Genomic DNA, 57,671 nt, shown 5'->3' with positions numbered 1-57,671 from the left:
CTGCCTCGGCAATCTTCTTGCCACCATCGTACAGGGTGATGGTCTGATTCGGCTCACCGTTGCCTGAGAAGGTGGGCCGAGTGTCGTTGGTGCTGTCGCCGCTATTGAGCGGGCCAACCTTGGGCTCGACGTTGTCGTAAACCATGTCGAGTGTGCCGTCCGGACCGATCACCGGCTTGGGCGGAGTGGTCGTGTCAATGCCGACCACGATCACAGTCGGCTGACTGGCGTTTCCTGCAGCATCCGTCGCGGTGACGCTGATGCTGTTGTCACCCTCCGTAAGAGGCTTGGTCGGAGTCACTGACCAGTTACCGTCGCCGTCTGCCTTGACGTTGATCACCTCGCCGGTTGGCAGCGTCACCTTGACGTCCGCGTTCGGCTCGGTCTTGCCGTCAATGGTCGGCATGGTGTCGCTGGTGATATTGTCACCTTTGATACCGGTGTCGGATGACGGATCCAGCCAGACCTTGGGCGCATCAGGGGCTGTGGTGTCGATATCCAGAGAAATGACTGTGGGTTGGCTAAGGTTGCCAGCGGGGTCGGTGGCAACAACAGTGATGTCGCCGGCCCCGTCCGCCAATGGCTTCGTCGGGGTGACAGACCAATCACCATTCGCGTCTGCGGTGACAACGATGGTTTCACCGGTAGGGAATTTCACCGTAACGTCTGCGCCCGGCTCGGTGTGGCCATCGATGGTCGGCCTGGTGTCATTGGTGATGTTGTCACCCTTGACGCCAGTGTCCGAGTCAGGATCCAGCCAGACTTTCGGTGATTCCGGAGCGATGGTGTCGATAATGACCGGAATGACGATTTCGGTCTGGTTGCCCGCTGGGTCCTGCGCGATAACCTTGATGTCGTTATCGCCTTCGGGGAGCGACTGAGTGGGCGGCGGAGCAACCCAGGTGCCGTCGTCCTTGACGTCGACCGTAACGGTTTCACCTGTCGGATAAACGACGATGATGGTGTCGCCGGGCTCACCGGTACCATGAATGGAAGGTTCATTGCTGGGCGAGTACGTCTGACCATCGTGATCGACAGCACCGCTTATCTCGGCGGTCGGGGCAGACGGCGGAATCGTGTCGACGGCGAAGTCGATGACATGTACCGGAGCGCTGGGCTTTTCCCCCTTGGCTTCCTGGACGACATCGATGCTGTGGTTACCATCGTTGAGGTCAACAGTGGGGGTGTATGTCCAGGTTCCGTCCGCGCCGACCGACGTGCTGCCGATTTCCTGGTCATTGTCATAGATGTGGATGATCGCGCCCGCCTCACCCTTGCCGGAAATGACCGGTCGCGGATCGTCGGTGGCGTCGCCGTTGACGATCACACCCTGTTTCGGGCCTACGTGATCAGTGATCTGGGTATCAGTGACGGAGGGGCTGGTCTTGGTGTGAGGCTTGTCATCATTCCTGGTTACTGCAGCCACACCACCCACCAATCCGGCGCCAGCCAGAAGCGGCCACAGCAGGAAACCGACAGATTCGTCGATTTCGCCGTTGACCACCGGCGCAGCACCCAGCGGGCTGCCGCCCAGAGCGATGGGAGCCATCTCGCCATCGGACAGCAACAGCTGGCTGTAGAAGCCTTCACCATCGGTACGCACATACGCGTACATCTGGCCGTCTTCTGATACACCATAGAGCTGGCTATCCATGCCGTCGGCGTAGAAGTCCTGGATGACCAGATCAGGTTTGTCGCTGCCCTGGAAGAACACCAGCAGATCCTTGCCGTCCCGCTTGACCGTGACGTTCTCCGGAGCCACTTCGCTGTTATCGAGCTTGAGGAGGTACTTCGTACCGACCTTTGCCTTGACCTTGCCACCGTCCTTGAACGTAACCCGCTGGGCTGCATTTTCGGACACTTCTACCAATTGGACTTTTTCAGCGGACATCTGCGTTTTCCTTATCCAGCCACAGAAAAAAACTGCGGTGACCAGCTTAAGGCGGGAGTCCTTGAGCCATTCGTAGGACATTTCGGCAGATCAATGCGGATTCGCCGCAACTGCGATCGCAGAGGACTACAGACCAAACGGACGCCTTGTGGCTGGCTAGTGCTGGTGCTGTAGGAACAGAAGAAAAGCCGCGAGACAACAGGCTGGACAGTGCACCGTTCCGCATGGCCCAGCCGATGCTCAGCTCAATCTCGAACACCGGACCCTGGGGCTGGAAATCGGATGAACCGCTGGCGAGGCCGACAGCACGATGGTGATAGACTATGCAGCCATTTTCCGGCCGACCCGCTCTCGGGCCGGCAATCGTCACAGAGTGCACCACGTGGAATTGTTCAAAGAGTTCACCTTCGAGTCTGCCCACCGCCTGCCCCACGTTCCCGCCGGGCATCAGTGCGGCCGCCTGCATGGCCACTCCTTCCGAGCCGCCATCTACATCGAGGGCGAGGTCGATCCGCATACCGGCTGGATTCGCGATTTCGCCGAGATCAAGCAGATCTTCAAGCCGATCTACGATCAGCTCGACCACAACTACCTGAACGACATCCCCGGCCTGGAAAACCCCACCAGCGAGAACCTCTGCCGCTGGATCTGGCAACAGCTCAAGCCGTTGCTGCCGGAGCTGTCCAAGGTGCGCGTACACGAGACCTGCACCAGCGGTTGCGAATACCGCGGCGACTGATCCATCAGACGTAATGAACAAGGCCGGCATTCGCCGGCCTTGTTCGTTTTAACCCGAATTCAGAACAGGCCCATCTGCTTGTCGATCAGCCCGCCGAAGTCGTCGTCCACGAACGGCAGGATGGCGTCGGCGATCGGCTGCAGCTGGCGGCTGACGTAGTGGTCGTAGTCGATGGGCGAGCTGAGCGTTTCCAGCGGCTCCGGGCCGTTGACGGTGATGACGTAGCTGATCCAGCCACCGCGCTGGTACTGCCGCGGGCGACCCTGGCGCTCGTTGTAGTCGTCGGCAATGCGCGCCGCGCGCACGTGAGGCGGCACGTTACGTTCGTAGTCACCGAGCTGGCGGCGCAGGCGCTTGCGGAAAATCAGCAGCCCGTCGTGCTCGCCGGCGAGGGTGCGGTTCACATAGTCGCGCACGTAATCGCGATACGGCTGACGCTGGAAGATGCGCAGGTAGAGCTCCTGCTGGAACTGCTGGGCCAGCGGCGACCAGTCGGTGCGCACGGTTTCCAGGCCCTTGAAGACCATCTCGTCGCTGCCGTCCTCACGCCGAACCAGGCCGGCATAGCGCTTCTTGCTGCCCTCTTCCGCGCCACGGATGGTTGGCATCAGGAAGCGCCGGAAGTGCCGCTCGAACTGGATCTCCAGCGCGCACTCCAGGCCGTACTCCTCGCGCAGGTGCTGCGCCCACCACTGGTTGACGTGGTGCACCAGCTCGCGCCCGATCTGTGCTGCCTCTTCTTCGCCATGGGCACGGCCAAGCCAGACGAACGTGGAGTCTGTGTCGCCATAGATCACCCGATGCCCCTGCCCTTCGATCAGCTCGCGGGTGCGACGCATGATTTCGTGGCCGCGCATGGTGATCGATGATGCCAGGCGCGGGTCGAAGAAGCGGCAGCCGCTGGAGCCGAGCACACCGTAGAAGGCGTTCATGATGATCTTCAATGCCTGGGACAGCGGCGCGTTACCGTCGCGCTTGGCGGCGTCGCGGCCCTGCCAGACGCGCTCGACGATGGCCGGCAGGCAATGCTGCGTGCGCGAAAAGCGTCCGCCGCGGAAGCCGGGGATCGAGGCCTCGTCGGACGGGTCGCTCAGCCCTTCGACCAACCCGACGGGATCAATCAGGAAGGTGCGGATTATCGACGGATACAGGCTCTTGTAATCCAGCACCAGCACCGATTCGTAGAGCCCCGGCCGCGAATCCATGACGAAGCCGCCGGGGCTCGCTTCCGGCGCCTTGCCACCGAGGTTCGGCGCGACGTAGCCCAGCCGGTGCATTGGCGGCAGGTACAGGTGGGTGAAAGCTGCCACCGAGCCGCCACTGCGGTCAGCCGGCAGCCCGGTGACACTGGCGCGTTCCAGCAGGAAGTCGAGGATGCGGGTCTTCTCGAAGATGCGCGTGACCAGCTCGCAGTCCTTGAGGTTGTATTTCGCCAGCGCCGGCTTGTCTTCGGCGAAACGGCGATCGATCTCGGCCATGCGGTCGTAGGGGTTGTCGATGGACTTACCCTCGCCCAGCAGAGTCTGCGAGACGCTTTCCAGGCTGAACGAGGGGAAACTCCAGAACGCCGAGCGCAACGCTTCGATGCCGTCGATGATCAGCCGCCCGGCCGCCGCGGCAAAGAAGTGATTGGACGAGGCATGCTGCCGCCAGCCCATCTCGTCGCCGCCACGCCCCAGGCGCAGCGGGACCTCCAGGCGTTTGGAGTGTTCCTGCAGGACGCGCAGGTCGAACTGCACCAGGTTCCAGCCGATGATCGCGTCGGGATCGTGCTCGGCCAGCCACTGGTTCAGACGCTCCAGCAATTGCGCCCGGCTCTCGCAGTATTCCAGTTCGAAATCGCGTTCGCCGTCGATGCCATTGGCGGGGCCGAGCATGTACACCTGGCGCTGGCCGCAGCCCTCCAGGGCAATGGAATAGAGGTCGCCACGGATGTTGGTCTCGATGTCCAGCGAGGCCAGCTTCAGCCTTGGCCGATAATCCGGCGCGGGCCGCAGTTGCGCCGTGAGGATACTGCCGCCCTCGCCAGGCTCGCCCTGGAAGGTCACCGGAGCGGTGATGAAGCGTTCCATGAGGTAGCGCTCGGGCGGGCGAATGTCTGCCTCGAATACTTCGACGCCCGCTTCGCGCAGCTTTTTCTCTAGGTTCATCAACTGGCGGTGCTGCTGGCAGTACAAGCCCAGCACCGGACGCTGCTGGAAGTCGCGCAGGCCCAGCGGGCGCAGTTCGGCCCCGCGCTCGCCGGCCAGCAGTTTCTCGGCGCGGGCGCGCTGCTCGACCGGCACGAAGGCCACCGAGGTCTGCGGCGGCAGCAGCACATGCCGGGGCCCTTCATCGGTGGCCAGCCAGAAGCCCACCTCGGTGCCTTCGGGCGTATCCCGCCAATGTCGAGTCAGGACGAAACCCTGCCTTGCCTCCACGCTCTAACCACCCGTCTGTCGAATCAGAACGCCATTCTACCGGTCCGCCCGCGGATTCGTTGCAAGGCGTGTAAATCCGACCGATGCGTTTGACGCACGCCCCGCGTCTGCCCAAGCTAGCGGGCTTTCGTTTGCCTGCCAGGACTCGCCCGTGACCGATTCGTCCCGCCACTGGACCCGCCCTCTCCTCGCCACCCTGTGTTTCGCCACCCTGCTTTCAGGCTGCGGCCTGTTCGGCAAAAAGCCCGAAGAAGCCCAGGCGCCCACCTATTCCAAGGTCGCCTGGTCGGACCTGCCCCAGACCGCCGACAGCGACGTACTGCAAGGCTTCAGTGCCTGGCGCTCGGCCTGCGCGGTACGCCTGAAGAAAGATGACATCTGGGCCGCGACCTGCGCCGAAGCGGCGAACGTGCCGGCTTCCGCCCCGGCGATCCGCCAGTTCATGCAGGCCCAGTTGCAGCCCTACCAGCTGCGTTCCGGCGAAGGCAGCAGGAACGGCCTGATTACCGGCTACTACGAGCCCGTCTACCGTGGCAGCCAGCAGCGCGACGCCACGCACACCGTACCGGTCTATGGCGTGCCGAAAGACCTGATCACCGTCGCGCTGGACAGCGTCTACCCGGAGCTGAAGGGCAAGCGCCTGCGCGGCAAGCTCGAAGGCAACACCCTGGTACCCTACGCTGACGCCGCCGGCATCCGCCGCGACGGGGTCAATGCGCCCGTACTGGCCTGGCTACCCGACCCGATGGACCTGCAGTTCCTGCAGATCCAGGGCTCCGGCCGTGTGCAGCTGGCCTCCGGTCGCCAACTGCGCCTGGGCTACGCCGAGCAGAATGGCCGCCCGTACAAGCCGGTCGGCCGCTGGCTGGTGGAACAGGGCGAGCTGAGCAAGGAAGAAGTCAGCATGGCGCGCATCCGCGACTGGGCCCGCGCCCACCCGCAGCGCGTCGACGAACTGCTGGCGAGCAACCCCAGCTACGTGTTCTTCAGCCAGCGCCCGGACAGCAACGAAGGCCCGCGCGGCTCGCTGAACGTGCCGCTGACGCCCGGCTACAGCGTGGCCATCGACCGCAAGGTGATCCCGCTGGGCAGCCTGATGTGGCTTTCCACCACCCGCCCGGACGGCGCACCGGTGGTTCGCCCGGTGGCTGCCCAGGACACCGGAGGCGCCATCGTCGGCGAGGTGCGCGCAGACCTGTTCTGGGGAACCGGCGACGCCGCCGGCGAGCTGGCCGGGCACATGAAGCAGGATGGCCAGCTGTGGCTGCTCTGGCCGAAGGACAAGTCACTGCCGGGCGCCTGAGCGAAAGGGCGTATAACGTCGAACCCTATACGCCCTACGAGCCTGGAACTTTCAGACAAAGGAAATTCCTACTCGTCCTACAGAGCTCCCTGAGTCCCCGACATCACCGCCAACCGGACAATGGTCGGCGAACCCAGGCAGTCCCCTGGCTTCGCCGTCCCTCAACCCGAACGCGGTGATCGCCATGAAGAAGAAGCAGAACTCCCTTCGCTTGCCACGCCAGCACCATGCTTGGCCGCTGGACTACGACGTACTCTGCTGGATTGGCGCTATCGCCCTGATCCTGCTGTTCTTCGGCGTCGACCAGTTCTTCGTGTCGAAGCTGCCCGGCACCGGTGCTATCGAACACCCGCACAGCATTCCCCAACGCATCGACCTGCCCGCCGCCCATGCGCTGGCGTTGCTGGACCGCGACCGCCAGTAGGCGGCTCAGTTGCCTTGGCGGAATTGCCCCGGCGTCATCCCGCTCCAGCGGCGGAAGGCCTTGGCGAAAGCGCTCTCGTCGGAGAACCCCAGGCGCTCAGCCACCTCGCCCAGTCGCGAGGACTCGCGCAGCAGTTGTTCGGCCATGCCATGTAACACCTGCTCGCGCAGCAGCTTGAAGCTGGTGCCTTCGTCCGCCAGTTTGCGGTTGAGGTGACGTCCGCTGAGCTCCAGTTGCTCGGCGACCTTCTCCTTGCCCCAGCGCGGGTTCTGCCGCAGCAGCTGCTGCACGCGGGCGGCCAGGCTCTGCGATCCCAGACGTTCGAGCTGGGCGTCGGCCAACGCACGCAGGTGCTCGCGCATCAGGGCGTTGGCCTGGATCAGCGGCACGTCGAGATCGGCCACGGCAAAGCTCAGGGCATTTTTGGCACCCTCGAAGGTAACCGGGCATCCCAGCACCTCGACATACCGCACCGGCTCGCCCCGTGCGGCATGGCTGAGGGTCAGTCGCTTCGGCTTGACGCGATCGCCGGTGATCCAGCGAGTCAGGTGCACCAGGCTGGCCAGCGCGGCCTCCACTCGCTCCTCGCGGCGCACGGCGTAGCTCGGCCGATAGACCAGGCGTACCTGCGTCGCATCCTGCTCGCGCTGGAACTCGCTGCCCTCGGCGATGATCGGGTAATACTCCAGCAAGGCGTCCAGCGCCTCGCCATAGTGGTCACAGCTCATCAGCAGCGCGCCAACCATGTCCAGGTGCCCGACTTGCAGCGCACTGCCCAGGCGCAGGCCCAGCAACGGATCGCCCGAAGCGGCACAAATGGCTTCCCAGAAAACGTCCTGGCGCTGCAACGGAATGCGCGGCTCCAGGCTGGCCGCCTGCAGATCGGCAGGCACCGGCAGCCCCAGGCGCTCGGCGGCCTGCAGGATGCCCTGGGCGTAATGGACAGTAATGGTGTGCGGCATGGTCTCGAATTAACCGGTAAAGGTCCCGATTGAGCCGTTACCGGGCGGTAACGCTGCCCTATGCTTGCCAATTACAACGATAAATACAAACAAGAGTCGCCTTGCATGCCCAATCCCACCGGAGCCACGCCCGTGCCGCCGGCTGCAGCCCGTTCGCCATTCCCCACTGTCCAGTCGCGGGAGAGCGGCGATGCCTGAAGTCCATCTCGAGTTCTCCGGCAGTTCGATGATCGCGCTGAATGCCATCATCGCCCTGATGATGTTCGGCGTCTCACTGGAACTGCGCCGCGATGATTTCGCCCGCATCCTGCGCCAGCCCAAGGCGCCGGTGATCGGCATGCTGGTGCAGTTCCTGCTGCTGCCGGCCGCCACCTGCCTGCTGACCATCGCCCTGCCCATCGACCCGGAACTGGCGCTGGGGATGATCCTGGTCGCCACCTGCCCCAGTGGCACCTTCTCCAACATCATGACCTGGATGGCCAGGGGCAACGTCGCCGTGTCGGCCAGCGTCACCGCCGTGTCGGGGTTGAGCGCGGGTATCTTCACACCGCTGAACTTCGCCCTGTACGCCGGCATCAACCCGGCGACCCGCGACCGCCTCACGCAGATCCACATCGACCCGCTGGAACTGGTCGGAGTGGTGCTACTGGTGCTGATCCTGCCGATGCTGCTGGGCATGGCCCTGGGCAAGCACAAGCCACAGCTCGCGCGGCGCCTGGAGAAGCCCATGCGACAGTTGTCGCTGCTGGTGATGCTCGGCTTCGTCGGCATGGCCTTCGCCAAGAACTTCCAGCAGTTCATGGCCTACTTCCACCTGTTCTTCTGGCTGGTGCTGCTGCTCAATGGCACAGCGCTGCTGCTGGGCTACACCTGCGCGCGGCTATGGAAACTGCCGGACGCCGACGTGCGCGCCGTCACCCTGGAAAGCGGCATCCACAATTCGGCGCTGGGCATGGCGCTGATCCTCACCTTCTTCCCGCAGGCCGGCGGCATGCTGCTGATCGCCGCGTTCTGGGGCTGCTGGCAGTTGTTCTCCGGGTTGCTCCTGGCGCAATGGTGGGCGCGCCGTGAACCACGGGGCACCGCGGTGAGCGCGTCATGAACGCTCCGGCCATCGCGCTTGGCGGTTTCATCCTGCTGGCCTACACGCTGGAAGCCATCACCGGCTTCGGCAGTGTGGTGATCGCCCTGTCCCTCGGTGCGCTGCTGATGCCCATCGAGACGCTGCTGCCGATCCTGGTGCCGCTGAACATCGGCATGACCGGCTACCTGTGCTGGCGGCACCGGCGTCTGATCGATACCCGCCTGCTACTGCGTACCGTATTGCCGGGCATGCTGGTGGGCATGGTGATCGGCTACCTGTTGCTGCCGCACCTGGACCCGCAACCGCTCAAGCGCGGCCTGGGCGTGCTGATTCTGTGGTTCGCCGGCCGCGAACTGTGGCGCCTGCGCGCCAGCGCGCCGGCACGCGGCCACACACCGAGCTGGGTGGTACGCCTGGCGACCGGGGCCGCCGGTGTCTGCCACGGCCTGTTCGCATCAGGTGGGCCCTTGCTGGTCTACGCACTGGCCACCCGGCCGCTGGATAAAACTCGTCTGCGCGCCACCCTGGTCTGCGTCTGGTTCACCCTCAACGGCCTGCTGACCCTGGCCTTCCTCCTCGATGGCCGCCTGCGCCCGGCGCTGCCGCAGGTGTTCGCCTACGCACCCTTGCTGCTGCTCGGCGTGTGGCTCGGTGAGCGCCTGCACCACCGCTTCGAGGAACACCATTTCCGCCTTGCCATCCACTGCCTGCTGCTGGTCAGCGGCGTCCTGCTGCTGTCGCCCTGGAGTCTCCTGTGAGCTACGACATCATCATCAAGAACGGCCTCTACTTCGACGGCAGCGACGCCCCCGGCAGCCTGCGCCACGTCGGCATCAAGGATGGGCGCATCGACACCCTGAGCGTCAGCCCGCTGGACGAAAATGGCTGCGCGGAAGTCATCGACGCCAGCGGCCGCTGGGTCACCCCGGGCTTCCTGGAAATCCACTCGCACTACGACGCCGAGGCCATCGCCGCCCCGGCGCTGAAGGAATCGGTGCGCCACGGCGTGACCACCGTCTCCGTGGGTTCCTGCTCCATCAGCATGGTGCTGGGCGAGGCCGAGGACTGTTCCGACCTGTTCACCCGTGTCGAAGCCGTGCCGCGCGAGCAGGTGCTGCCGATCCTGCGCGACAAGCGCACCTGGAAGGACGCCAAGGGCTATCGCGCCTTCTACGACCAGCAACCGCTGGGACCGAACCTTTGCTCCTTCCTCGGCCACTCCGAGCTGCGCGTGACAGTCATGGGGCTTGAGCGCGCCATCAGCGGCGCCAAGCCCACCGAAGCCGAACTGCAACGCATGGAAGAGCTGCTGGAGCAGGCGCTGGATGCCGGCTGTTTCGGCCTGTCGGTGATGACCACGCGCCTGGACAAGATGGACGGCGACCGCGCCTGGTCCAGCCCGCTGCCCTCCACCTTCGCCAGCTGGAAGGAATTCTCCCGCCTGTTCGCCGTGCTGCGCCGGCGCAACGCGCTGATGCAGGGCGCGCCCAACGCGGTCACCAAAATCAACGTATTCGCCTTCCTTTACCAAGCCCACGGCTGGTTCCGCCGGCCGCTGAAGTGCTCGATGCTCACCGCGCTGGACCTCAAGTCCCAGCCCTTCATGCATCGCATCACCCGTGCCTCCGGCTGGGTCGCCAACCGCCTGCTGCGCGGCCGCTACCGCTGGCAGACCCTGCCGGCGCCCTTCGTGGTGCGCATCGAGGGGCTGAACATGAACGGCTTCGAGGAGTTTGGCGCCGGCGAAGTGCTGCGCGACATCAAGGACCCGGAAGAGCTCTACACGCGTATCCAGGACCCGGCCTTCCGTGAACGCTTCAAGAAGGACATCAAGGCCACCCTCAGCCTCGGCCTGTGGCACCGCAACCTGTCCGACTGCTGGGTGCGCGAGTGCCCGGACGCATCGATGGTCGGGCGCAACTTCGAGGACATCGGCCGCGAGCGCGGTCTGGACCCGGTGGACGCCTTCTTCGAGCTGGCCGGCCAATACCGCAACGAACTCAAATGGACCACCTGCTACGGCAACCACCGCCCCGAGATCATTGGCAAGCTGCTGTCCAGCCCCTGGACCCAGCCAGGCTTCGCCGACTCCGGTGCGCACCTGGCCTCCCATGCGCAGTACAACTTCCCGCTGCGCATGCTCAAGTACGTGCGCGACGCCGAACTGGCCGGGCAGAGCTTCATGGATACCGGCCGCGCGGTGCATCGCCTGACTGGCGAGCTGGCGGACTTCGCCGGGATCGACGCCGGCTATATCCGCGTTGGCGACCGTGCCGACCTGGTGGTGGTCAACCCGGCCGGGCTGACCGACGAGCTGGATGACGTCTGCGAGGCACCGATGGAAGTCATCGGGCTGACGCGGCTGGTGAAGCGCAACGACGATGCGGTGGACGCCACCCTGATCAATGGCCGCGTGGCGTATCGGCGTGAAAGCGGCTTCCCCGAAGCGTTGGGCAAGGAGCGCGTGTTCGGCACCTTCCTGCCGGGGCGCGATGTGCTGAGCCGGCCGCAGGAGGCGTCGGCAGGCAGCCCGGTTTACGGCCGCTGATCACGGCTGCACCCTTGCAGGATGGGTGCAGCGCAGCGATACCCATGTTGCCGGCACACGGCCTTGATGGGTATCGCTGCGCTCCACACCATCCTACGCAAAGGTTCCCTGGTGACGATGCGCATGTTGCGCCGACCGCGCGGCGGGCCGAGATTGACGCTCTGACCCGCACGCTCTAGAGTGCGCGCTTTCCTACATCCTACGCTGCACCCGCATCATGACCCCGTTCTGCCGCTTCGCCGATTCGTCGCTCGCCCTCCTGCGGGAGCCTCCGCGCGTGCGCAAGGTCGATGCCGTGCTTAACCTTCGTCGCAGCGTCCTCTTCGCCTTCACCTTCTCCCCGCCTACCGGCCACTGAGCCGGATTCCGCGCGCCCTCGCGCCGGTCATTCCGCCTTTTGACTCCGCCCACCGGTGAATCCCGGCGGGCTCGTTTGCATTGGCACGCCCGTCGCTTGAGCGCCCGGGCAAGAGAAGGTTTCCATGAATACCCCGACTACCCTCAACAAGCCCCTGCTGGCGGTGCTTCTGTTCGCCGTTTCCATCGTCGGCCTGAGCCTGGGTGCCACCCTGCCGCTGGTGGCGCTGCGTCTGCTGGATAACGGTGCCAGCGCCCTGCAGATCGGCATTCTCTCCGCCGTACCCGCCGCCGGCATGATCCTCGCCGCCACCCTGGTCGACCGCGCCTGCCAGCTGATGAGCCGGCGCCGTCTTTATCTGCTGTGCTTCGTGCTGTGCACCGCCAGCACCGTCGCCATCGAATTCAGCAGCCATTCCCTGTGGCTGCTGGCCGCCGCGCGCCTGGCGCTGGGGGTCGGCATGGGCATCGCGATCATCCTCGGCGAGGCCTGGGTCAACGAACTGTGCGGCGAGCACAACCGCGGCACCATCGTGGCGCTGTACGCCACCAGCTTCACCGCCTTCCAGCTGCTCGGCCCGACCCTGGTGGCGCTGCTCGGCGCGCAGACGCCCTGGGTCGTGCTGCTGGTCAGCGCCGGGCACCTGATTGCATTGGCAACCGTGGCGCTCGCCATGCCCGAGGACGGTATCCACGAGCACGTCGAGGAGCCGCGCAGTTTCTCCCTCGCCGGCTTCCTGCGGGTGGCGCCGGCGCTGTGCATGGGCGTGCTGTTCTTCTCCTTCTTCGACAGCGTGGTGCTGTCGCTCTTCCCGGTGTATGCCTCCAGCCACGGCTACGCGGTGGGCATTGCCGCCTTCATGGCGACGGTGATCCTGCTGGGCGACATGCTCTTCCAGATGCCGCTGGGCTGGCTCTCCGACCGCCTCGATCGCTCAAGCCTGCACCTGCTGTGCGGCGTGGCGGCCATGCTGATCGGCCTCGCCCTGCCTTGGCTGATCGGCCAGCCGTCGCTGCTATGGCCGGCGCTGATGGTGCTCGGCGCGGTAGCCGGTGGCGTCTACACCTTGGCACTGGTGCTAATTGGCCAGCGCTTCCGAGGCCGCGACCTGGTTACCGCCAACGCCGCCGCCGGCATGCTCTGGGGCGTCGGCAGCCTGCTTGGTCCCCTGCTCAGCGGCAGCCTGATGGACCTCGGCCCACAAGGCGTGCCAGTGGCACTGGCGCTGGCCGCCGGCCTGTTCGTCGCCACCGCGGCCGCCTCGCTGCGCCGCGCCACCATGCGCACCGCCTGATGCCTCAATAGAAGGCAAGGCGCATCGACTTGGTGCCAGCGCGATCAGGGCTGGCACCTGCCTGCCACTGGGGATTTCAGCTAAGCAATTGAAATCCCCAGTGGTTTTTCCGCTTCACGAAAACTGGCATTTCAATTGCTCTGTCCCCTGCAACGGGATGCATCGCCCACGGCAAGGTAGCCACCGGGTGAGCGAACGCAGCAAGGCACACACTGGAGTTGCACCACAGGCGAACTAGGGTTCCGGTCTCCGTGAGGGGATGTCTGGTCCGAGAGTTTTCCGGCCCTAGGGACAGGGCTACACGGCGGGAGAAAAGCCCGGGAGACGTGATGTCATCCCGTGCCGATTTCCAACCGTTAGGAGCAATGCCATGACCATGCCGCTTTCCCTGCGTTCCCTGCGCAAGACCCTGCTCGGTGCCTGTCTGGTTGCTGCCGCCGGGGTCGTGCCGCTGACTCTGCAAGCCGCCGAGAAGCTCAAGATCGGCACCGTCGTCTGGGCCGGTTACGCGCCCTTCTACGTCGCCGACAAGCTCGACCTCTACAAACCCCACGGCCTCAAGGTGGAGCTGCAGTTCTTCAACGATCCCGCCCTGATCCCCACCGCCATGACCGGCGGCGCACTGGATGGCGGCATGCTCACCTACGACCAGGTGGTCGGCGGCGTCGCCAAGGGCCAGCCGTATCGCGTGGTGATGCCCATCGACTTCTCCAACGGCGGCGACGCCATCGTCGCGGACAAGTCGATCAAATCGGTCGCCGACTTCAAGGGCAAGAAGATCGGCTTCAACCCGCTGTCGCCATCCGACTTCCTGCTCGCCTACGCGCTCAAGAGCCACGGCCTGAGCGACAAGGACGTCAGCCCGGTGAACATGACGCCTGAAGGCATCCCCGGCGCCATGGCCTCGGGCAGCCTGCCGGTGGGCGTGACCTACGAACCCAATGTCTCGCAGATCCTCGGCATGCCCGGCGACAAGTTCCACGTCGTCTATTCGTCCAAGGACGCACCGGGCCTGATCACCGACGTGCTGGTGTTCAACCAGGCGGTGATCGGCAAACGCCAGAAAGCGATCAGCGCGATGATCCAGGGCTACGCCGACGGCCTCGCCTACATGAAGGCGCACCCGGACGAATCCGCCGAAATCATCGGCAAGGTGCTGGGCGTCAGCGCCGCCGAGGCCAAGGAGCAGATGGCCGGGGTCTACAACATCCCGCTGGCGGAGATGGGCAAGAACTTCGAGAAGTCCGACGCCACCAGCTCCTTCTTCGGCAGTGGCGCGGTGATCGCCCAACTGCTCAAGGACAACAGCCAGATCCCGGCGATCCCCGACCTCGCCCAGACCTTCGACGCGCAATTCGTCCAGGCCCTCGCCCAGTAAGGCACCCACCCGACGCTCTCGCCGGGACGGCGGGAGCGCTCACGGAGGTATCCATGTCCGCGTCCCTGTACCGCTACGCCGATGGCCGACTGCCCAACAGCCTGGCACTGGCCTATGCCTTTGGCGGCTATGCCGCCGGCTTCGCCCTGCTGTTCGCCGATAGCTGGCTGCTCAACGCCGCCGGCACCCTGTTGCTGGGCCACGCGATGATCGTCGCGGCCTACCTGATCCACGAATTCGCCCACGGCACCATCTTCGCCAAACCGGCGCACAACACCTGGGCCGGCGAGGCCTGCAGCTGGCTCTGTGGCAGTTGCTACGCCGGGTTCCAGGACCTGCGCCGCAAGCACATGCGCCACCACGTCGACCGCGCCGACGTGATCACCTTCGACACCAAGGCCTTCCTCGCCCGCTGCCCGCGCTGGGCGCGCCGCCTGGTACTGGCCGCGGAATGGGCCTACGTGCCGGCGGTGGAGCTGATCATGCATTACTACGTGATCCTGCTGCCCTTCATCACCGACAACCCGCGCCACCGCGCCAACCGCCGTCGTGTGGCGCTGACCCTGCTGGTGCGCGGCGCGCTGTTCGGCCTGGTTGCAGCGGTGTCGTTCAAGGCGCTGGTGCTGTACTTCGTCGCCTGGACGCTGATGATCATCGTGCTGCGCTTCACCGACGCCTACCAGCACACCTACGACGCCTTCGCGGTACTGGAGGACGGCGGCAAGATCCCCGACGACAAGTCCCGCGACCGCACCTACGAGCAGATGAACACCTACTCCAACGTGGTCTCGGTGCGCTGGCCGGTGCTCGACCTGCTGCTGCTCAACTTCGCCTACCACAACGCCCACCACGAGAAGCCCGTGGCGCCCTGGTACCGCCTGCGCAAACTGCACCGCGATCTGTATGGCGACGGCTACGCCCAGGTTCTGCCGATGCACCTGCTGTTCAAGGGCTTCCATCGGCACCGCTTGCGCCGCGTGGTCGACGACCATTACGGCGAGGTGGCGCCCGAAGGCAAGGACCGCGCCGACGGCTTCTACGGCGCCGTGGGCGTCTCCTTCCTGACGGCGGTCTGAGCATGATCGACTACCGGGACAAACGCGTGCTCATCACCGGTGCCGGAAGCGGCATCGGCAAGGGCCTGGCGCGGGCATTTGCCGAACAGGGCGCGACACTGGAACTGCTGGATCGCAACGCCGCAGCCCTGGCGGCAGTTGTCGATGAGCTGGCAGCGCTGAGCGATGTGCGCAGCCACGCCCTGGACCTGGGCAACAGCGCCGCCATCGCCGGATTTGTCGCACTCCGCGAAGGCGCACCGCTGGACGTGTTGATCAACAACGCCGGCGTCGAGTACGCCACGCCGCTGGACGACCCGGATGGCGAAGCGGACAGCCGCTGGCAGGCGCTGCTGGACAACAACGTCGCCTCGATGCTGCGCCTGACCCGCGCCCTGCTACCGAGCCTCAAGGCGGGCAGCAGCGTGATCAACCAGGCCTCGATCTGGGGCCTGAAGGGCGTGCCGGGCTTTTCCGCCTATGTCGCCAGCAAGCACGCGGTGATCGGCCTGACCCGCTCGCTGGCGTGGGAGCTCGGGCCACGGCGTATCCGCGTCAACGCCGTGTGCCCCGGCTGGATCGCCACCGAGGCGGCCATGCGCTCGCTCGCGGTGATGGCTGCCGCCAATGGGCGCAGCGAAACCGAGGAACTGGCGCAGATACTCGCCGCCCAGGCGGTGCCCGAACTGCTGACGCCGGCTGACCTGGCCGGCACCTTCCTGTTCCTCGGCAGCACGCTGGCCACAGCCCTTACCGGTCAGGCGCTGTCGGTCAGCCATGGCGAGGTCATGCACTGATGAAACCGCTCGAAGGACAGACCGCACTGGTCACCGGCGCCACCCAGGGTATCGGCCGCGCCACCGCCCTGGCGCTGGCGGGAGCCGGTGCGACGGTATGGATCAACCACCTCGATCAACCCGAAGCCGCCACCGCGCTGGTGGCACGCATCGCCGCCTCGGGCGGAAGGGCCTACGCGGCTCAGGCAGACGTTTCCGCGCCGCAGCAGGTCGAGGACCTGTTCGCCCGCGTGCTTGCCGAGGGCGACCTGCACATCCTGGTGAACAACGCCGGGATCATCCTGGAAAAACCCTTTCTGGATACCAGCGAGGACGACTGGGCCGCGCTGCTCGGTGTCGACCTCACGGCGGTCTATCGCTGCTGCCGCCACGCCCTGGCGCACATGCAGGCGCGCGGGGATGGCTGTGTGGTCAATATCGCCTCGGAACTTGGCCAGCTCGGCCGCGAGCGTTACGCCGCCTATTGCGCGGCCAAGGCCGGGGTGATCGGCCTGACCAAGGCGCTGGCCCGCGAGTTCGCCCCGCACATCCGCATCAACGGCGTGGCGCCAGGGCCGGTGGACACGCCGATGGTTTCGGTAGAACACATGAGCGAAGCGATGATCGCCCGCGAAACGGCGATTCCCGCCGGGCGCCTGGGCAAGCCCGAGGAAATCGCAGCGGCCGTGCTGTTCCTCGTCTCGCCCGAGGCCAGTTTCTTCCACGGACAGATACTCGGCGCCAATGGCGGCGCCTGGATGGGCGCGTGATGCGCGCGGAAGTCGTCCTGCTGCTCGGCGCCAGCCTCTGGGGCCTGGGCTGGATACCCCTGGCGCACTTCGCCGGCCAGGGCCTGTCCGGCATGCCGGTGGTGCTCTGCACCTACGGGCTGCTCAGCCTCGTCGCCGTTCCGCTGGTACTGCGCCAGCGCCGCCAGTGGTGGCCGCAGCGTGGCGCGCTGCTGGCGATCGGCGTGTTCGGTGGCTGGGCCACCGCCGGGCTGGTAGGCGCGTTGTCCGAGGGCGATGTGGTGCGGGCAATGCTGCTGTTCTACCTGGCGCCGGTGTGGGGCCTGATCGGCGGCCGCGTGCTGTTCGGCGAACGCCTCACCCCGCCACGCCTCGGCGCGCTAATGCTGGCCATGGGCGGCATCGCGCTGACCCTGGGCGTCAGCCGCGAGACCTTCCGCCCGCTGGGCGCCAGCGACTGGCTGGCGCTCTCCGCCGGCTTTGCCTTCGCCCTGAACAACCTCGCCACCCGCGCCGCCGAGCAGGTGCCGCTGACCAGCAAGGCGGTAGTCGGCTTCATCGGCAGCGCCGTGCTGGGCGGCCTGTTCTGCTGGCTGCAGAGCACACCTCTACCGGCCGTCAATGCACACCAGTGGCTGCAACTGGCGGGCTTCGGCCTGTTCTGGCTGGCCGCCATGGGCGCGGCGCAATACGGCTTCAGCCATGTCGAGGCGAGCCGCGCTGCGGTGCTGGTGGTGATCGAACTGCTGGTGGCGGTGCTCACTGCCGCCTGGATCGGCGAGCGCGAGCTGGATCTGCGCGAATGGCTCGGCGGCTCGCTGGTACTGGCCGCGGCACTGATCGCCGCGCGCCCTTCACCCGAACCTTCCCCCACTCTCTGCGAGGCCGAATCATGACTGTCCGGATGGACCAGCTCAGCTGGGTCGAGTACGCGCGCCGGGTGCGCGAGCAATCCCCCGTGGTCTTCCTGCCCTGCGGCGCCACCGAGCAGCACGGCCCGCACCTGCCGCTGGGTACCGACGCGCTGCTGGCCAGCGCGCTGTGCGAGGACGTCGCCCGGCAGGTCGACGGGCTGGTCGCGCCCGCGCTCTCCTATGGCTACAAGTCGCAGCCCAAGTGCGGCGGCGGCCAGCATTTCTGCGGCACCACCAGCCTCGACGGGCAGACGCTGATTGCGCTGGTGCGCGACGCCGTGCGCGAGTTCGCCCGCCACGGCGTGACCCGCCTGGTACTGGTGGACGGCCATTACGAAAACCAGTGGTTCGTCACCGAAGGCATCCAGCTCGCCCTGCGCGAACTGGGCACCAGCAGCCCTCTTGAAGTGATGCGCCTGGAGCATTGGGACTTCTGCAGCGAGTCCACGCTCAGCGAGGTTTTCCCCGACGGCTTCCCCGGCTTCGCCCTGGAGCACGCGGCGGTGATCGAAACCTCGCTGATGCTGCACTACCTGCCCAACCTGGTGCGCCTGGACCTGATCCCTGACGACGGCCCCGCCGACTTCCCGCCCTACGACATGTACCCCAGCCGCACCGAGTGGGTGCCGCCGTCTGGCGTGCTCTCCTCGGCGCGCGGCTCCAGCGCCGACAAGGGCCTGCGCATGGCCCGCGACATCGTCGGCGGCATCGCCCAGGCCGTGCGCAGGGAGTTCCGCCTGTGAGCACTGCGCTGATCGTCATCGACATGCAGCGCGACTTCTGCGCCCCCGGCGGCTACGCCAACCAGGCCGGGCTGGACATCGACCGCCTGCGCGCGCCGATTCCGGCCATCTCCCGGCTGCTGGACAGCGCCCGCAGCCTTGGCCTGCTCGTGGTGCATACCCGCGAAGGCCATCGCGCCGACCTCAGCGACCTGCACGCCAGCAAGCGCCACCGTGCCGAATTCGCCGGTGCGCCGATCGGCCACCAGGGCCCGCTGGGCCGCCTGCTGGTGCGCGGCGAGTACGGCCACGACCTGATCGACGAACTGCGCCCGCTGCCCGGCGAACCGGTGGTGGATAAGCCCGGCTACAGCGCCTTCGCCTACACCGACCTGGACCTGCTGCTGCGCAGCCGCGGCATCAGCCACCTGGTGCTATGCGGGGTGACCACCGAAGTGTGCGTTTCTTCCACCCTGCGCGCGGCGGTGGAACTCGGCTATGCCTGTACTCTGGTGAGCGATGCCTGCGGCTCGCCCAGCGCCGAACTGCATGCCGCCGCCCTGGCGATGGTCGAGGTGGAAGGCGGCCTGTTCGGTCGCGTGCAAGGCAGCCAGGCCGTACTCGCCGAATGGGAGGAATCCGCATGTCCCGCCTGAATAACATTCCCGCTGTGCCACCCGCTTACCTCGGCGTCTGGCAACGCACCCTGCTGACCACCACCGGCGGCACCCACGACACCAGCACCCGCGTCTACTGGCTGCAGACCGGGCGCCTGTTCGCCGACCTGCGCATTCCCCTGCCGGCGCCACAGACTCCCGGCGAACTGGCCGCCCAGGCGGGATTCGCCGGCATCACCGAGATCACCGGCGACATTTGCCAATGGCACCGGGCAATCGACTTCCAGCCGCCCAATGGCGGCGAGGACATCGGCCGCATGCACTTCGTAAACAGCGAGAAAGTGCTGGAAGACGGCCTGGATGGCAGTTACCACGAAGTCTGGGAGCGCTCGCCGGAATCCATCGGGCGCAATCGCGGCGTGTGGTTAAGCGCCGCCGATGGCCGCCAGGGCTGCCTGCTGCTGGCCGGCGACTGTTTCCTGTTCGCCGCCGGGCGTCGCCAGGCATTGCCGATGGCCGACTCACTGGCCGCCCTGCTGGACAGCGACCATCCGGAGTTGCTGGATTTCGAGCTGTCGTTCGGGCGCCACCACGGCGGTGAAACGCCCTGGAAGATCGAGCTGTCCACCCTGCCCGCCCGCATCGGCGCCGACCTGCTGCCCGCCACAGCCGATCCGGACCACCCCGAACTGCTGGGCGATGCCAACTGGCTGAACGGCCTCGGCGCCATGCCACCGGCCGGTGGCTGGCAACCCTGCGAGCTACCCCTGTTCCCCGAGGAGGTGACGCCATGACCGCCCACCAACCCCTGCCGCGACCAGTGGCGCAACCCGCCCGCCAGCGCTGGTGGGTGATTCGCGGCGACCTGCCGCGCGGCGCCTTCTGGGCATTGGCCAGCGCAGGTCTGCTGCTGCCCGTGGTGCTCTGGTGGGCCTGCGGCGCCCTGGGGCTGACCAACCCGATGTTCTTCCCCAGCCCCGACGCCGTGCTCGCACGCCTGGGCCACTGGTGGAGCGACGAAGGCCTGGTCGGCGATATCGCCATCAGCGTCTACCGGGTCATGGGCGGCTTCCTCGCCTCGGCAGTGATCGCGCTTCCCATCGGCCTGTACATCGGCACCTATCGCCCGGTGCAAGCGTTCCTCGAACCGCTGACCGACTTCATCCGCTACATGCCGGCGGTGGCGTTCATCCCGCTGGTGATGCTCTGGGTCGGCATCGACGAAGGCTCCAAGGTGCTGATAATCTTCATCGGCACCTTCTTCCAGATGGTGCTGATGGTCGCCGAGGACGTGCGCCGAGTGCCCATGGCGCAGATCGAGGCGGCACAGACCATGGGCGCCAACCGCGCGGAAATCATCAAGCTGGTGGTACTGCCCTCGGCGCGCCCGGCGCTGCTGGACACCCTGCGCATCACCTGTGGCTGGGCCTGGACCTACCTGGTGGTGGCCGAGCTGGTGGCCGCCAACTCGGGCCTCGGCTACGCCATCCTCAAGGCGCAGCGCTACATGCAGACCGACAAGATCTTCGCCGGCATCCTGCTGATCGGCGTCATCGGCCTGCTCACCGACCAGGCGTTCCGCTGGCTCGGCCGGGCAGCCTTCCCCTGGATGAAAAGGTAAGCCCATGAGCCAGAGCAAGATCGCCATCCGCCACGTCGACAAGGTCTTCAGCAGCCAGGGCCGCCAGGTGCAGGCACTGCAGGACATCAACCTGGATATCCGCGCCAACGAGTTCGTCACCTTCGTCGGCGCCTCGGGCTGCGGCAAGTCCACCCTGCTGCGTAGCATCGGCGGGCTGGAGCGCCACAGCGGCGGGGAAATCCTCGTCGACGGCCGCGCTGTGGACGGCCCCGGCATCGACCGCGCCATGGTCTTCCAGCACTACAGCCTCTACCCCTGGTTGAAGGTGATGGACAACATCAAGTTCTGCCGCCGGCTCAAGGTGGTGTCCGACACCGTGCGCGGCGACGCCGACGTGGAGGTAGCCAGCGGCCGCGCCGATGCGCTGCTCAATCTGATGGGCCTGTCGGCCTTCGCCCAGGCCTATCCCAGCCAGCTTTCCGGCGGCATGCAGCAGCGCGTGGCGATTGCCCGCGCGCTGATGCCCAAGCCGCAGATCCTGCTGATGGACGAGCCCTTCGGCGCGCTGGATGCACAGACCCGCGAGGTCATGCACGACCTGATCCGCCACGTGCACCGGCTGGAGAACAGCACCATCCTGTTCGTCACCCACGACGTCGACGAGGCGATCTACCTCGGCGGCCGCGTGGTGCTGATGGCCCCGCGCCCCGGCCGCATCGACAGCGTCTACGAGGTGCCGCTGCCCGCCGAGCGGAATCAGGACATGAAGATGTCGACTGAATTCATCGCCTTGAAGAAGCAGATCCTCGCGCGCATCCGCGAGACCTCGGGCATGAGTACTGACCTGGAGCTGCTGGAACAGCTGACCCGCACCGCGGCGCCGGTCTGAAGGATCGGAAACAGCGGAGCAGGTAGCTCCGCCAGAAGCTGCTCTCGTGCCTGATGGGCAACCAGCCCTATCCGGCATCAAACTCTTCGCGAGCAAGTTCGCTCCGGCAGGCAGGGGCACGGGGAGTTGAGCACACTCCCCTGAAAGCCATGCAAGTCGCCCGGTTCCGACTTTGAGTCTCACCATTTCCCCTCTGCTCGGTAGCCTTTGCCGCAATGCAGGACTGAACCTTCCCCTACCCCACTCCTGCGCTCCCACGCGAATCCTCCACTGATAGCTTCCAGCCTCCTGGCATGCCCAAAAGGCAGCCACACCGCGTTTCCGGTGGTGGCACGTCCTGCCACGCGCATGTCGCAGACCAAGGTTATGAACCAGCTCGAGGAACACACGATGAGAGCACTTGCCTGTCTGGGCGACCAGACGACCTACGGCAAGATCATTTCCGCCACCAGCACCTGGCTGGAAGGCAACAAGCCCATTGCCCAAAAGGGCGACCTGGCCTGGTGCGGCAAATGCAATGGCCCCTTCCCCATCATCGGCACCGCCGATGACTGGTTTGAAGCCCAGCCCTACGTCGCCACGGGTGATCGGGTGGCCTGCAGTTGCCCGAACCACGTCGTGTACGGCTCCGCCACCCAGTACACCACCACCCAGGCGCAGATCCAGGCGCAGTACGCCGCCGCTCATCAGGCCGCCGACGCCCTCATTGCCGCCAGTGCCGCGGCGCGCCCACAGGGCCCGTACTCCGGACGCTTCCAGCTTATCGACCAGAAAACCGGCAAGCCCATTGCCGGGCGCAAGGTCAAGGTGTGGACCGACGACGGCTGGAGCGCCATCGAAACCACCGACGCGGAGGGCCAGACAGCCTGGGTCGATCGCGACACCCCGCGGCCCTTCTACATCGACCTCGTTTATGGAGATGACGCATGAGCGATCAGCCAAGCCTCGGTCAGGGCGACCTGGAGTCGGGCGGGGTGAAAACTCCCATCCGAACCGGCCAACCCGAGCTCGACTCGCAGGACAAGAAGGTGCTCTGCTCCGCCGTCTGCTATTGCAGCGCCACCCCCAACATCAGCCAGGACGGCAGGAACCTCAAACAGGCCTGCGTGGCCCAGCGCCTAGGGGAGCTGGATGAAGTCCTTCAAAAGCGCAGCCCCTACAAATCCGAAGTCAGCTACGACATGACCAAGAACCCACCCCAGCCCATACTGGACAGTCAGACCGGCAGCAGCCCCCATGGATGGATTCCGGGGTGGATCAGAAAGTATTGGGATGAGGACTCGGAGCATCCGCCATTCGAAGCTAACACTGGCATGATCCGCCGCCCCGATGTGGTCATTGTCAAGGACCCCAGCAAGCCGCCGACACAGGACAATATCAAGCAGGTCGTGGAAATGAAGTTTCCGCCTGACCCAGCAGATAAAGGACAGAAGGATGCTTATGCAGAAATTACTGGGGATGAGCAAAAAGTCGTTGTACTGAAATCCACTGAATGTGATTGCAATCAGCTTGAGCAGGAAACTAGGGTCTCCACCAAGGAACTTGGTTGGGCCGCTGCGGCGGCAGGAGCACTAATGCTCATCATTACCCGTGGCAGAGGCCGCATTCCGCAGATAGCTCCAGCCTACTGAACGCCGAGGAAGACTTCGTGGAACATCCCTTTGATCTAGCTGCAGAGTTAACTAAACAACCTCATCTGGTAGAAATGCCCGGCAACCTGCTGATGAAAGGTGGACGAGAAGACTACGTCGGCGCCGTACTTTGTCTGCGAGGCACCTTTTACTTCAGAAATGCTCATACCCAGCCCGTACGCGAAGCTTTATGTCAATGCTTCGATGAGTTTCGGCGTATTGGAGAGCAACATCTGAATTGGTTGTGGCGTGAGGAAGCACGCCAAGGAAAACCATTGGAGCCTTATCTCCAAACCAGTTCGCTATGCGAAATGATGGCTCTCATGACTGGAAACGATTTATTGAGTTTCGAGTACACCAGTGGAAAGCAGCCCCAAGACGCCGGCGCATGGCTATTCAGCATTTATGGCAAACGTGCGTGGCAAGCTAACATGGGGAACAGCCTTAGTGTATTAGAGTTTTCCGTTCCTCTTTTGTACCAAGAGCAACACCCACTGAGCTTTCTGCAGTTGTTCTTCGAGTTTTCTCGACGGCTAAAGCCAGAACAAGGATATGCCGGCTATGCCTTCAATCTTTCTGTTAACAAACGGGATGATAACGAGCCAACCGAAGCCTTCATGGCTGATCGCATGTTAGGTCTTGATGTAGGCACTGCTGCATTGCTGGCTAATCGACCCCAGTTCAAATTCACCAGAATCAAAACTGTCAGCTGGCTGACCCTGCTCGATCAGGAACGCCTCAATCTGGCTGGCGGCCTGGACGCTCTTCGTAGCCCATTGCCTCCCAGCCACTTCGCCCTCTACGGCTACGGCGGCGGCGTGATCACCCAATCAGGCGCCTATCCCTATCTCGCTGGCGATGCCGAAGACCCCAAGCCCGTACCCTATGTGCTGCTGAACCATCTGCTCAAAGGGATTCGCTACGAGACTGTCGGCTCGCTACATGGCGGTTCCCACGATGGCGAATATCGCCTGGTGGGCTGGTCCGCCGATCAGTGGCTCAAGCGATTGGACGTGGAAGACTTCGAGATTCCGGATTACCAGCACAAACTCCTGGCCAATGAGCCGCCCCTGACAGCGGAAAACTGCCTGATGAAGGAGCAAATCCAGGACGAACACAGGTCGGTGGGGCTTTGAAAATCGGCGGAGCGGGTAGCTCCGCCGTTGTGCCGGGCGTGGTGCCCGAAACGGTTTGCGCCGAAGGCGCGAGGGGAACGGTCTGCCGGGAGCGGATAGCCCCACCCGAAGGCTGGCAGGCCGGATGGCCGCAGGAGCGGCCGAAAGCTTGCCGCAAGCGCCCGGTGAGGCGCTTGCGGCATCGACGTCAGCCGATGGTCATCAGGCTGGCGTTGCCACCGGCGGCAGCGGTGTTGACGCTCAGCGCACGTTCGATCAGCAGGCGTTCCAGCGGGATATCGGTTTCCCCGCGGTTCAGCCCAGTCACGCCGACGATGGCGCCCTTGCGCTGGCTGGCCAGCTCGCAGACTGCGCGCAGCTGATCGGAATCGCCGTGGTGCAGGATGGCGTCGAACACCTTGTCGGTCGTGCTCCAGTCGGCGACCAGCTCGATGCGCTGGGCGACTTCCTTCGGCAGTTCCTTCACCACGGCGGCGTTGGACTCAGCGACCAGCGCACGGCTGCCCACCGCGAGCACGGCGGCCAGCTGCGCGAGCAGGTCGGTGCGGTCTTCCGCCAGGCACAGCACGTGCTCGCGCGGCAGCAGGGTGTAGCTGTTGCGCTCACCGGTCGGGCCGGTCAGCACCTGCTGGGTGAAGCTCTGCGAGAGAGCGACATAGCCGGCCAGTTGCGCCGCCAGGGCGGTGTCCTTCTGCGCCCACTGGGTGAGTGCTTCCACGGCCTTCTCGGCATCCTTCGGACGCGGCAGCGCCTGCGCGCCGTCGCCCTTGAGCTGGTTGGCCACCGCTTCCTGCGGGCGGGTCGAGAGCAGGCGGTACAGGTACAGCGGGCCGCCGGCCTTGGGACCGGTGCCGGACAGGCCTTCGCCACCGAAGGGCTGCACGCCGACCACGGCGCCAACCACGTTGCGGTTGACGTAGAGGTTGCCGACGTGGGCAGTGCCAACCACCTGGGTGATGGTCTCGTCGATGCGGGTGTGCACGCCGAGGGTCAGTCCGTAACCGGATTCGTTGATCTGCGCGAGCAGCTGGTCCAGCTCGGCACGCTCGTAACGCACCACGTGCAGCACCGGGCCGAAGATTTCGCGCTTGAGCTCGCTGAAGCTCTCCAGCTCGATCAGGGTCGGCACGACGAAGGTGCCGCGCTTGATTTCCTCGGCATCCACGCGGGCGCTCTGGAATACCTTGCGGCCTTTGTCGCGCATCACCTGGATGTGCTTGTCGATATTGCCCTTGGCTTCCTCGTCGATTACCGGGCCGATGTCGGTGTGCAGGCGCTCCGGCGCACCGACGCGGTATTCGGCCATGGCGCCCTTGAGCATGGCGATCACGCGGTCGGCGGCGTCTTCCTGCACGCACAGCACGCGCAACGCAGAGCAGCGCTGGCCGGCGCTATCGAAGGCGGAGTTGACCACGTCCACCACCACCTGCTCGGCCAGTGCCGAGGAGTCAACGATCATGGCGTTGAGGCCGCCGGTCTCGGCGATCAGCGGGATGGTACGGCCCTGGGCATCGAGACGGCCGGCGATGTTGCGCTGGAGGATGCCGGCCACTTCGGTGGAACCGGTAAACATCACGCCACGCACACGCTCGTCACCCACCAGACGGGCACCGACGGTTTCGCCACGGCCCGGCAGCAATTGCACGGCACCAGCCGGCACGCCGGCTTCGAGCAGGATGCGCACGGCTTGCGCGGCGATCAGCGGCGTCTGCTCGGCGGGCTTGGCCAGCACGGTGTTGCCGGCGGCGAGGGCGGCGGCCACCTGGCCGCTGAAGATCGCCAGCGGGAAGTTCCACGGGCTGATGCAGACCACCGGTCCCAGCGGACGGTGGCTGTCGTTGGCGAAGTGGGTGCTGGCCTGGGCGCCGTAGTAGCGCAGGAAGTCCACGGCCTCGCGCACTTCGGCGATGGCGTTGGCGAAGGTCTTGCCCGACTCGCGCACCAGCACGCCCATCAGCGACTGGATCTCGGCCTCCATCAGGTCGGCGGCGCGCATCAGGATGGCACCGCGCTCGGACGGCTGGGTCGATTGCCAGATCTGCGCGCTGGACAGCGCGCCGAGGATGGCGTTGTTCACGTCGGCTTCGCTGGCTTCACGCACGTGGCCTACGACGTCGCGCAGGTCGGCCGGGTTGCGCACCGGTTGCGCTTCGCCCGGCGCCGCGTCGGTCAGGCCGAGGATCGGCTCGGCGACGTAGGCGTGGTTGGTGCTCGACAGCAGCGCCGAGGACAGCGAACCCAGGCGGTGTTCGTTGGCCAGGTCGATGCCGGCGGAATTCAGGCGGGAGTCGCCATAGAGGTCACGCGGCAGCGGGATACGCGGGTGCGGCAGGCCCAGGGTGCCTTCCTGCGCAGCCATCTGCTCGACCTGCAGCACCGGGTCCAGCACCAGGTCCTTGAGTGAAATGCTGTGGTCGGCGATGCGGTTGACGAAGGAGGTGTTGGCGCCGTTTTCCAGCAGGCGGCGTACCAGATACGCCAACAGCGTTTCGTGGCTGCCCACCGGTGCGTAGATGCGGCACGGACGGTTGAACTTGCCGTCGGCAATCTTGCCCACGACCTGCTCGTACAGCGGCTCGCCCATGCCGTGCAGGCACTGGAACTCGTACTGGCCCGGGTAGTAGTTCTGCCCGGCGAGCTGGTAGATGGCCGACAGCGAGTGGGCGTTGTGGGTGGCGAACTGCGGGTAGATGGCTTCCGGCACGGCCAGCAGCTTGCGCGCACAGGCCAGGTAGGAAACGTCGGTATACGGCTTGCGGGTGTAGACCGGGTAGCCTTCCAGCCCGTTGACCTGGGCCAGCTTGATCTCGCTGTCCCAGTAGGCGCCCTTCACCAGGCGGATCATCAGGCGGTGGCGGCTGCGCTTGGCCAGGTCGATGACGTAGTCGATCACGTACGGGCAGCGCTTCTGGTAGGCCTGGATGACGAAGCCGATACCGTTCCAGCCGGCCAGCGACGGCTCGAAGCAGAGGCGCTCGAGCAGGTCGAGGGAGATTTCCAGGCGGTCGGCTTCCTCGGCATCGATGTTGATGCCGATGTCGTAGTCGCGGGCCATCTTCACCAGGCCGAGCACGGTCGGGTACAGCTCGTCCATCACGCGGTCGTACTGGGCGCGGCTGTAGCGCGGGTGCAGGGCGGACAGCTTGATCGAGATGCCCGGACCTTCGTAGATGCCGCGGCCATGGGAAGCCTTGCCGATGGCGTGGATGGCCTGCTCGTAGGAGGCCAGGTAACGCTTGGCGTCCTCTTCGGTCAGCGCGGCTTCGCCGAGCATGTCGTAGGAGTAGCGGAAGCCGCGGGACTCCATGTTGGCCGCGTTGGCCAGGGCTTCGGCGATGGTCTCGCCGGTGACGAACTGCTCGCCCATCAGGCGCATGGCCATGTCCACGCCCTTGCGGATCAGCGGCTCGCCGGACTTGCCGATGATGCGGTTGAGCGCCGAGGACATGCCGGTCTCGGTGTGCGTCGAAACCAGCTTGCCGGTGATCAGCAGGCCCCAGGAAGCGGCGTTGACGAACATCGACGGGCTCTGGCCCAGGTGCTGGCTCCAGTTGCCGTTGCTGATCTTGTCGCGGATCAGCGCGTCACGGGTGGCCTTGTCCGGGATACGCAGCAGCGCCTCGGCCAGGCACATCAGCGCCACGCCCTCCTGGGAAGACAGCGAGAACTCCTGCAGCAGGCCCTGCACCAGACCCTGGCGGCCACCGGCGTTCTTCTGGTTGCGCAGCTTCTCGGCGATGCCCAGCGCCATCTTGTTGGCGGCGGCGGCCTGCTCCTTCGGCAGACGCGCCAGGTCCAGCAGCATCGGCAGCGCCTCGGTTTCCGGGCGGCGATAGGCGGCGGTGATGGCCGCGCGCAGCACCGATTGCGGCAGGATGCTCTCGGCGAAATCGAGGAAGACCTGCAACCCTTGTTCGTTCAGCGAATCCAGCGACTCATCGCCCGCCGCCGCAGCCAGGCCGGATTGCTCGGCCGGGGTGAGGCCGCCTTCCACCTGCTCCAGGTAGGAGAAGATGGCCTGCTTGATCAGCCAGTGCGGGGTACGGTCGAGTTGCTGGGCAGCCAGCTTGAGGCGCTCGCGGGTGGCGTCGTCGAGCTTCACGCCAAGGGTGGTGGTGGCCATGGGGCTTCCTGTTGTTAGAAGGTGTGCCTGAAAACGGCGCAAGGTTATACCGCCGAATTACAAGGTGCAACCAGGTGCAACCCAATAAAAACAAGCCTTTGGTCGTACGCGCGAATCCGGTGCAACCGGTGACATTTCCCACACCCGGCGCTACCAAACGGAGCACGCCAACGGCCTCGCCCGGCTGCAACCCATAAGGGGCGGCCGGACGGCAGGAAGAAAGCAGTGTTCGTGCCAGGGCTGGAAAAGGTGCAACCCGGAGTATTCCCGGTGCTTAGTTGTAGGAGCGCTCCATCTGTCTACACGACCTCCCGGGCCGCCGGGCGCGCCTTGAGCCACAGACCGAAGGTCTTCACCACCTCCACCACCGGCCGCAGCCGCTCGCCGTCGGCGCTCAGGCAATACTCGACGCGGGGCGGAACCTCGGGGTAGACGGTGCGGATCACCAGCCCTGCCTCTTCCAGCGCACGCAGTTCGGCGGTGAGCACCCGCTGGGAAATCTCCGGCATGTCGCGGCGCAACTCGTTGAAGCGCTTGCTGCCATCGAGCAGGTACGACACCAGCAACAGGCGCCAGCGGCCGCCAATCACTCGCATGGCTTCTTCGACCGAGCAGCCCGAAACGTTCTTCTTCATCTGTCCTTCCCGGTAACCTTTTTGTGCCCAGGCCACAAAAAGGTGCGTTCTTACGCGCCGCATCGGGGTCGGGAATACTGGCCGCCCACTTCAAACCAGGGCCCGACCCGATGAAACTCTACTTCGCCCCCAATGCCTGCTCTCTCGCTGCACACATCGTTCTGCGCGAGCTGGGCCTGCCGTTTTCGCTGGTGCGCGTGGACAACCGGACCAAACGCACCGCCGATGGCCAGGATTTCTACCGCATCAATCCGAAGGGCTATGTAGCGGCGCTGCAGCTGGAAGACGGCACTGTGCTGACCGAGGGCGCGGCGATTCTACAGTACCTCGCCGACCTGCAACCCGAGGCGGGCCTCGCCCCCGCCAACGGCACCCTTGAGCGCACGCACCTGCAGGCGCAGCTGAACTTCATCGGCAGCGAACTGCACGCGGGGATGAGCCCGCTGTTCGACAGCGAGATCCCCGAGCCGGTGAAGGACCTGCTTCGCTCGAAACTGGCCCGGCGCCTGGGTTACCTGGAACAGGTGCTGGCAGCGAACGGCCAGGTTGCCGGTGACAGCTTCAGCATTGCCGATGCGTACCTGTTCACCGTGCTGGGCTGGTCCGAACAGCTGAAGGTCAACCTCGGCGCTTATCCGGCGATCCGCCACTTCCACCAGGCGGTCGGAACACGCCCGGCGGTGATCGAGGCGTTGCGCGCCGAAGCAGAGGTGCCGGCTGTCGCCTGAGGTGCCCGACCGTGCAACCGCTCGGCGGAAAATCTGCCGAGCCATCGCGCAAGCCGCACCTTCCGTGGTCCATCACACTAGCCCGGCCCGTCATGCGCCGGGATTTGTGCATTGAGCCCAGGAGAAACCGGATGAGCGCTGACCCTGAGAGTTTCGCCAACGCCTACCAGAACGCCCTGGTGGCAGTGGCCCTGCCCGCCTTCGCACGTGCCAGCGAATTCGCCCGCCAGCACGGCCTGGAATGCAGCGTGGAATTGCTGGATGGCCGCCGCGACCTGCCGGAGCTGAGCCTGAAGGTGCGCAACTCCTGCCGCGACACCGAATGCATCTGCCGCATCAGCGCCGACCCGCAGACCCAGCGCCTCTGCCATGAGAACCGCTGCGGGGAAACCGACGCCGATGTGAAGCAGGTGATCGGCTCTATCGCCTCACTCAACGAACTGGTGCTGGACACCCGCCTCCTGGAGTTCTTCCAGAGCGCGTTCGCCCTGCACCTGGACTATGCCTCCAGCCGGCACGCCAGCAGTTTCTGGTAGCCCGCTGCGCACCTCTACCGCCTAGCACCCGCAGGAAATCGCCCGCGCCGTCCAGCCCATGAGGGTTTCGGGGTGCCCGGTGTGCTCGTCCTGCCGCTCCTCCAGCACGACGAAGCCGTGCCGCTGGTAGAAGGCCACGGCGCCGGCATTGTTGGAATAGACCGCCAGCTCCAGCATCGGCAGGTGAATCTTGGCGTCGCTCAGCAGGACCGAGCCGATGCCCTTGCCCTGGCATTCCGGGGCGACGAACAAGGCCGCCAGTGCGCCGTCATGCAGGCTGTAGAAACCGCAGATGCAGCCATCGTTCTCGACGACCCGCGAGGCAGCGGCAGGCAGGTAGATATCCCGCATGTCCTGCTGGCGTTCGCGCCAGAAGTCGGCGTGAATGAAGTCGTGAGCCTGCTGCGAAGCTCGCAGCCAGATATCCAGCACCCGGTCCATGTCGTCGTCGCGAAAGTCGCGGATCATCATCGGCTGCAATCCCCCAGTTCGTTGAAGTGCTCATGGCGTGGCGGGCGGCATCCTCGCACAAGGGATCATCGCTGCGCGCCCCCACGCACTGCCGCCAATCGTCGCACCTGCTCGCACCCGTTTCGCCGTGACCCGATGCCTGCAAGCGCCTCCTGCACTCAAGCACTCCGGGCGCCAACCGTCAGGTTCCACTCATCAGAATCAGTGAACGGCTGGCGAGCGTCGGACTCTTCCGAATGGCTCCGCCAATTGGCAAAAGCGCGAGGTAGCGCGTCCGGGGCTCGACGCCTGCGGTGGCGGAAATCAGTCGAGCAGCAACGCGAAGCCGAATGCCCCTTCCGCCCCCATTCCAACCCGAACAGACAAGGAGACACTCCATGGGCAGCTATCGATGGTTCCCCTCCAGCCGCACCAGCGGCGTGCAGGAATTGCAATCACTAGTCGATGACCTGGAAAGCCTGCTGGTCAGCGGCCGGGACCTGACGGCCGACCAGCTCCCGGCGTTCAAGGCGAAATTGCGCGATCTGGTGGACGAGAGCCGGGAGACCAGTGAACACCTGCTCCACCGCAGTCGCCGGGCCATCCGTGCCGGCAGCGAATATGCCGGCGAACATCCCTGGCAGACGGCGGCAATACTGGCTGCCGCCGCAGGCCTGCTGGCAGCGGCCTGCGCCTTGAGCCGCAATCAGCATTGATGCCCGAGCGGTGGTCAGCGGCCCGCTCGCTCGCCACCGCGCTGGTCCCGATGCTCAAGCAGGCGTGCGCCCGCTACGAATCGATGAAGCTGTCGATCAGTTCCAGGCCCAGGCTGCGGACGCGTCCGGCGCTGCTCAACTCATCGCCATGGATGCCGACCACGGTGACACAGGGCATGTCCGCCAACTGGCTGCCGAAGCGGATCGAATAGCGGCCGCCGGCCTCCCGGAAGCAGGAGAAATCGAACAGCGGATAGGCTTCGTGGAGAACCGCTTCCACATCCAGGCGTCGCAACTGCGTCATGGCCACCTCCTCTCCTCTGGTTGAACCCTGCCTGCCCGAGCGCCGGAGAGAAATGCTGGCGATTGGCCCAGGCGCTACGGTTCAACGGCAATGGCGGGCGAAGCGCCAGCCATGGCAAGCGGTACTGGCGGCCGAATGCACACCTGGAATCGAGGCGGGTTTCAGACGGAAGGCGTGCCGAGCAAAAGAGCAAGCGAAGCGCCGCGCCGTGCATTTTCCAGCCCCTTGCTGGTGCGCCCTTGCATCCTGCAAATGACCATTGGCCAGCATCGGCTGGGCATTTGCAGCAATAACAACCTGTTAAGCGGATGAAACAGCTTTCCCCGGCCTGGCATGGCTGATGCGAGGTTCCTGGCTCAGGCCGGCGCTCCGGCCTCTGCCAACCACCGGGAGGGAAAGACATGTCCAGTTGCCGCAATGCCGCCATCGAGCACCTGAGCCACCTGTTCAGCGACTACCGCCCCCAGTTCGCCACCAGGCCCGACGGTACGCTGCTGATCAACCTGCGCAATGCCGCGGGCAAGCGCCTCATCTCTCGGGTCATCCAGCAGGAAGAGCAATCCAGCGCGGTACTGCTGAACAACCTGGTGGAGCGCATCCGCCGCGACCTGATGACCGTGGAAGGGCCGCTGGAAGAGGACAACGTCGACTGGTTCCTCAAACGCATCGAGTTGCAGACCTTCGTCCCCGTCAACCCGACCCACCGGCCGCGCAAGGTGGTGGTGGCCGGTGTGCGCCTGCGCGCCCTGGCCGACAAACAGGCCCGGCAAGCGAGGTGAGCATGAAAAACCCCGTGGATATCCCCGACCCCGATCCGCAAGTGACCCGCGAAGAGTCACTGGAGGAATGGGTGGACATCGAACCGGAGGACAGCCGGCAGGTACCCCACCTGTCCGCCGCCCACCAGGACGGCCTCAAGGATGATGGGCCCGCCTGAGCGAGCCAGACACGCCAGCAAAATAACCGGGCCAGACCGGCTCTAAGCGCATGCCGGTGCCGCCGTCAGTCCGAGCAGTCGGGCGGCTACCGGCTTTTTCATGCCGAAGCGTTTCAACGCCCTCTCCCGCCGGGCTGAGGGCAGGAAAGGACGCTGGGACGCCGGCCTTCAGCGCGCCAGGAACGGCGGCGGCGCGTCGATCACACCGGTCTCGTTGACGTACTGCTTGTAGTGCTCGATCAGCGCCTCCAGGCGCGCAGGCTCGCGCTTGGCGAGGTCCCGCGTCTCGCCCGGGTCGCTGGCCAGATCGTAGAGCTGCCAGGTGGCCGGGCCGACCGGTGCCGGCAGGTACACCGCCTTCCAATCGCCCTGGCGGATGGCGCGCATGCCGAACAGCTCCCAGCCGGTGACGGTCTTCTCGTCGTGGGCCTGTTCGGTCTCGCCGGAGAGCCAGCCCAGCCAGGACTTGCCGCGCACCTCGGCGACCTCGCGGCCGTGCCAGTGCTTGCCCGGATGGCGCACGCCGGCCAGGTCGAGGATGGTCGGGGTGATGTCCATCACGGTGGAGAACGAGTGGCTGACCTCGCCCTGGCGTTTCAGCGCCGGGTAGCGCACCAGTGCGGGCACGCGAATGCCGCCCTCGGTGGTGAAGGCCTTGTACAGACGCGACGGCGCGGTGGCCGCCTGGGCCCAGCGCGGGCCGTACCAGATGTAGGAGTTGGCGCGGCCGATGTTTTCCAGGCTGTTGTCGTAGTGCTGGTCGAGGAAGCTCAGCAGGTCCGGGCCGAAGCGCGGAAAGGCCTCCAGCAGCGCGCCTTCGGCGCCGTTATCGGACATGAACAGGACGAAGGTGTTGTCCAGTTCACCCTGCTGGCGCAGGTACTCGACGACCCGGCCGACGTTCCAGTCCAGGCGCTCGACCATCGCCGCGTAGACCTCCATCGCCCGCGCCGATTTCGCTTTCTCCTCATCGCTCAGGCGCGCCCACTCCTTGCTGATCGCCAGTACCGGATGCGCCTGCACGTCGGCTTCGATCAGGCCCAGCTGCTTGAGCCGCTCCAGGCGTTCCAGGCGCAGCGCCTCGGGGCCGGCGTCGTAGCGACCCCGGTACTTGTCGACCACCTCCTTGGGCGCCTGCAGCGGCCAGTGCGGCGCAGAGAACGGCAGGTAGGCGAAGAACGGCCGGTTCTGGTCGCGCTCCTTGAGATAGTCGATCAGCTTGTCGCCGAAGGCGTCGGAGGAATAGAAGTCCGCCGGCAGCTCGTCGATGAACTGGTCGTCCTCGACGTACAGGGCCGGCGTGCCCTTGAGGATGCGCGGCGTGGTCTCGTCGTACGGCGGCTCGAAGCCATAGTGGTTGGCGGCGCCCGGCAACAACGAGAAGGAACGCTCGAAGCCGCGCGCATGGGGCGCCTGTTCGAGCTTCAGGCCCAGGTGCCATTTGCCGGACAACAGCGTCTGGTAGCCGGCCTCGCGCAGCAATTCGGGCAGCGCCACGACACGGTCGTTCAGGTAACCCTCGTAGCCCGGCTTGCCTTCCAGCTCCGGCGTCAGCGCCTCGGCCATGGTGCCGATGCCGGCAATGTGGTGGTCGGTGCCGGTGAGCAGCATCGAGCGCGTCGGCGAGCAGGTTGGCGCGGTGTGGAAGTCGGTCAGGCGCAGGCCTTCGAGGGCCAGCGCATCCAGGTGTGGCGTGGCGATCTCGCCACCGAAGGCGCCGAGGTCGGAGAAGCCGAGGTCGTCGGCAACGATGACGAGGAAGTTGGGGCGTTTGCTCATGGTCGGGCTCGGTAGGTGGGATTGGCTGTAGGAGCGAGCTTGCTCGCGAACATTCCAGAGCAGCCTGCTCGGAGAGCTTCGCGAGCAAGCTCGCTCCTACAAGGGCGGTTTCAGTGAATCAGCAGGCAAGAAACTCGAACGGCAGGTCTTCCACCCGCTTGGGCTGCGGCGCGACGTAGTCACCCTCTCCCGTCAGCTCGTGCAGCAGCGCCTCGCGCTGGCGCAGGAAGTCGTAGCCGCCGCGCTCGCGCGGGTGCTCCAGCGGCACCTCGACGATGCGCTTGATCCGCCCCGGCCGCGGCGCCATCACCACCACGCGGTCGGCGAGGAACAGCGCCTCTTCCACGTCGTGGGTCACCAGCACCGTGGTGATGCGTTCGCGCTGGCGGATGCGCTGCAGTTCCTCCTGCAGTTGCTGGCGAGTCAGCGCATCCAGGGCGCCGAAGGGCTCATCCAGCAGCAGGATGCGCGGGCTGGCCACCAGCCCGCGGGCGATGGCCACGCGCTGCGCCATGCCGCCGGAGAGTTGGTGCGGGTAGGCTCGGGCGAAGGCCGTCAGGCCCACCAGCTGGAGATAATCGGCGACCCTGGCAGCCTTGCCAGTCTCGCTCAGCGGTTCGTTGACCAGACCGAGGGCGACGTTCTGCTCCACGGTCAGCCAGGGGAACAGACGATGTTCCTGGAACACGATGCCGCGCTCGCCGCCGATGCCGTCGATGGGAGCGCCGTCGATGCGGATCTCGCCCTGGAACTCGCGATCGAGCCCCACCAGCAGGCGCAGCAAGGTGGACTTGCCGCAACCACTGGCACCGACGATGGCGATGAACTCGCCGTGGGCGATCTCCAGGTCGAAGCGCTCGATGGCCTGCAGCTCGCGGCCGTCCACGGGGAAACTCTTGGCGACCTGGCGAAAGCTCACCAGGGCCGGGGAAGCGAATGCGTTCATGCGTGTCTCCAGCGCGTCACACGCGCTTCGATGCGCTGGCCGACGGCAGCCAGCAGAGCTCCAGTCAGGCCCACCAGCAACATGCCGGCGCCGACCAGGTCCATGCGGAAGAGTTGTTGCGCGCCGATCATCAGGCTGCCGATACCGCCGTCCGAGGGCATGAAGTATTCGGCGCCGATGGTGCCGAGCCAGGCGTAGATCAGCGCCAGGCGCACCCCGGCGAACACCGAAGGCGCGGCGCCGGGCAGCACCAGCCGGCGCAGCCGTTGCCAGGGCGACAGGCGCAGCGCGATGGCCGCCTCGGTCAGTTGCGCCGGCAGGCTGGCGATGCCGCGCTGGGTCGCCAGCAGCAGCGGAAAGAACGCAGCCAGGCCGACGAACACCACCTTGGCCAGCTCGCCCAGGCCGAACCAGGCGGTGAGCAGCGGCACCCAGGCGAAGATCGCCACTTGCCGCAGCGCCGCGAAGGACGGGCCGAGCAGCCGCTCCGCCGGGCGCCACAGGCCAAGCCCGAGGCCGAGCAGGAAGCCCAGCGAGCCGCCCAACAGCAATCCGGCGAGCGTGCGTTGCAGGCTGGCGAACAGTGCAGTGGTCAGGCTGTTGTCCAGCAGGCCTTCCCACAGTGCGACGGCCACTGACGCGGGGCTGGCGAGGATCGCCGGATCGACCCACTGCCCCACGCTCGCCGCTTGCCAGATCGCCAGCAGGCCAAGCGGCAGCAACCATGGCTGCAGAAACTGCCACCCCTGCCCTGCGCCACTGCGACGGAGCGTTCCCCGGCGGAGCTCCCCGGCGGCCTGCTGCGGCCAGTGCACCAGGCGCCGGTCCAGAGCCTGGATACCTCTGTCCATCGCCGCGCCGACCAGGCCGATGACTAGGATGCAGACGAACACGATGTCGAGCATGAACAGCTGCCGCGCCTGCACCATCAGGTAGCCGATGCCTTCGCTGGAAGCCAGCAGCTCCACGGCCAGCAGCGAGGTCCAGCCTTGCGCCAGTGCCAGGCGCACACCGGTAAGGAATGCGGGAAGCGCCGCCGGCAGGATCAACCGCCACAGCAGCAGGTGGCGCGGCAGGCGCAGCACGGCGGCGGCCTCGCGCAGGCGCGGCTGGGAATCGCGCACGCCGACGAGGGTGTGCAGCGTCACCGGCACGATGATGGCCTTGATCAGCACCACCAGCTTGAGCAGCTCGCCAATGCCGAAGAACAGCATGAACAACGGAATCCAGGCCAAGGTCGGGACCTGCGCCAGGGCACTGAAGGTGGGCAGCACCAGGCGCTCGGCAAGGCGGCTGAAGCCGAGCCAGGCGCCCAGTGCGAGCCCGCTGAAAATGCCAGCCAGCAGCCCCCAGGCGAGGCGCTTGAGGCTGACGCCCAACTGCTGCCACAGCTCGCCGGCGAGCAGCTCGCGGCCGGCCTGGAGGACCAGCTCCGGTGTCGGCAGAATCTGCGCGGACATCCAGTGGCGATGGCTGGCGATCCACCAGAGCACGCCGATGGTCAGCGGCAACAACCACGGCAAGCCGGCCTGCAGCCAGTGCCAGGACGGCCGCGAGAACCCCAGGCGCGGCGGGGGAAGAGCAAGGCGATAGGGCTTCGATATATTCTTCATTGGAATATTAATAGTATTTTCAATGCATTAATGAGCTAACTCAGGCCATTTAAGGGAAGCCCCCGGCGCTCATCCAATGCATTCGGCGAATATTTTTTATGCCGCCAGGGCATCTGCCGGCGAAGCCCTGTGGTTGCTCGCTTAGCTCGAAAAATTACTAAAAAATGTCTTTTTATTATTTTGTTGATGGAAAACCCCATGCGTTTAGTGCAGGCGCCGGAGCCACATGCGCTCCCCCACTGCAGGAGGCAGGCGCCATGAAGGCCCTCACTGATCAATTGCTTTCCCTTTTCGCTGCGCCAGTGCTGGCCGGCCTGCTCGGCGCCTATCCGCTGGTGACCCAGGCCGCCGACCCGGTGAAGGAAATCCGCATCGCCGTACCAGACGTCAGCGCCGGACAGAAGCATTCCGGCGGCGGCGTGGTGGACGTGCTCTACACCCGCCAACTGCTGGAAAAGGAATTCGCCGCCGACGGCATCCAGATCAAGTGGAGCTTCTTCAAGGGCGCGGGCCCGGTAGTCAACGAAGCCTTCGCCAACGGCCAGGTGGACTTCACGTACCTAGGTGACCTGGCGGCGATCATCGGCAAGTCCAGCGGGCTGGACAGCCGCGTGCTGGCCGCCACCGCGCGCGGCGTCAACCATTACCTGGGCGTGCAGCCGGGTTCGGGAATCAAGACCCTGGCCGACCTCAAGGGCAAACGCGTGGGGATCTTCCGTGGCACCGCCAGCCAGCTGTCGTTCGACAACGCCCTGGCCAGCGCCGGGCTATCCGAGAAGGACCTGAAGGTGATCAACCTCGACTTCAGCGCTGCCCTCGCCGCCCTGGCGGCCAAGCAGATCGATGCCACCTGGGGTCTTGCCGGCCTGTTCGCGCTGCGCGACAAGGGCCTGGCGGAAATCCCCCTGAGCACCCACGACCTCGGTGGCGCCGGCACCCTGCAAGCACTGCTGGTGGGCAACGGCGAGTTCGTCGACGCACATCCGGACATCACCGAACGCCTGCTCAAGGTGCAGCTGCAGGCAGTGCAGTGGGCTAGCACGGAAGGCAACCGTGATGCGTTCATCGATCTGGTATCGCAGCAGGCCGGCTACCCGACGGTGATCTTCAAGAGCGAATTCCAGGGCCGGCCGCTGGTGGAGGTCCTGTCACCGAAGCTGGACGCCGATTTCCTCGGCCGCCTGGATGCGTCCATCACGGCAGCCAAGAGCTACGGCCTGATCCGCCGTGACTTCAAAGCCGCCGACTGGGCCAGTCCGGCGCTGCAGGACGCCGCCAGCCGCGAGGTGGGTGCGCAGCCGGTGGCGGCACTCCAATAGCCAACCCCGTGCTCTTCGTAGGACCGAGGGGGACGCCCAGTCCTTGCTCGCGAACCGCACTCTGCCGATATCCCGGCTCGGGCGGCGGAGGTTCGCGAGCAAGCTCGCTCCTACAGAGAAGCTCACCACCGCGCCGCAAGAAACTCCGTCACCCGCCGGTAGTAGCTCTCCACCTCCGGCACCAATATCGTAGGGCGGATAACGCGCCAGCGTTCTCCGCCGCTAAGTGGCCGGCGGATAACCTGTTCCAGGTTATTCGCCCTACGCTTCAACAACGCAGCAAGCGTCCGTGAAAGCGGTATCACCAGCGCGCCGCCAGGAACTCCGCCACCCGCCGGTAATACCCATCGACTTCCGGCACCAGGTTGCCCATCCGCAGAAAGTCATGGGTCATCCCGCAGCAGCGCTCGGCTTCCACCTCCACGCCCTGCGCCACCAGCGCTTGGGCGTAGGCCAGGCCTTCGTCCAGCAACGGATCGAATTCCGCGGCCAACAGCAATGCCGGAGCGCTGCCTTGCAGGGCCGCGCCCGCATGCAACGGCGAGCAACGCCAATCGTGGCGCTGAGAAGCGTCAGGCACGTACTGCTCGTAGAACCAGTCCAGGCTGGCGGTTTCCAGCAGATAGCCTTCGGCGAACAGCTCCTGGGATTCGCTGCGCGTGCTGGCATCCGCCGCGGGATAGAACAGCAACTGGGCGCAGGGCTGCTCGACGCCCTCGCCCGCCAGCTCGGCGCAGAGCACGGTGGCCAGGGTGGCGCCGGCGCTGTCGCCGCCCACCGCCAGGCGGCGCTGGTCCAGGGCGAGGCTGGCGGCAGAAGCCAGCAACCAGTTCCAGGCATCGCGGGCGTCGTGGGTAGCCGCCGGGAAAGGCGCCTCCGGTGCCAGTCGGTAGCCCAGCGAAATCACCGAGCAACCGCAGTGCTTCGCCAGCAGCCGGCACAAGCCATCGTGGGAATCCAGGCTGCCAACCGTATAGCCGCCGCCGTGGAAATACAGGATCGCCGCGTCGCCCGCCCCGTTTCCGGTGAAAGCGGGCCGATACAACCGTGCGGGCAGTTCACGGCCATCCCGCGCAGGAATCCGCAATGCCTCCACCGGCATCGACGGCGCCCCGGCCTTGAGCGATTCGGACGACGCTTCGAAGTCCTCCCGCGCCTGCCCTACCGGCAGTTCATGCAGTGCCGGGCGACCGCTGCGGCGGCCCTCGTCGACCATATCGAGAAACGCGGAAATCTCCGGGTGCAGCATGCCGACCTCTGTCATCAATGCGTTCATACCGTGGCCTTTTCCTTGGCGGTTTCGACCTGTGCGCAGCAATGGCCGATCACACCGTCCAGCTCCTCGCGCAGAGTTGCCATCAGCGCCTCGATGCGTGACGGGCGGAACACCCGGCGGCTGAACATGCAGCGCAGGGTCAGCTCGCCGTCGTATACCTGGCCGACGATCTCCAGCCAGTTGTTCATCGGCGTGCTGGCGGCATAGGTGTCGCCGGGCTTCTCCTGCAAGGGCACGAACAGCGCCTGGTCATCGAAGCTCTGGTCGAACTGGCCGAGGTAGTTGAAGGTGACGCGCGGTTCGGCGCGGGCGGCGAGCTGGCGGCGCAGCGCGCTGTCGCCCAGGTAGCGCAAGGCGCCGTAGCCGATGCCCTTGTCCGGTACCGCGCGCAGTTGCTGGCGGATCGTCGGGATGGCCTGGGCGTAACCGCCCTGCCCCGGCGTCAGGCGCAGCGGGAACAGGCTGGTGAACCAGCCGAGCGTGCGGCTGTGGTCGACGCTGTCGAGGATGTCTTCGCGGCCATGGCCTTCCAGGCCGATCAGCACCGACTCGCTGTCGCACCACTGGCACAGCGTGCGGCCCAGGGCGGTCAGCAGCAGGTCGTTGATCTGCGTGCGGTAGGCCTCCGGAGCCACCTTCAGCAGGCGCTGGGTCTGCTCGCGTTCCAGGCGCAGGAATGACTGCTCCAGGTGGGCCATGCGCTCGGCGCCGCGCGGGTTGTCGCGCTGCGGCTCGCCCAGGCCGGCGGCGTCGGTCTGCTCCAGCCAGTACGGCAGGTCGGCTTGCGCCAGTTGGCTGTCGGCATACTCGCGCAGGCCTTCGGCCCAGGCGCGGTAGGCGCTGGTGCGCTCGAAGCGCGGCGCCGGATCACCGCTGAGCTGCGCGGCGTAACGCTGTTGCAGCTCCTCCAGCAGGATGCGCCAGGACACACCGTCCACGCCCAGGTGGTGGATCACCAGCAGCAGGCGCTGGGTGCCGTCGGCCATGTCGGTGAGCACGCCGCGCAGCAGGCGACCTTCGCTCAGGTCCAGGCTGCGCTGCGCCTGGTTGGCGATCAGCAGCGCCTCCTCGGCATTCGCCGCCTGACGCTGCCAGAGCAACGCGCCGGTGATCTCACTGGCTTCGCGAGTGCGCTGGCGCCACACGCCATCCGCGCCACGGGCGAAGGACAGGCGCAGGCTGCCGTGCTCGGCCAGCAAGCCTTGCAGCGCCGCCTCCAGCGCATCGGCATCCAGACGCTGACGGCACTCCAGCAACACCGCCTGGTTGAAGTGGTTCGGTTCTTCCAGCTGCTGCTCGAACATCCATTGCTGGATCGGCACCAGACCGAAGGATTCGCCGTCATCGGCAATTTCCACAGCCGTTATCGGCGCGGCCTCTGCCACGCTCTCGACCCGTTCCAGCAGACCGGCGATGGTCTGGTACTGCAACAGGTCGCGCAGACGAATCTCCACGCCCTCGCCCAGCGACTGGCGGGCACGGGAAACAATCTGCAAGCTGAGGATGGAGTCGCCGCCGAGGTCGAAGAAGTTGTCGCGGATGCCGACGCGCTCCACTTGCAGCACGTCCTGCCAGATGTCGGCCAGGGCCTGCTCGCGCTCGTTGCGCGGCGCCTCGTAGACCTCGCCCTGCCAGGTCGGCTCGGGCAGTGCCTTGCGGTCGATTTTGCCGTTGGGCGACAGCGGGAAGCGCGCAAGCTTGAGAATCTGCGCCGGTACCATGTAGTCCGGCACCTGGGCGCGGAGGAAGCTGCGCAACGCGTCGCCTTCCACCTCACCGACCACGTAGCCCACCAGTTGCTTGCCGCTGATACCGTCGCGAGCGACCACCAGCGCCTCACTGACCTGCGGGTGACCCTGCAGGCGCGCCTCGATCTCGCCCAGTTCGATGCGGAAGCCGCGAATCTTCACCTGATGGTCGATCCGGCCCACATAGTCAATCACGCCATCGGCGCGGCCGCGCACCAGGTCGCCGGAGCGGTACAGACGGCCACCGCAAGCATCGAACGGGTCCGCCACGAAACGCTCGGCGGTCAATCCGGCGCGCTCGTGGTAGCCACGCGCCAGGCCGTCGCCGCCGATATACAGCTCGCCCGCTACGCCCAGTGGAACCTGGCGCAACTGTTCGTCGAGGATGTACAGCTTGCGCGCGCCGACACCCTTGCCGATGGGGGCATACGCCGCATCGCAGGCAGTCACGCGGTCGGCCTTCCAGAGCAGCGGCGTGACCACGGTTTCCGTGGGGCCGTAGCCATTGATCAGGTGCTCGGCGCGCAGCGCTCGCTTGGCCAGCTCGAAGCTGGCGTTGGGCACCGCGTCGCCGCCGAAGCAGTAGATGCGCACCGGCGGCGGGTTGCCGTCACGCAGGGCGTGCTCGGCCAGCTGCTGCAGGTAGACCGGCGGGAAGGCCGCCACGCTCACCTGCTTGTCGTGTAGCACGCGGTAGGTCTGTTCCGGCGTCCACAGCTCATCGCCGCGCAGCACCAAGCTGCCGCCGTGGACCAGGGTGGTCAGCCAGCGCTCGTGGGCGCCGTCGAAGGCGAAGGACATGAAGTGCAGCTCGCGGGTCGCCGCGTCCATCCGGTACAGCTCGCCGATGGCCGCGCAGTGCATGGCCAGCGGCCCATGGCTGACCGCCACGCCCTTGGGCTTGCCGGTGGAGCCGGAGGTGTAGATCAGGTAGGCGAGGTTTTCCGGCTCCAGCGCCACCACCGGCAGGTCGCTGTCTTCGCCAGAAAGATCGAGGCCGTCCAGCTCCAGGCATTTCACCCCTGCCGGCAGCGGCAGGCGTTCGCGCAGGCGGCTGTCGGTGATCAGCAGCGCAATGCCGGCATCGGCCATCTGGAATTCCAGGCGCTCGCGCGGGTACTCGGCGTCCAGCGGTACATAGGCGCCACCAGCCTTGAGCACCGCCAGCAGCGCCAACGGAATACGCACGCTGCGCGGCAACGCCACGCCGACACGGACCTCCGGGCCGACACCCAGCGCCATCAGCCGATGGGCCAGGCGGTTGGAGTCACGCTCCAGCGCCGCGTAGTCGATCTCCTCGTCGCCACAGATCAGCGCCACGTCATCGCCGCGCAGAACGGCCTGGCGCGCAATGGCCAGGTGCACCGGCTCGGCTGGCGGCAGCGACTGGTGCGGACCGCGGCAGGCGGCCAGCGCCGCGCGGTCATCGGCGGACAGGCACTGCAGCTCGCCGACGCGCTTGCCGGCGCCGTGCAGCAGGCTGTCCAGCACCTGTTCCAGGTTGCCGCGCAGGCGCGCCACGGCCGGTGCGCTGAAATGCGCGCGCAGGTACTGGTACTCGATCTCCAGCCTGTCGCCGACGCGCACCGCAAGGTCCATCGGAATGCTGGTCTCGTCCTTGGATTTCAGCTCGCCGAAACGCGGGCCCTGCGCGCTGCGCAGCACCTCGTCGACCGGGTAGTTCTCGAACACGATGATGCTGTCGAACAGCGCCTGCCCGGCCTGGCCGGCCCAGCGCTGGATGTCGTACAGCGGCGTGTGCTCGAACTCGCGCACGTCCAGGTTGTAGGCCTGCAGTTCGCGCAACCAGTCGCCCAGATCGGCATGCTCCGCCGGCGCCTGGACGATGGGCAGCGTGTTGATGAACAGGCCCAGCAGGCTGTCGGCACCCGGCAACTGTGCGGGACGACCGGCCACGGTGGCGCCGAAGGCCACGCGCTGCTGGCCGGTGTAGCGTTGCAACAGGAGAATCCACGCTGCCTGCACCAGGGTGTTCAGCGTCACCCGCTGGCTACGGGCGAAGGCTTTCAGGCGCTCGGTGGCCGCCGCGTCGTAGCGGCTGTATTCCAGGCCGTGGCCGCTGCCCTCGGCCGGGCGCGCCAGGCTGTCGGCGAGCACGGTGGGCTGGGCGAAGCCTTGCAGGCGCGCGCCCCAGAAGTCCTGCGCCTGTTGCTGATCCTGCGCTTGCAGCCAGTGGATGTAGTCGCGATAGCGGCCCTGCTCGCCGATGGCCTCGCCGTTGTAGCGGCGCAGCGCCTCGGCGAACAGCTGGGCGTTGCTCCAGCCGTCGAGCAGGATGTGGTGGTGGGTGTAGACCAACTGGTGGCTGTCCTCGGCGCTGCGCACGAGCACCAGGCGCAGCAGCGGCGGACGCTCCAGGTCGAAGCTGCGGCTGCGTTCGGCGGCAGCCAGCTCGTCCAGTGCCGCATCCATGTCCTCGCGGCCACGCCAGTCCAGGACTTCCAGCGGCAGCTCGACACGTTTGTGCACGGCCTGAAGCGGCTTATCGAGGCCCTGCCAGTGCACGCCGGCGCGCAGGTTGTCATGGGCATCCAGCGCGGCCTGCCAAGCGCCGCGGAAGCGCTCGACGTCCAGCCCCTGCACTTCCACGCGCAGTTGGTTGACGTAAACACCGCCTTCGCTGCCGTCCACGCCGTGGAACAGCATGCCCTGCTGCATGGGCGACAGCGGGTAGAGGTCTTCGATCTCGTCGGGGTTCAGACCGAGCGCGGCCAGTTGGACATGATCTGGCGCATCAATGGCCGCGCTGCGTGCTGGCGCTGCGACCGCTACGACATCACCTGCCACACGGGCCAGTGCCTGCAGCGTCTGGTGCTGGAACAGGTCCTTCGGGCTCAGCTGCAACCCGGCGGCACGCGCGCGGCTAACCACCTGGATGGAGACGATGGAGTCGCCGCCCAGCTCGAAGAAGTTGTCGTCCAGGCCGACCCGTTCCAGGCCCAGCACGGCGCACCAGATGCCCGCCAAGGTCTGCTCGCGCTCGCTCTCCGGCGCGCGGTAGCTCTTCTGCAGCAGGCTGAAGTCCGGCTCCGGCAGGGCCTTGCGGTCCAGCTTGCCGTTGGGTGTGAGTGGCATGCGCTCCAATTGGACAATCTGCGCAGGAACCATGTAGTCCGGCAGCTCTTCCAGCAGTGCGGCACGCAGGTCGGTATCGATCCGCCCTGTGACGTAGCCGACCAGCTGCTTGACCTGCCCCGCATCGCGAGCGATCACCACTGCCTCGCGCACGCCGGGTTGGCCGAGCAGGCGCGACTCGATCTCGCCCAGTTCGATACGGAAGCCGCGGATTTTCACCTGGTGGTCGATGCGGCCGAGGTACTCCAGCACACCATCCGCCCGCCAGCGCGCAAGGTCGCCAGTGCAGTACATGCGTGCAGTGGAATCCCTGCTGTAGGGATCAGCGACAAAGCGCTCGGCGGTCAGCTCGGGGCGCCCATGGTAGCCGCGCGCCAGGCCGTCGCCGGCGATGTACAGCTCGCCGGCCACGCCAATGGGCGCCGGCTGCAGTTCGCCATCGAGGATGTACAGCTGGGTATTGGCGATAGGCTTGCCGAGCAGCGCGCGGGCGCCCTTGTCGATCTTCCAGGCCGCCGACCAGATGGTGGTTTCGGTGGGGCCGTAGAGGTTCCAAAGAGCCTCGGTCTGCGCGGTGAGCTTGTCCGCCAGCTCGGCGGACAACGCCTCACCGCCGCAGAAGAAGCGGCAGCCGGTCAGGCGCGGGAAGTCCTCATGGCCGCTGAGCAGCGTCCAGGTGCTCGGCGTCGCCTGGATCACCGTCACGCCCTGCTCCAGTGCTACGCCCAGCAGACGCGCCGGGTCGCGGGCGACGTCGCGGTCCACCAGCACCACGCGGCCGCCGACCAGCAGCGGCAGGTAAAGCTCCAGCGCGGAAATATCGAAGGACAGCGAGGTCAGCGCGAGCACGCGGTCCCGCGCATCCAGGCCCGGTTCACGGGCCATGCTGAGCATGAAGTTGACCACCCCGCCGTGACGCACCGCGACGCCCTTGGGCTTGCCGGTGGAGCCGGAGGTGTAGATGACGTAGGCGAGATCGTCCGGGCGCGCGAGGTTGTGCAGGTCGCTATCGGCATAGGCGTCCAGCTGCGCCCAGTCGCGGTCCAGGCAGAAGGCGCGGGCACCGCTCTGCGGCAGTTCGCCGAGCAGATGTTCCTGCGTCAGCAGCAGGCGCACGCCACCGTCTTCGAGCATGTGCGCCAGGCGTTCGGCGGGGAATTCCGGGTCCAGCGGTACGTAGGCGCCGCCGGCCTTGAGCACGGCGAGCAAAGCCACCGGCAATTCGACGGAGCGCTCCAGCGCCACGCCGACGCGGCTATCCGGGCCGACGCCCTGCTCGCGCAGCCAGTGCGCGAGGCGGTTGGCGCGGCCGTTCAGCTCGGCATAGCTGAAGCTGCGCTGGCCATCGGTCAGTGCGATGTCGTTCGGAGTGCGCGCCGCCTGCTGCTCGATCAGTTGGTGCAGGCAGGCGTCGCGCGGATACTCCACGTCGGTGGCGTTCCAGCCGTAGAGCAATTGTTCACGCTCGCGGCCGTCGAGCAACGGCAGGCGCGCGACCGAGCAATGCGGATCGGCGACGATACCGCGCAGCAGGTTGAGGAAATGCCCGCACAGGCGTGAGAGGGTCGCCGCGTCAAACTGGTCGGTGGCATACATGAACTGCCCGCGCACCTGGCCGTCGCGGCTTTCCTCGGTGTTCAGGGTCAGGTCGAACTTGGCGATGCCGCTGTCCAGCTCCAGGCTTTCCAGCTGCAGGCCGCCGGGCAGTTCGCGCAGGGCATCGCGGCGGCTCGGCTGGTGGTTGCAGGCCACCTGGAACAACGGGTTGTAGCTCAGGCTGCGTTCGGGTTGCAGCGCGTCCACCAGTTGTTCGAAGGGCAGGTCCGGGTTGGCCTGGGCGCCGAGCACCGCTTCACGGGTGCGGGCCAGGAAGGCGTTGAAGGATTCGTCACCATCGATGCGTGCCGTCAGCACCTGGGTGTTGACGAAGAAGCCGATCAGCCGCTCGCTCTCGGCACGGCCACGGCCGGCAATGGGCACGCCGACGCGCAGCTCGCGCTGGCCGCTATAGCGCGACAGCAACAGTTGGTACGCAGCGAGGATCAACATGAACAGCGTGGCGCCCTGCCCCCGCGCCAGTTCGCGCAGGGAATCGCTCAGCCCGCGCGGCAGCTCGAAGTCCAGGGTGGCGCCGTGGTAGCTCTGCACCAGCGGGCGCGGCCGGTCGCCCGGCAGGGTCAGCAGCAGCGATTCGTCGCCCAGCTGTTCCTGCCAGTAGGCCAGTTGCCGCTCGCCCTCGCCGGCCGCCAACCACAGGCGCTGCCAACGGGCGATATCGCTGTACTGGATCGGCAGCTCGGCCAGGTCGGCTTTCGCGCCCTGCACCTCGGCGCTGTACAGCACCGCGAACTCGTCAATCAGTACGCCGATGGACCAGCCGTCGGCGATGATGTGATGCAGGTTCACCAGCAGCAGCGCTTCACCGGGCAGCCGCGCCAGGTGCAGGCGCAATAGCGGGCCCTCGGCGAGATCGAAGGAGCGTTGCGCGCACTGGTTCAACCATTGGCGAGCCTCGGCCTCATTCGCGAAGTCCTTTCGCTCCAGCTGCGCCGGCACCGGCGGCAGGATGCACTGCATGACCTCGCCATCCGATTCCCGTACGGCGCATAACGCGCCAGCGTTATCCGCCGTCGCATCCTGCCCAGGTTGCGGCGGATGACGCTGCGCGTCATTCGCCCTACCAGAGCGATCCTCTACGTTGCGGAAGACTGTGCGCAGGCTTTCATGGCGCGCGATCAGCGCGGTGAAGGCACGCTCCAGCGCGCCCTCGTCCAGCGCGCCGCGCAGGCGCACGGCGGCCGGGATGTTGTAGGCGGCGCTGTGCGGCTCCATCTGCCAGAGGAACCACAGGCGCGCCTGGGCCGCCGACAGTGGCGCGTGTTCGCGACCCTCACGGAGAATCGGCAGGCGCGACAGGCTCACGCCTTTATCGCGGAGCTGGCGCAGGAAGATGATCTGCTTGTCCTCGGACAGTGCGCCAAGGCGCTCCGCGACCTGCTTCAGCTGGGCGTCCATCGGGTGATTCATTCCCCCACTCATCAGAGATTCTCCAGCTCGCCGAGCAGTTCATCCATCAGGTCCAGTTCCTCTTCCGCGCTGGCGGAGCTTGCCCGCTGGCTTTCGATCCAGGCGGCCAGTGATGAGAGGTTGCTCAGCTCGAACAGCCGGTGCAGCGGCAACTCCAGCCCCAGGCGCTGACGCAGGGTGAGGCCGACCTGGGTGAGCAGCAGCGAGTGGCCGCCCAGCTCGAAGAAGTCGTCGTGCAGACCGACGCGTTCCACCTGCAATACGTGCTGCCAGATACCGGCCAACTCCACTTCCAGGTCGCTGCGCGGCGCCACGTACTCACGCTGGCTCGCGCCCAGCTGCGGGTCCGGCAGGGCCTTGCGCTCCAGCTTGCCGTTGGGCGATAGCGGCATGGCGTCGAGGGCGATGATCCGCGACGGCACCATGTAGTCCGGCAGCTCGCTTTGCAGCGCCTGGCGCAGCGCCTCGGGCTCGGCACTGGCGACTACATAGGCCAGCAGTACGCCGTCCTTCGCCACCACCACGGCTTCGCTGACTTCCGGCTGCGCTTGCAGGCGCGCCTCGATCTCGCCCAGCTCGATGCGCAGGCCACGGATCTTCACCTGGTGGTCGAGGCGGCCCAGGTACTCGATGGCACCGTCCTCGCGCTGACGCGCCAGGTCGCCGGTGCGATACAGACGATCAGCGCTGCCGAAGGGATCGGCGACGAAGCGCTCCGCGGTCAGGCCAGGGCGTGCGTGGTAACCGCGCGCCAGGCCGACGCCGCCGATGTACAGCTCGCCAGCCACGCCTTGCGGCACCGGCTCCAGGCGCTCGTCCAGCAGCACCAGGCGCAGGTTGTCGATAGGCCGGCCGATGGGCACGACCTGCCGCGCGCTGTCCTCGTCGCAGGCCCAGAAGCTGACGTCGATCGCCGCTTCGGTGGGGCCGTAGAGGTTGTGCAGCCTGGCGCTGCTACGCTGGCGGAACTGCTGTTGCAGCTCATAGGGCAGCGCCTCGCCGGAGCACATCACCTGCAGCAGCGAGGTGCAGCGCTCCAGTTCGCCGGAAGCGACGAAGGCTTGCAGCATCGACGGCACGAAGTGCAGCGTGGTGACCTGCCCCGCCTCGATCACCTGGCGCAGCGCCGCCGGGTCGCGGTGCGCACCGGGCGCGGCGACCACCAGCGCAGCGCCGGTCATGAGCGGCCAGAAGAACTCCCACACCGACACGTCGAAGCTGAACGGAGTTTTCTGCAGCACGCGGTCGGAGGCATCCAGCGCATACGCCTTCTGCATCCAGTGCAGGCGGTTGACCAGCGCGCGGTGGCTGTTGCCGGCACCCTTGGGCTTGCCGGTGGAACCGGAGGTGTAGATCAGGTACGCGAGGTTCTGCGGGCTGCCTTGGATGACGGGGTTCTGCTCGGAAGCCGTGGCGATTTCGCTCCACTGGCTGTCCAGGCACAGGGTTTTCGCAGCCGTCTGCGGCAGGCGTTCCAACAGGTGTTGTTGGGTCAGCAGCAGATTGACGCCGCTGTCGCCCAACATGTGTTGCAGGCGATCCTGCGGGTAGTCCGGGTCCATCGGCACATAGGCGCCGCCGGCCTTGACGATGCCCAGCAGGGCCACCACCAGCTCCACCGAACGCTCGGCAGCCACACCGACCAGCACATCCGGGCCGACACCCTGGCCGCGCAGCCAGTGCGCGAGCTGGTTGGCGCGGGCATTGAGCTGGGCGTAGCTCAGGCACTGCTCGCTGAATTGCAGGGCGAGCGCGTCCGGAGTCGCCGCAACCTGCCGCTCGATCAGACTTTGCAGTTGTACGTCTGCCGGGAAAGCGGCCTCGGTGGCGTTGAACCGCTGCAGCAGCCTGTTGCGCTCATCATTGGAGAGCTGGCTGACGCGGCCCAGCGGGCGCTCGGCGTCTTCCACCAGAGCCAGCAGCAAGCGCTCGAAGTGGCCACGCAGCTGCTCGATCTGGCTCGCGCTGAAGCGGTCGGCACGGTAGGTGTAGCGCACGTCCAGCTGTTCGCCGGCGCTGGCCACCAGCGCCAGGGCGTAGTTGGTGCCATCCACCGGGCGATGGCCGAGGATGTGCAGCTCATCGTTCGCGGACGACGACAGCGCCGCGTCCATGGGGAAGTTCTCGAACACGATGAGGCTGTCGAACATCGCCTGGCCGCCACGGCCGGCCCAGCGCTGGATGTCGTACAGCGGCGTGTGCTCGAACTCGCGCACGTCGAGGTTGAAGGCCTGCAGCTCACGCAGCCAGTCGCCGACGTGCTGGGCGTCGTCCGGGGTCTGCAGGATCGGCAGTGTGTTGATGAACAACCCGAGGCTCTCCTCCGCTCCCGGCAGGGTCGCCGGGCGACCGGCAACGGTGGCCCCGAAGGTCACGCTGCGCTGGCCGCAATAGCGTTGCAGCAGCAGCGCCCAGGCGCCCTGCACCAGGGTGTTGAGGGTGATGCGCTGGGCCTGGGCGAAGCGTTGCAGCGGCGCCGAGTCGAGACGGCTGTGCAGCTCGCGCAACGGTTCCTCGCGGAAGCTCGCGTTGCAGGCGGTGGCCAGCAGGGTCGGCTCGTCGAAGCCTTTCAGGCGTTCGCGCCAGAAGGTTTCACCGATAGCGCCGTCCTGGGCGTGCAGCCAGCCGATGTAGTCGCCGTACTGCGCGACGGGCGCCGGCAGCGTCTCGCCACGGTAGAGGGCGAGCACTTCGCCGATCAGCCGCGCGCTGCTCCAGCCGTCCAGCAGCAGGTGGTGGCAGGTCCAGATCAGGTGGTAGCGGCGCTCACCGAGACGCACCAGCGCCAGGCGTTGTAGCGGCGGCTGGGCCAGGTCGAAGCCGAGGTTGCGCTGGGCGTCGGCGACGCTTTCCAACTGCTGCTCGCTGACCTGCTGGTCGCGCCAGTCGAAGGACTGCACCGGCAACTGCACCTCACGCAGGACGAACTGCAACGGCGCCGAATCCGCACTGGCGAGGAAGCCGCTGCGCAGGTTGGTGTGGCGGGCAATGACCGCACGCCAGGCGTCGAGGAAGCGCGCCTCGCCGAGGCCGTCCAGGTCTACCCGCAGCTGGTTGACGTAGAGCGATGAGCCTGGCACGTCGAGAGCATGGAACAGCATGCCTTGCTGCATCGGCGACAGCGGGTAGAGGTCATCGACGCCAGCCGGCAGCGGCAGCGCATCGAGCTGGGCCTGATCCAGATCGACCAGCGGCAGCTCGGTGGCTTCCAGCTTGCGTGGTGTGGCCAGGCAGTAAGCCACCAGCGCCTGCAATTCAGCGCGCAGCAGCGCCTGCAGCTCATCGATGTCGGCAGCGTCGAACATCGCGCTGCTGTAGGTGACTTCCAGGCTCAGCTCACCGCCGAGCACACGGCCGGCGTAGACCAGCGCATTGCCCAGCGCGGCATTCAGCGGCTGGCTGCGGCCCACGCCTTCGAAGGCCGGCAGGAAGTCGGCGTCGGCGAAGGCCTGGTCGAGCTGGCCGAGATAGTTGAAGGTCACCTGCGGCGTCGGCAGGTCACGCAGGCTGGCGGCGTGCTGGCTGAGGTAGCGCAGTTGGCCGTAACCCATGCCGGCACGCGGCAGGTTGCGCAGGTGCTCGCGGGTGGTGCGCAGGTCGTCGCCCGGCTCGCCGCCGGCTTGCAGGCGCAGCGGATACAGCGCGGTGAACCAGCCCACGGAGCGGCTCAGGTCCAGCGCTGCCTCATTGTCGAAGGCATCGCGGCCATGGCCTTCCATTTCCACCAGCGCGGAGGACTCGCCGGTCCAGGCGCACAGCGCGCGGGCCAGGGCGGTCAGCAGCAGGTCGTTGATCTGCACGCGCTGCGCTTTCAGCGCCGGGCCGAGCAGTTGGCGGGTGGTTTCGGCGTCGAGGCTGAAGCGCGCATTGGCGGCTTCTTTCCAGGTGCCCGGAGCATCGCTGCGGGCACGCTTGAGCGACGGCGCACCGCGCAGTTCGCCTTGCCAGTAAGCCAGCTCGGCAGCGACTTCGGCGCTGTTGGCGGCTGCCTGCTGGCGAGCGCTCCAGGCCTGGTAGCTGTCGCTGCGCGGCAACGCGGCGGGCGTGCGGCCGGCGCGCAGTTCGCGGTAGGCGTACTGCAGGTCTTCCAGCAGGATGCGCCAGGACACGCCATCCACCGCCAGGTGGTGGATCACCAGCAGCAGGCGTTCGCCGCCGCTTTCCAGCGTGACGTGCATGGCGCGCAGCAGCGGGCCGTTGGCGATATCCAGGCTGGCCTGGGCGTCGTCGCACAGGCGCTCCAGGGTGCGAGCGTCGGCGGCGCGGCGGCGCCACAGGAGGGTCATGTCCAGCGCACCCTGTTCAGCGTAACGCTGGCGGCTGCCATCAAAACGCAGGCGCAGCGCGTCGTGCTGGCCGACCAGCCAGTGCAGCGCGCGGGCCAGTGCGTGGCTGTTCAACGCTTCGCGCGGTTGCAGCAGCAGTGCCTGGTTCCAGTGATGCCGTTGGGCGCTCGGTACGCGTTCGAAGAAGCGCGCCTGCACCGGCGACAAGACGACTTCGCCGCTGACAGCGGCCACCGGGGCCGGTACCGCAACGGCAGCCGGCGTGCGGCTTTCCAGCCATTGGGCGAGCTGGCGGACGCTCTGGCGCTCGAACAGCTGTTTCGGGCTGAGCTTGAAACCCAGCTTACGGATGCGCGCGATGATCTGCAGGCTGAGGATCGAGTCGCCGCCCAGCTCGAAGAAGTTGTCTTCGGCACCGACGCGCTCGACTTTCAGCACGGCCTGCCAGATGTCGGCGATGCGCTGCTCCAGTTCGCTCAGCGGCGCGCTGTCCACTGCCTTGGCGACCGACTCGGCACGCGGCAGGGCCTTGCGATCCACCTTGCCGTTGGCGTTCAGCGGCAGGCGTTCCAGCAGAATCAGCTGGGCGGGCTGCAGGTATTCCGGGACTTCACCGGCCAGGGCTTCGCGCAGCGCTTCCACGCTCTGGCCCTCGGCCACGACCCAGGCGAACAGCTTCATCGGACCGTCGCCTTCGCGCTCGGCCAGCGCCACGGCATCGCGCACGCCGGGCAGGCGCTTGAGCGCTTGTGCCAGTTCGCCCGGCTCGACGCGGTAACCGCGAATCTTCACCTGGTCGTCGACACGGCCGAGGAACTCCACGTCGCCACGACGGTTCAGGCGCACACGGTCGCCACTGCGGTACAGGCGCTCCCCCTCGCCGTCTACAAGATCAGTGACGAAACGTTCGGTCGTCATTTCCGGCTGGTCGAGGTAGCCCAGCGCCAAGCCGGCACCGCCGATGTACAGCTCGCCCGGCACGCCCGGCAGCAGGTCGCGACCGTTCTCGTCGAGTACACGGATGGCGGTGTTGGCCAGCGGCGTACCGATGGGCAGGCTGCCCGCCGGCAGATCATCCACCAGCGACCATTCGTGGGTCAGTACGCCCACGGTGGACTCGCTGGGGCCGTAGTGGTTGACGATGCGCAGCTTGGGCGAGAGCTCGCGCAGCGCTTGCAGCAGCGCGCGGTCGCAGGCTTCACCGCCCACCACCAGCAGGCGGCGCGGCAGCACGGCGGCAGCATTCGGTGCGGCCGCCAGCAAACCGGCGAGATGGCTAGGAACGATCTTCAGCACGTCCACGTCCTGCATGAACGCGGCGAAGCGTTCGGCATCCGCCACCGCCTGGGCATCCGCCAGGTGCAGGCGGCCACCGCCGCACAGCGCGCCGAACAGCGTGGTGTGGCCAAGGTCGGCGGCCACCGAGGAGACCATCGCCATGCCCAGGCCCTGGGCGCGGCCCTGGTGCAGTTGCAGGCGTTCCAGCACGGCTTGCACGTAGTTGGCCAGCGCCGCGTGGCTGACGCGCACGCCCTTGGGCTGGCCGGTGGAACCGGAGGTGAAGATGACGTAGGCGGCTTGCTGCGGGTCTATGTTCCGCGCGGGCGCGGCATCAATGCCCTGCTCCGGACCACCGGCCGGGACCAGCATGGCGGCTTCGCCGAAGGTCTCCAGCAGCGCCGCATCACTGACCAGCACGCGGCCGATGGCGTTGTCCTTGAGCAACTGGCGCAGGCGCTCGGCGGGCTGCGCCGGGTCCAGCGGCACGTAGGTGGCACCGGCCTTGAGTACGCCCAGCAGCAGGAGAACCCACTGCGCGCTGCGCGCCTGGCAGATCGCGACGCACTCGCCCGGCTCCACGCCGCTGTTGATCAGCGAATTGGCCAGGCGATTGGCGCGCGCATCCAGTTCGGCATAGCTGTAGCGCACGCCCTCATCCTGCACAGCAATGGCGTCCGGTTGCGCGGCGACCTGTGCGGCAAACAGGCCGAGAACATCCTGCTGCGGCCACTGGCGCGCCTCGCCACGACGGCGCGACGCCACCGGGCGCGGCAGCTCGCCAATGGCACGTTGCGGCTCGGCGCACAGTTGGCGCAGCAGCGCCTCGAACTGGCCGGCGATGGCGGCGACGCTGGCATCAAAGAACAGATCGCGGGCATAGACGAAGCTGCCGCGCAGCTCATCGCCCGGCTGGCCGTTGGCGTCCAGCGCCTCGGCCATGTCCAGGGCGAGGTCGAAGCGCGCGCCGTACTGCTCCTCGCTGAACAGCTCCAGCTTCAGCGCACCGGCGTCGGGCAGGCGGCTGACGTCGAAGCCGAAGTTGAACTTCACCTGCACCAGCGGGTTGTAGGCCAGGCTGCGTTCGGGTTGCAGCGCTTCCACCAGTTGTTCGAACGGCAGGTCCTGGTTCGCCTGCGCGCCCAGGGCCAGCGGCTTGAGACGGGCCAGCAGCGCGGCGAAGGATTCGTCGTCAGCCAGTGTGCACGGCATCACCTGGGTGTTGACGAAGAAGCCGATCAGGCCTTCGGTTTCCAGCTGCTGGCGGTTGGCGATGGGCACGGCCACACGCAGGTCGCGCTGGCCGCTGTAGCGCTGCATCAGCACCGCGTAGGCGCCGAGCAGCAGCATGAACAGGGTGACGTCCTGCTCGCGGGCCAGTTGCTTGAGGCGACTGCCCAGCCCGGCATCCAGGCTGAAGCCAAGGCTGCCGCCGCGGTAACTCTGCACGGCCGGACGCGGGCGGTCGGCGGCCAGTTCCAGGACCGGCGTGTCCTGGCTGAGTTGCTCGGTCCACCAGTTCAGCTGACGCTGGCCCTCCTCGCCCGCCAGCAGCTCGCGCTGCCATTGGGCGTAGTCGGCGTACTGCACCGGCAGCGCCGGCAATTGCAGGTCCTCGCCAGCGGCGAAGGCGCCGTAGAGGCGGCTGAATTCGTCCACCAGCACGCGGATCGACCAGCCATCGGAGACGATGTGGTGCATCGTCAGCAGCAGCACGTGGTCGGCGTCGGCCACTTCTTTTGGAGACAATCGCATCAGCGTCAGCCGCAGCAGCGGGCCGTTGCGCAGGTCGAACGGACGCTGCGCCTCTGCCTCGGCCAACTGGCGTGCGGTAGCTTCGGCATCTTTCTCCGCGGACAGATCGACACGCGCCAGGTCCAGCGGCTGCGCCGGCTGGATGCGCTGGAAGGCCTGGCCGTCCACTTCGTCGAAGGTGGTGCGCAGGGTTTCGTGGCGCGCCACCAGGGCATCGAAGGCACGGCGCAGGGCAGTTTCGTCCAGTGCACCGCGCAGACGCAGTGCTCCGGGAACGTTGTAGGCGGCGCTGCCCGGCTCCATCTGCCAGAAGAACCACAGGCGGCTCTGCGCGGCGGACAGCGGCAGGTCGCCGTCACGGGCCACGGCGCGCAGCGGCGGGCGGGTACTGGAGTTCGCAGCGCCCAGGCGGGCAGCGAATTCGTCCAGGCGGCTGGCTTCGAACAGGTCGCGCAGCGGCACTTCGCAATGCAGGTCGCGACGCAGGCGGGAGATCACCTGGGTTGCCAACAACGAGTGGCCGCCCAGCTCGAAGAAATCATCCTCGCGGCCGATGGCCGGCACGCCGAGCACTTCGGCCCAGACGGCGGCGACACGGCTTTCCAGGCCGTCGCGCGGGGCTTCGGTGGCATTCGCGGCGTCCTGCGGCTCGGGCAACGCCTTCCGGTCGATCTTGCCATTGGCGTTGAGCGGCATTTCGGCAAGGACGAGGATGCGCGACGGCACCATGTAGTCCGGCAGTTGCGCACGCAGCGCGGCTTTCAGGATGTCTTCGGCGACGCCTTCACCCGTCACATAGCCCAGCAGGCGCTTGCCGCGCTCGCTGTCACGGGCGATCACCGCCGCTTCACGCACGCCGGGCAGCGCACGCAGGCGGGCTTCGATCTCGCCGGGCTCGATGCGGAAGCCGCGGATCTTCACCTGCTGGTCGACGCGGCCGAGATAATCCAGCGCGCCGTCTTCACGCCAGCGCACGCGGTCGCCGCTGCGGTAAAGGCGCAGGCCGTCCGCGTAGGGGTCGGCCACGAAACGTTCCGCGGTCATGCCGGCGCGCTGGTGGTAACCGCGGGCGAGGCCGTGGCCGCCGATGTACAGCTCGCCGGCCACGCCGCGCGGCAGCGGCTGCAGGCGGTCGTCGAGGATATACAGGCTGCGTTCGCCGACCACTTCGCCGATGGGCGCATACGCCGCGCCGCACGCGGTGCGCGCGTCGGCCTTCCAGAGCATCGGGGTGACCACGGTTTCGGTGGGGCCGTAGCCATTGATCAGGTGTTCGGGCTTCAGTGCCTGGTGCGCAAGCTGGTAGGCCGCTTCCGGTACTGCGTCACCGCCGAAGCAGTAGATGCGCATGCTCGGCGCGTGACCGTGGATCGTCGCTTGTTCCGCCAACTGTTGCAGGTAGGCCGGCGGGAAGGCTGCCACCGTGACTTCGTGGCGGCGCAGTTGTTCAAGGGTCTGCTCGGCGGTCCACAGGGCGTCGTTGCGGATCAGCAGGCTGCCGCCGTGGGTCAGCGCGGTGAGCCAGCGCTCATGGGCGCCGTCGAAGGCGAAGGACATGAAGATCAGCTCGCGGTCGGCGTCGCTCATGGCGTAGCGCTGGCCGATCGCGCGGCAGTGCGCGGCGATCTCGCCGTGGGCGACGGCAACGCCTTTGGGCTGGCCAGTGGAGCCGGAGGTGTAGATCAGGTAGGCAAGGTTCTGCGCCTGGATGCGCAGCAGCGGGCGCACGGCCAGGGCGTTGGCGAGGTCGGCTTCTTCCAGCACCAGGCGCTCGACGCCTTCGGGCAACGGCAGGCGTTCGGCCAGCGCGGCGTTGGTCAGCAGCAGGTCCACACCGGCGTCCTGCATCAGCCAGGCGAGGCGCTCCTCGGGATAGTCGACGTCCAGCGGCAGGTAGGCGCCGCCGGCCTTCATGACGGCCAGCAGGGCCAGCGGGATATCCACGCCGCGCGGCAGCGCCACGGCAACCCGGCGCTCCGGGCCGATGCCGCGCTGGATCAGGCGCTGCGCCAGGCGGTTGGAGCGGTCTTCCAGCTCGGCGAAATTCACCTCGCGTTGCTCGTCGATCAGCGCGACCTTCGCCGGATGGCGGCGGGCCTGGGCGGCGATGGTCTCACTCAGCGCCTCGAAGGCCGATGCCTCGCCGGCCACGGCGATGCTCCAGTCGCTGGCGGGTAGCCAGTCGCGGGCGTCGAGGACGGCGTCGGCGTTCATTTTCGGCAGTGCGCGCAACAGTTCGAGGAAGTGCCCGACGAGGCGCTGCATGCCGGCCGCGGCGTAGCGCTCGCGGGCATAGCAGAAGCTCAGGCGCAGGGTCTGCTCGCCCTCGCGGACGCGCAGCACGAGATCGAACGGGGTTTCCAGGTCGAGCTGTTCCAGGGCTTCCACGGTCAGGCCCGGCAGGCCATTGCCGGCACGCGGCTGCCACTGGTGGTCGAAGGCAACCTGGCACAACGGATGGCGACCGTGGCCGCGCTCGGGTTGCAGTGCCTCCACCAGTTGCTCGAACGGCAGGCCCTGGTGGGCCTGGGCTTGCAGCAGGTCGTCGCGCAGCTGGCGAAGTACGCCGCGCAGGCTGGCGCCTTCGGGCAGCTCGCTGCGCAGCACCAGCAGGTTGACGAAGAAGCCGACCAGTCGCTCGCTGTCC

General features: G+C 66.6%; 39 protein-coding genes and 1 riboswitch (2 of these 40 cut by a window edge). Of the genes, 26 read left to right on the top strand and 13 right to left on the bottom strand.

Translation table 11 applies throughout. The annotated features are described in order from the left end of the window. On the bottom strand, positions 1 to 1,891 hold part of the coding region annotated (locus tag A6723_RS24805; protein WP_256546975.1) for an Ig-like domain-containing protein (this coding region is incomplete at its 3' end). 2,805 nt of the annotated region lie to the left of the window's left edge; 1,891 of 4,696 annotated nt are visible. Positions 1,892 to 2,273: 382 nt separating this feature from the next. Here A6723_RS24805 and queD point away from each other — a divergent pair. Continuing rightward, positions 2,274 to 2,630, top strand: coding sequence for a 6-carboxytetrahydropterin synthase QueD (queD, locus tag A6723_RS24800; RefSeq protein ID WP_017516521.1), 357 nt, complete (start codon positions 2,274 to 2,276; stop codon positions 2,628 to 2,630). Positions 2,631 to 2,689: 59 nt separating this feature from the next. Here queD and A6723_RS24795 read toward each other — a convergent pair whose 3' ends face one another. Then, positions 2,690 to 5,050, bottom strand: coding sequence for a DNA polymerase II (locus A6723_RS24795; protein WP_054907046.1), 2,361 nt, complete (start codon positions 5,048 to 5,050; stop codon positions 2,690 to 2,692). Between the two features lie 151 nt (positions 5,051 to 5,201). Here A6723_RS24795 and A6723_RS24790 point away from each other — a divergent pair, with 151 nt between their 5' ends. Next, positions 5,202 to 6,353, top strand: coding sequence for a murein transglycosylase A (locus A6723_RS24790; RefSeq protein ID WP_054907047.1), 1,152 nt, complete (start codon positions 5,202 to 5,204; stop codon positions 6,351 to 6,353). A 184-nt stretch (positions 6,354 to 6,537) separates the two neighbouring features. After that, complete coding sequence (locus A6723_RS24785; protein ID WP_064979876.1) at positions 6,538 to 6,777, top strand: hypothetical protein; 240 nt, start codon at positions 6,538 to 6,540, stop codon at positions 6,775 to 6,777. Positions 6,778 to 6,782: 5 nt separating this feature from the next. On the opposite strand, the gene A6723_RS24780 is transcribed toward A6723_RS24785, so the two are convergent. Next, the gene (locus tag A6723_RS24780) at positions 6,783 to 7,739 is read right to left on the bottom strand and encodes an AraC family transcriptional regulator (protein WP_054907049.1); all 957 of its coding nucleotides are present in this window, start codon (positions 7,737 to 7,739) and stop codon (positions 6,783 to 6,785) included. Between the two features lie 190 nt (positions 7,740 to 7,929). On the opposite strand from A6723_RS24780, the gene A6723_RS24775 reads away from it, so the two are divergent. From A6723_RS24775 to A6723_RS24695, 17 genes are all read left to right on the top strand, one after another. Then, positions 7,930 to 8,841, top strand: a complete 912-nt coding sequence (locus A6723_RS24775) for a bile acid:sodium symporter family protein (protein ID WP_054907050.1) — start codon at positions 7,930 to 7,932, stop codon at positions 8,839 to 8,841. Beyond that, positions 8,838 to 9,581, top strand: coding sequence for a sulfite exporter TauE/SafE family protein (locus A6723_RS24770; RefSeq protein ID WP_054907051.1), 744 nt, complete (start codon positions 8,838 to 8,840; stop codon positions 9,579 to 9,581). Before A6723_RS24775 ends, A6723_RS24770 begins: the two co-directional genes overlap by 4 nt. Continuing rightward, complete coding sequence (locus tag A6723_RS24765; protein WP_054907052.1) at positions 9,578 to 11,371, top strand: amidohydrolase family protein; 1,794 nt, start codon at positions 9,578 to 9,580, stop codon at positions 11,369 to 11,371. Before A6723_RS24770 ends, A6723_RS24765 begins: the two co-directional genes overlap by 4 nt. 482 nt (positions 11,372 to 11,853) lie before the next feature. Further along, positions 11,854 to 13,023 (top strand): MFS transporter, encoded by a 1,170-nt coding sequence (locus A6723_RS24760; RefSeq protein WP_054907053.1) that lies wholly within the window; start codon positions 11,854 to 11,856, stop codon positions 13,021 to 13,023. A 223-nt stretch (positions 13,024 to 13,246) separates the two neighbouring features. Beyond that, a riboswitch (guanidine-I (ykkC/yxkD leader) is annotated at positions 13,247 to 13,349 on the top strand. 44 nt (positions 13,350 to 13,393) lie between these two features. Further along, a complete protein-coding gene (locus A6723_RS24755) occupies positions 13,394 to 14,401 on the top strand; it encodes an ABC transporter substrate-binding protein (RefSeq protein ID WP_240964926.1) in 1,008 nt (335 codons plus the stop codon). 53 nt (positions 14,402 to 14,454) lie between these two features. Then, on the top strand, positions 14,455 to 15,477 hold the full coding sequence (locus A6723_RS24750; RefSeq protein ID WP_054907054.1) for a fatty acid desaturase: 1,023 nt from the start codon (positions 14,455 to 14,457) through the stop codon (positions 15,475 to 15,477). Between the two features lie 2 nt (positions 15,478 to 15,479). Continuing rightward, complete coding sequence (locus A6723_RS24745) at positions 15,480 to 16,253, top strand: SDR family NAD(P)-dependent oxidoreductase (RefSeq protein ID WP_054907055.1); 774 nt, start codon at positions 15,480 to 15,482, stop codon at positions 16,251 to 16,253. Further along, complete coding sequence (locus A6723_RS24740; RefSeq protein WP_024764740.1) at positions 16,253 to 17,002, top strand: SDR family NAD(P)-dependent oxidoreductase; 750 nt, start codon at positions 16,253 to 16,255, stop codon at positions 17,000 to 17,002. Before A6723_RS24745 ends, A6723_RS24740 begins: the two co-directional genes overlap by 1 nt. Further along, positions 17,002 to 17,877: a DMT family transporter gene (locus A6723_RS24735; protein ID WP_054907056.1), complete on the top strand. Its 876-nt coding sequence runs from the start codon at positions 17,002 to 17,004 to the stop codon at positions 17,875 to 17,877. The genes A6723_RS24740 and A6723_RS24735 overlap by 1 nt, the downstream gene beginning before the upstream one ends. Beyond that, complete coding sequence (locus tag A6723_RS24730; RefSeq protein WP_054907057.1) at positions 17,874 to 18,638, top strand: creatininase; 765 nt, start codon at positions 17,874 to 17,876, stop codon at positions 18,636 to 18,638. The genes A6723_RS24735 and A6723_RS24730 overlap by 4 nt, the downstream gene beginning before the upstream one ends. After that, the gene (locus A6723_RS24725; RefSeq protein ID WP_256233618.1) at positions 18,635 to 19,273 is read left to right on the top strand and encodes a cysteine hydrolase family protein; all 639 of its coding nucleotides are present in this window, start codon (positions 18,635 to 18,637) and stop codon (positions 19,271 to 19,273) included. The genes A6723_RS24730 and A6723_RS24725 overlap by 4 nt, the downstream gene beginning before the upstream one ends. Then, positions 19,261 to 20,028 (top strand): hypothetical protein, encoded by a 768-nt coding sequence (locus tag A6723_RS24720; protein ID WP_054907058.1) that lies wholly within the window; start codon positions 19,261 to 19,263, stop codon positions 20,026 to 20,028. Before A6723_RS24725 ends, A6723_RS24720 begins: the two co-directional genes overlap by 13 nt. After that, positions 20,025 to 20,855 (top strand): ABC transporter permease, encoded by an 831-nt coding sequence (locus A6723_RS24715; RefSeq protein WP_054907059.1) that lies wholly within the window; start codon positions 20,025 to 20,027, stop codon positions 20,853 to 20,855. Before A6723_RS24720 ends, A6723_RS24715 begins: the two co-directional genes overlap by 4 nt. A gap of 4 nt (positions 20,856 to 20,859) precedes the next feature. Then, positions 20,860 to 21,705 (top strand): ABC transporter ATP-binding protein, encoded by an 846-nt coding sequence (locus tag A6723_RS24710; RefSeq protein ID WP_054907060.1) that lies wholly within the window; start codon positions 20,860 to 20,862, stop codon positions 21,703 to 21,705. Between the two features lie 390 nt (positions 21,706 to 22,095). Then, positions 22,096 to 22,635: a PAAR domain-containing protein gene (locus A6723_RS32300; protein WP_065348209.1), complete on the top strand. Its 540-nt coding sequence runs from the start codon at positions 22,096 to 22,098 to the stop codon at positions 22,633 to 22,635. After that, the gene (locus A6723_RS24700; protein ID WP_054907061.1) at positions 22,632 to 23,336 is read left to right on the top strand and encodes a VRR-NUC domain-containing protein; all 705 of its coding nucleotides are present in this window, start codon (positions 22,632 to 22,634) and stop codon (positions 23,334 to 23,336) included. The genes A6723_RS32300 and A6723_RS24700 overlap by 4 nt, the downstream gene beginning before the upstream one ends. 17 nt (positions 23,337 to 23,353) lie before the next feature. After that, positions 23,354 to 24,472 (top strand): DUF3396 domain-containing protein, encoded by a 1,119-nt coding sequence (locus A6723_RS24695; protein ID WP_054907062.1) that lies wholly within the window; start codon positions 23,354 to 23,356, stop codon positions 24,470 to 24,472. Between the two features lie 187 nt (positions 24,473 to 24,659). On the opposite strand, the gene putA is transcribed toward A6723_RS24695, so the two are convergent. Next, entirely contained in the window at positions 24,660 to 28,595 is a 3,936-nt protein-coding gene (gene putA / locus A6723_RS24690; protein ID WP_054907063.1) for a trifunctional transcriptional regulator/proline dehydrogenase/L-glutamate gamma-semialdehyde dehydrogenase, read from the bottom strand. A gap of 299 nt (positions 28,596 to 28,894) precedes the next feature. Then, complete coding sequence (locus A6723_RS24685) at positions 28,895 to 29,230, bottom strand: helix-turn-helix domain-containing protein (RefSeq protein WP_054907064.1); 336 nt, start codon at positions 29,228 to 29,230, stop codon at positions 28,895 to 28,897. A 110-nt stretch (positions 29,231 to 29,340) separates the two neighbouring features. Here A6723_RS24685 and gstA point away from each other — a divergent pair, with 110 nt between their 5' ends. Both gstA and A6723_RS24675 read left to right on the top strand, forming a co-directional pair. Beyond that, a complete protein-coding gene (gstA, locus tag A6723_RS24680) occupies positions 29,341 to 29,958 on the top strand; it encodes a glutathione transferase GstA (RefSeq protein WP_054907065.1) in 618 nt (205 codons plus the stop codon). A 131-nt stretch (positions 29,959 to 30,089) separates the two neighbouring features. Next, positions 30,090 to 30,494, top strand: coding sequence for a hypothetical protein (locus A6723_RS24675; protein ID WP_024764730.1), 405 nt, complete (start codon positions 30,090 to 30,092; stop codon positions 30,492 to 30,494). Between the two features lie 21 nt (positions 30,495 to 30,515). On the opposite strand, the gene A6723_RS24670 is transcribed toward A6723_RS24675, so the two are convergent. After that, complete coding sequence (locus tag A6723_RS24670) at positions 30,516 to 30,962, bottom strand: N-acetyltransferase (protein WP_054907151.1); 447 nt, start codon at positions 30,960 to 30,962, stop codon at positions 30,516 to 30,518. A 380-nt stretch (positions 30,963 to 31,342) separates the two neighbouring features. Here A6723_RS24670 and A6723_RS24665 point away from each other — a divergent pair, with 380 nt between their 5' ends. Beyond that, a complete protein-coding gene (locus A6723_RS24665) occupies positions 31,343 to 31,660 on the top strand; it encodes a YqjD family protein (RefSeq protein WP_054907066.1) in 318 nt (105 codons plus the stop codon). A 73-nt stretch (positions 31,661 to 31,733) separates the two neighbouring features. Here A6723_RS24665 and A6723_RS24660 read toward each other — a convergent pair whose 3' ends face one another. Then, on the bottom strand, positions 31,734 to 31,964 hold the full coding sequence (locus A6723_RS24660) for a hypothetical protein (protein WP_024764727.1): 231 nt from the start codon (positions 31,962 to 31,964) through the stop codon (positions 31,734 to 31,736). A gap of 401 nt (positions 31,965 to 32,365) precedes the next feature. Between A6723_RS24660 and A6723_RS24655 the strand changes: the two genes are divergently transcribed. Both A6723_RS24655 and A6723_RS32210 read left to right on the top strand, forming a co-directional pair. Further along, a complete protein-coding gene (locus A6723_RS24655) occupies positions 32,366 to 32,743 on the top strand; it encodes a DUF3509 domain-containing protein (RefSeq protein WP_054907067.1) in 378 nt (125 codons plus the stop codon). Between the two features lie 2 nt (positions 32,744 to 32,745). After that, on the top strand, positions 32,746 to 32,901 hold the full coding sequence (locus A6723_RS32210) for a hypothetical protein (RefSeq protein WP_175405583.1): 156 nt from the start codon (positions 32,746 to 32,748) through the stop codon (positions 32,899 to 32,901). Positions 32,902 to 33,069: 168 nt separating this feature from the next. Here A6723_RS32210 and A6723_RS24650 read toward each other — a convergent pair whose 3' ends face one another. From A6723_RS24650 to A6723_RS24640, 3 genes are all read right to left on the bottom strand, one after another. Next, positions 33,070 to 34,680, bottom strand: coding sequence for an arylsulfatase (locus A6723_RS24650; protein ID WP_054907068.1), 1,611 nt, complete (start codon positions 34,678 to 34,680; stop codon positions 33,070 to 33,072). A gap of 118 nt (positions 34,681 to 34,798) precedes the next feature. Then, entirely contained in the window at positions 34,799 to 35,626 is an 828-nt protein-coding gene (locus tag A6723_RS24645) for an ABC transporter ATP-binding protein (protein ID WP_054907069.1), read from the bottom strand. Beyond that, a complete protein-coding gene (locus tag A6723_RS24640) occupies positions 35,623 to 37,239 on the bottom strand; it encodes an ABC transporter permease (RefSeq protein ID WP_054907070.1) in 1,617 nt (538 codons plus the stop codon). Before A6723_RS24640 ends, A6723_RS24645 begins: the two co-directional genes overlap by 4 nt. A gap of 257 nt (positions 37,240 to 37,496) precedes the next feature. On the opposite strand from A6723_RS24640, the gene A6723_RS24635 reads away from it, so the two are divergent. Beyond that, on the top strand, positions 37,497 to 38,558 hold the full coding sequence (locus A6723_RS24635; protein WP_054907071.1) for an ABC transporter substrate-binding protein: 1,062 nt from the start codon (positions 37,497 to 37,499) through the stop codon (positions 38,556 to 38,558). Between the two features lie 301 nt (positions 38,559 to 38,859). On the opposite strand, the gene A6723_RS24630 is transcribed toward A6723_RS24635, so the two are convergent. The 3 genes in view from A6723_RS24630 to A6723_RS24620 are tightly spaced (at most 11 nt apart) and all read right to left on the bottom strand, a layout consistent with a single transcriptional unit that may run on beyond the window. Next, positions 38,860 to 39,834: an alpha/beta hydrolase gene (locus tag A6723_RS24630; RefSeq protein WP_054907072.1), complete on the bottom strand. Its 975-nt coding sequence runs from the start codon at positions 39,832 to 39,834 to the stop codon at positions 38,860 to 38,862. Beyond that, positions 39,831 to 47,705 (bottom strand): non-ribosomal peptide synthetase, encoded by a 7,875-nt coding sequence (locus A6723_RS24625; RefSeq protein WP_054907073.1) that lies wholly within the window; start codon positions 47,703 to 47,705, stop codon positions 39,831 to 39,833. The genes A6723_RS24630 and A6723_RS24625 overlap by 4 nt, the downstream gene beginning before the upstream one ends. Before the next feature lie 11 nt (positions 47,706 to 47,716). Beyond that, positions 47,717 to 57,671, bottom strand: partial view of a non-ribosomal peptide synthetase gene (locus A6723_RS24620; RefSeq protein ID WP_054907074.1) — the 3' portion only. It continues 2,861 nt past the right edge of the window; only the last 9,955 of its 12,816 coding nucleotides appear in the window; its start codon lies beyond the right edge, outside the window — the gene reads right to left on this strand; its stop codon occupies positions 47,717 to 47,719.

Origin of the sequence: Pseudomonas sp. AU11447 (assembly GCF_001672555.2) — a bacterium.
Taxonomy (GTDB): Bacteria; Pseudomonadota; Gammaproteobacteria; order Pseudomonadales; family Pseudomonadaceae; genus Pseudomonas; species Pseudomonas nitroreducens.
The sequence above is the reverse complement of the archived record's forward strand: the minus strand, read 5'-3'. Positions and strand labels throughout refer to the sequence as shown.

Excerpts from the sequence above, each read along its gene's own strand:
- A6723_RS24735 (WP_054907056.1), top strand. The coding sequence starts at position 17,002 with ATGCGCGCGGAAGTCGTCCTGCTGCTCGGCGCCAGCCTCTGGGGCCTG.
- A6723_RS24640 (WP_054907070.1), bottom strand. The coding sequence starts at position 37,239 with ATGAAGAATATATCGAAGCCCTATCGCCTTGCTCTTCCCCCGCCGCGC.
- A6723_RS24670 (WP_054907151.1), bottom strand. The coding sequence starts at position 30,962 with ATGATCCGCGACTTTCGCGACGACGACATGGACCGGGTGCTGGATATC.
- A6723_RS32210 (WP_175405583.1), top strand. The coding sequence starts at position 32,746 with ATGAAAAACCCCGTGGATATCCCCGACCCCGATCCGCAAGTGACCCGC.
- gstA (WP_054907065.1), top strand. The coding sequence starts at position 29,341 with ATGAAACTCTACTTCGCCCCCAATGCCTGCTCTCTCGCTGCACACATC.
- A6723_RS24715 (WP_054907059.1), top strand. The coding sequence starts at position 20,025 with ATGACCGCCCACCAACCCCTGCCGCGACCAGTGGCGCAACCCGCCCGC.
- putA (WP_054907063.1), bottom strand. The coding sequence starts at position 28,595 with ATGGCCACCACCACCCTTGGCGTGAAGCTCGACGACGCCACCCGCGAG.
- A6723_RS24750 (WP_054907054.1), top strand. The coding sequence starts at position 14,455 with ATGTCCGCGTCCCTGTACCGCTACGCCGATGGCCGACTGCCCAACAGC.
- A6723_RS24720 (WP_054907058.1), top strand. The coding sequence starts at position 19,261 with ATGTCCCGCCTGAATAACATTCCCGCTGTGCCACCCGCTTACCTCGGC.
- A6723_RS24625 (WP_054907073.1), bottom strand. The coding sequence starts at position 47,705 with ATGAATCACCCGATGGACGCCCAGCTGAAGCAGGTCGCGGAGCGCCTT.
- A6723_RS32300 (WP_065348209.1), top strand. The coding sequence starts at position 22,096 with ATGAGAGCACTTGCCTGTCTGGGCGACCAGACGACCTACGGCAAGATC.
- A6723_RS24675 (WP_024764730.1), top strand. The coding sequence starts at position 30,090 with ATGAGCGCTGACCCTGAGAGTTTCGCCAACGCCTACCAGAACGCCCTG.
- A6723_RS24700 (WP_054907061.1), top strand. The coding sequence starts at position 22,632 with ATGAGCGATCAGCCAAGCCTCGGTCAGGGCGACCTGGAGTCGGGCGGG.
- A6723_RS24665 (WP_054907066.1), top strand. The coding sequence starts at position 31,343 with ATGGGCAGCTATCGATGGTTCCCCTCCAGCCGCACCAGCGGCGTGCAG.
- A6723_RS24775 (WP_054907050.1), top strand. The coding sequence starts at position 7,930 with ATGCCTGAAGTCCATCTCGAGTTCTCCGGCAGTTCGATGATCGCGCTG.
- A6723_RS24730 (WP_054907057.1), top strand. The coding sequence starts at position 17,874 with ATGACTGTCCGGATGGACCAGCTCAGCTGGGTCGAGTACGCGCGCCGG.
- A6723_RS24755 (WP_240964926.1), top strand. The coding sequence starts at position 13,394 with ATGACCATGCCGCTTTCCCTGCGTTCCCTGCGCAAGACCCTGCTCGGT.
- A6723_RS24740 (WP_024764740.1), top strand. The coding sequence starts at position 16,253 with ATGAAACCGCTCGAAGGACAGACCGCACTGGTCACCGGCGCCACCCAG.
- A6723_RS24645 (WP_054907069.1), bottom strand. The coding sequence starts at position 35,626 with ATGAACGCATTCGCTTCCCCGGCCCTGGTGAGCTTTCGCCAGGTCGCC.
- A6723_RS24650 (WP_054907068.1), bottom strand. The coding sequence starts at position 34,680 with ATGAGCAAACGCCCCAACTTCCTCGTCATCGTTGCCGACGACCTCGGC.
- A6723_RS24710 (WP_054907060.1), top strand. The coding sequence starts at position 20,860 with ATGAGCCAGAGCAAGATCGCCATCCGCCACGTCGACAAGGTCTTCAGC.
- A6723_RS24770 (WP_054907051.1), top strand. The coding sequence starts at position 8,838 with ATGAACGCTCCGGCCATCGCGCTTGGCGGTTTCATCCTGCTGGCCTAC.
- A6723_RS24660 (WP_024764727.1), bottom strand. The coding sequence starts at position 31,964 with ATGACGCAGTTGCGACGCCTGGATGTGGAAGCGGTTCTCCACGAAGCC.
- A6723_RS24780 (WP_054907049.1), bottom strand. The coding sequence starts at position 7,739 with ATGCCGCACACCATTACTGTCCATTACGCCCAGGGCATCCTGCAGGCC.
- A6723_RS24630 (WP_054907072.1), bottom strand. The coding sequence starts at position 39,834 with ATGAACGCATTGATGACAGAGGTCGGCATGCTGCACCCGGAGATTTCC.
- A6723_RS24785 (WP_064979876.1), top strand. The coding sequence starts at position 6,538 with ATGAAGAAGAAGCAGAACTCCCTTCGCTTGCCACGCCAGCACCATGCT.
- A6723_RS24685 (WP_054907064.1), bottom strand. The coding sequence starts at position 29,230 with ATGAAGAAGAACGTTTCGGGCTGCTCGGTCGAAGAAGCCATGCGAGTG.
- A6723_RS24760 (WP_054907053.1), top strand. The coding sequence starts at position 11,854 with ATGAATACCCCGACTACCCTCAACAAGCCCCTGCTGGCGGTGCTTCTG.
- A6723_RS24745 (WP_054907055.1), top strand. The coding sequence starts at position 15,480 with ATGATCGACTACCGGGACAAACGCGTGCTCATCACCGGTGCCGGAAGC.
- A6723_RS24635 (WP_054907071.1), top strand. The coding sequence starts at position 37,497 with ATGAAGGCCCTCACTGATCAATTGCTTTCCCTTTTCGCTGCGCCAGTG.
- A6723_RS24655 (WP_054907067.1), top strand. The coding sequence starts at position 32,366 with ATGTCCAGTTGCCGCAATGCCGCCATCGAGCACCTGAGCCACCTGTTC.